Origin of the sequence: Variovorax sp. HW608 (assembly GCF_900090195.1) — a bacterium.
Lineage (GTDB): Bacteria > Pseudomonadota > Gammaproteobacteria > Burkholderiales > Burkholderiaceae_C > Variovorax.
This window is the reverse complement of the sequence record NZ_LT607803.1, coordinates 1-55,185: the sequence shown is the minus strand read 5'-3', so window position 1 is coordinate 55,185 and position 55,185 is coordinate 1. Positions and strand designations below refer to the sequence as shown.

The following is a 55,185-nucleotide window of genomic DNA, read 5'->3' as shown; positions in this document are numbered from 1 at the left end:
GTCACGCTGCCCTTCTCGGTGCACCACCGCGACGGCGGCACGATGATGATCCTGGCCGATTGGGCCCAGGGCATCGTCACCTTCCGCCCCAACGCGTCCGCGCTCGCGGTCGTGGATTGGCCCTTCAAGGCGCACATGGTGCTGGGCATGACGCTGTTCCTGCTGTTCCCGTTCACGCGCCTGGTGCATGTGTGGAGCGGGCTCGCATCGGTCGGCTACCTCTTCCGGCCCTACCAGGTGGTGCGCTCGCGGCGGCTGAACCTCGCGGCCGACCGCACAGAGCCGCGCCGTCCGGCCTGAGCGAAGGAGCAAAAAGCCATGACCACACTGACCGACCTGCCCTCGGTGAACGGCGTTGCGCTCGCGCGCGACGGCGAATCGCCGGGCCCCGAAGCACTGCGCCAGCGCGCCTGCACCGAACTGCTGCGGCAGGCCGCGATGCGCGCCGGCCTGCTCGATGCGGCCGACCCCGCGCCGGTCGAAGGCGCGACCAGCGATGCGGCGACCCGCGCCATCGAGGCGCTGCTCGAGCGCGAGATCGTCCGGCCCGAGCCCTCGGAAGAAGCCTGCCGCCGCCACCACGCCGCGCACCCGAAGCACTACGCCAGCGGCGAGCGCGTGCATGCGCGCCACGTGCTCTTCGCGGTCACGCCCGGCGTCGACATCGCGCTCGTGCGCATGCGCGCCGAAGCCTGCCTGCTCGACCTGCGCTGCCAGGATGCCGCGAGCGCGAGCGAGGCCTTCGCCGCCATGGCCGCCGAGTTCTCCAACTGCCCGAGCGGTGCGCACGGCGGCGAGCTCGGCTGGCTGACCACGAACGACTGCGCGCCCGAATTCGCACGCGCCTTGTTCGGCGGCCGGGAAATCGGCGTGCTGCCGCAACTGGTTCCGACCCGCTTCGGCCTGCACGTGGTGGAAGTGCTGGCGCGCGAAGGCGGCGCGGTGCCGGCCTTCGAGGCGGTCCGGTCGGCCGTCGCGCAGGCCCTGCGCCAGCAGAGCTACGTGACCGCCCTGCGCCAGTACCTGAGCCTCCTGGCCGGCGCGGCGCGCATCGAAGGCGTCGATCTGGACGCCGCCACGACACCTCTGGTTCAATGAGAAGGCGGCTGCGCTAAAGTACCCACCCCATGCGCAGATCCCCGTCCCTGGTGGCCAAGCTGGGCGCCATCGGCGGCGCCCTGCTGCTGGCCGCGATCGCCTCCATCGGGCTCACCTTGTGGATGACCTGGCAGCTCGAAGGCGGCGCGGCCGCCATCAACGAAGCGGGGCGGATGCGCATGCAGACATGGCGGCTCGCGCAGGCGCAGGCCTTCGCCGATCCGCGGAAGATCGCCGCGCTGTCCGAGGAGCTCGACCAGAGCATCCTGCTGCTGCGCCAGGGCGACCCCGGCCGACCGCTCTTCGTGCCGCGCGACAAGGATTCGCTCGCCGCCTTCGACCAGGTGCAAGCCGGTTGGAGCGCGCTGCGCCACGACTGGTCCGCTTCGCCCGCGCCCTCGGCCGAAGCCGCCGCCGAACGCGCCCGCACGCTGGTGGAGGAGATCGACCGCTTCGTCTCGCAGATCGAGGGCTACCTCTCGCGCCTCACCGCCATCCTCAATGCGGTCCAGCTGGCCATGGTCGCGCTGGTGCTCGCGAGCGCCGTCGCCATCCTCTACCTGTCGTACCTGCTGGTCTTCAACCCGCTGGCGCGGCTGCAGGCCGGGCTCACGCGCATCCGCGACGGCGACCTCTCGGCGCGCGTCGAGCATCCGTCGCAGGACGAATTCGGGGCGCTGGCCGATGGCTTCAACCGCATGGCCGAAACCCTGCAGGACCTCTACCACGGGCTCGAATCCAAGGTGCAGGAAAAGACCATGCGCCTGGAAGCCGAGCACGCCCGGCTCGCCGCGCTCTACAAGGCGGCCGACTTCGTGAACCGCGCCGGCACGCTGGACGAACTCGCGCAAGGCTTCGCGCAGCAGATCCGCGCCGTCGCCGAGGCCGATGCCTCGGCGATCCGCTGGTCCGACGAATCGAACCGCCGCTACATCATGCTGGCCTCCGACGGCCTGCCGCGCACCTTGGTCGAGGACGAGTACTGCCTGCCCACCGGCGACTGCTTCTGCGGCCAGGACGCGGCCCACGCCAGCACGCAGGTGATCCCGATCGTGGCGCAGAACCGGCCGGATTTCCTCGGCCACTGCACGCGTGCCGGCTACGGCGCGGTGGTGAGCGTGCCCGTGCGGCTGCAGGAGCGCCTGGTCGGCGAACTGAACCTCTTCTACCGCCAGCCCGTCGCGCTCGCCGACGACGACCGCGCGCTGCTCGAAACCCTGGCGAGCCACCTGGCCGGCGCCATCGAGGGCCTGCGCGGCGCGGCGCTGCAGCGCGAGGCCGCGATCGCCGAGGAACGCGGCCTGCTCGCGCGCGAGCTGCACGATTCCATCGCGCAGAGCCTCGCCTTCCTCAAGATCCAGATCGGCCTCTTGCGTGGCGCCCTCAAGCGCGGCGACAGCGCGCAGGCCGACCGCACCCTCGCCGAACTCGATGCGGGGGTCCACGGCAGCCTGTCCGACGTGCGCGAACTGCTGGTGCACTTCCGCACCCGCACCAACACCGAGGACATCATCCCGGCGATCCAGATCACCTTGCAGAAGTTCGAGCACCAGACCGGCCTTGCCACCCATCTCTCCGTCGAAGGCCAGGGCCTGCCGCTCGCTGCCGACGTGCAGGTGCAGGTGCTGCACGTGGTGCAGGAGGCGCTGTCCAACGTGCGCAAGCATTCGGGCGCCAGCGCCGTGTGGGTCGAGGTGCAGCAGTCGCCGCCATGGCGCGTCGAGGTGCGCGACGACGGCCGCGGCTTCGCCGAGCCCGAGCACGCACCCGACGGCATCCACGTCGGCCTGCGCATCATGCGCGAGCGCGCGCGCAGCATCGGCGCCGAGGTCGAGGTGCACTCCGTCATCGGCGCCGGCACCAGCATCGTGATGACCCTGCCCGTCGCCGAAGCGCTGGCGCCGGAAGCGACGACCCCCACGACATGACCCACGACGACACCACGACGCCGATCCGCCTCCTCGTGGTCGATGACCACACCCTGTTCCGTCGCGGCGTGATCGCGCTGCTCGAGGGCGACCCGCGCTTTCGCGTCGTCGCCGAAGCGGGCGACGCCGGCGAAGCCCAGCGCCGCGCCGCCGAGAGCCAGCCCGACATCATCCTGCTCGACAACCACCTGCCCGGCGTGAAGGGCGTGGACGCCCTCGCCGGCCTCAAGCAGGCCGCGCCCGGAGCGCGCATCCTGATGCTCACGGTGAGCGAGGACGAGAACGACCTCGCCGCCGCGCTGCGCGGCGGAGCGCAGGGCTACCTGCTGAAGACCGTGGACAGCGATGTGATGGCCAGCGCGATCGTGCGCGCGATGCAGGGCGAATCCACCATCAGCCCGGAGATGACGGGCAAGCTCGTCACCGCCTTCCGCGCCGTCCAGGGCCAGCCTGCGCAGCAGCCCCAGCCGAGCGAACCGGCGGACCCGATCGGAAGCCTCTCGCCGCGCGAGCAGGAGATCCTCGCCCACATCGCGCGCGGCGCCAGCAACAAGGACATCGCGCGCGCCCTCGGCATCGCGGAGACCACGGTCAAGATCCACGTGCAGCACATCCTGCGCAAGCTGAACCTCAGCTCGCGCGTGCAGGCGGCGGTGTACGCGGTGAGCCGCTCGGAATGAGCGCGGCGCCTCCCTCAGCGGCGCTGCGTCGGATCGCCCAGGCGCAATGACACGGGCGGCTGCAGCCCGCCGCGTCCCGTCAGCCGCGCCATGATCGCGGTCTTCAGGAACGGCAGGTTCTGCGCGCCGCGCAGGACCCACTGGCGCGCCAGCCGCTGCACCGCGCCCTGGCCCGCATAGAGCTTCGCGACCGCATTGGTGCCGTGGTACATCACCACCGCGTCGCGGCGATGCGCGCGCTCGTAGCCGGCCAGCACGGCGGCGTCGCCGATGTCCCGCCCCTGGTCGCGTGCCTCGCGCAGGATCCGGGTCAGCGCGGCGACGCCCTGCAGTCCCAGGTTGTAGCCGTGCGCCGTGACCGGGTGCATGCCCACCGCCGCATCGCCGATCAGCGCGCTTCGCATGGCCGTGAAGCGGCGCGACAGGACCGTGACGAGCGGATAGGCGAAGCGCTCGCCCACCAGATGCATCGGCCCGAGCCGGCCGCCGAACTGGGTCTCGACGAGCGCGGCGTACTCCGCCGCCGGCAGCGCCATGAGCCGCGTTGCCGAAGCGGTGTCGGTGGTCAGAACCGCCGAGCACATCTCGCCCGCCAGCGGCAGCACCGCGAGCGTGCGCTCGTAGCCGAAGCATTCATGGGCCACGTCGTGATGCGGCAGCGCATGGCGCATGCGGCAGACGATCATGGTGCGGCCGAACTCATGCATGTCGGCCGCGATGCCGATCTGCCGCCGCGCCCACGAGAAGCGGCTGTCGGCGGCCACGAAGAGCTGCGCGCGCAGCGCCTCGCGAGATCCGTCCGCCACGTGTTCGACGGCGAGGTCGACATGGCTCGGCGCGGTCGCGACCTGGACCAGGCGCACCGCGTCCTGCAGCCGCACGCCCGCGCGCTCGCAGGCGGCCTCGAAGCTCACGCGCCGCAGCGCGTGGTTGGGCACGATCCAGCCCAGCGCGCCCTGCGAGCGGAACTGCAACGCCGCGTCGTGGCGATCGCCGTCGATCACGCGGGCCTCCCGGATGCGGCCGATCTCGCCGGGCCGCAGGCGCGACCACAAGCCCAGCGTGCGCAGGGTCTCGACGCTCGAATGGGTCAGTGCGATCTCGCGGCCGTCCTCGGCCGGCGCCGCCAGCGCCGCGCGCGGCTGGAGGTCGATCACGGTGACGGAAAAGTGCGCATCGGCCAGCGCGATGGCCATGGCCAGCCCGGCGGGGCCGGCGCCGACGATGACCACTTCAGCGTCCAGCGGCATGGGTCGACTCCTTCAACAAGATGGGGATGAGCGAATCCTTCTCCGCCCATTGCAGCTCGATCCATTCGCGCAGGCGCCGGCGGTAGGCCTTGTCGGCGGCGAGCTCGGACCGCACCAGCGGGGCCGGGATCTCGCGCTGGCGCACGTCGACGGTCACCGACCGCGCGCGGCCGCACAGCAGGTCCCAGAAGCTGGGCGTGCCGTCGGGGTAGACGATGGTGACGTCGAGCATCGCGTCGAAGCGCGCGCCCAGGGTCTGCAGCGCCACGCCGACGCCGCCGACCTTGGGCTCCAGCAGATGCCGGTAGCGGCTGCGCTGGCCGGCATGCCGGTGGGCCGTGAAACGCGTGCCCTCGACGAAGTTGATGACGGCCGTGGGCATGCGCTTGAACTTCTCGCAGGCCTCGCGCGTGGCGGCGAGGTCCTCGCGCTGCGACCGCGCATCGCGGCCGCGCTTCAGGAAGGGAAAGTCGAGCGCCCACCAGGCGAGGCCGACGAAGGGCACCCAGATGAGCTGCTGCTTGAGAAAGAACTTGAGGAACGGGATGCGGCCGTGAAAGATCCGCTGCAGTACGAGGATGTCCACCCAGCTCTGGTGGTTGGCGCACACAAGATACCAGCCGTGCCGATTCAACCCGTCGAGGCCCCGGACCTTCCACGGCGACGGGCATGCGGCCGCGATCCAGGCGTTGTTGACGGCCACCCAGCGGGCCGCGATCGCATTGAGCAGCCGGTCGCAGGCGGTGCGCAGCCGCCCGGCCGGCAGCACCCGCTTGCACAGCGCCGGCACCACCATCATCGAGAAGCCGGCCAGCGTGTTGAGCCCGAGCAAGAGGCCGCTCGAGACGCCGCGCACCCACGCTGGCCGCTTCATCCGCAGCTCCCGACGTGGCCGCACTGGGTGCAGAAGTCGCAGCCGTCCTTGCGGATCATGGCGTGCGCGCCGCACTCGGGGCACTTCGCGCCGGCCATCGGCGCGGGTGCTTCGATCGATGAAGCGCCGTCCGGCGACGCGCCCTCCTCCAGGTTGCCGCGCCGCGCGATGAGGTTCTGGATCGCGAAGGCGATGGCCGCCACTTCGGAGTCGTGCCACTGCGGCACCAGCGTGCCGTCGGCCTTGCGGTAGTGGCCCAGGCGCACCGGGCCGCGGTCCCACGCCACCTTGCGCATGTCGGCCAGCGCGCGTTCGAGGAACCCGCCGCGCGCGGCCAGCGACAGCAGGCGCATGCTCGCCGTGACCCACTGCTGCGACTCGCCGTTCTGGCCCACCGGCATGAAGAACTCGACCGCGCGCTCGCGCCCGTCGGCGAGCGGCAGAAAGGACACCACGAGGTACAGCGTCTGGCGGCCCTGCGAGGTCCAGTACTCGATCTTGTCGGCGAGCGCGTTCAATGCGCCCTTCGGCCGGCTCTCGATCTGCGCGCGCATCGGATCGGCCGCCACAGCAGCCGCCTGCGCCTCCGGTTGCGCTTGCGCGGGCGCGGCGTCGAGCACCGAGCCGACGATCGTGTTGGGCCGGTAGGTCGCGAGCCCCTTGAGGCCCGCGTTCCATGCCTGCTGGTAGAGGCCCTTGAAGTCCGCGTAGGGAAACTCGGCCGGCACGTTCACAGTCTTCGAGATCGCGGTGTCGACGTAGGGCTGCACCGCTTCCATCATCGCGAGGTGCGCCGAGGCGGGCATCGAGAGCGCCGAGACGAAGTATGCGGGCAGCCGCTCGATGTCGCCGCCGAGGAAGCGGTAGAGCCGCCAGGCGTGGTCCTCGACCTGGTATTCGCTGACGCTGCCGTCGGCCTCCCGCTTCTTGCGCCGGTAGGTCCACGAGAAGGCCGGCTCGATGCCGTTCGATGCGTTGTCCGCGAAGGCGAGGCTCACGGTGCCGGTCGGCGCGATCGAGACCAGATGGCTGTTGCGCAGGCCGTGTTCGCGGATCTGCGCCTGCAGTGCGGGATCGAGCCGGCTCGCGAAGGTGCCGGGCGCGAGATGGCTTTGCGCATCGAAGGCCGGGAACGCGCCCTTCTCGCGCGCCAGCGCCACCGAGGCCGCATAGGCCGCATCGCGCAGCGTGCGTGCGATGCGTGCGGCCATCTCGCGGCCTTCGGCCTCGTCATAGCGCAGGCAGAGCATCGCGAGCGCGTCGCCCAGGCCGGTGAAGCCGACGCCGATGCGCCGCTTGGCCATCGCTTCCGCGCGCTGCTGCGGCAGCGGCCAGAAGCTCAGGTCGAGCACGTTGTCGAGCGCGCGCACCTGCACCGCGACGGCGGCGCCGAAGGCGTCGAAGTCGAAGCCGGCCTTGCCGCCGATCGAGAACGGATGGCGCACGAAGCGCGGCAGGATCACCGGGCCCAGGTCGCAGCAGCCGTAGGGCGGCAAGGGCTGCTCGCCGCAGGGATTGGTGGCGTCGATGCGCTCCAGCTCGCGCAGGTTGTTGTCCTTGTTGATGGTGTCGGTGAACAGGATGCCCGGCTCGGCGAAGTCGTAGGCCGAGCGCATCACCGTGTCCCACAGCGCGCGTGCGGGCAGGCGGCGGTAGACCCAGCGGTCGCCCTCTTTCACCGCGCCCTGCGCGATCAGCGCCCCACCCGGCTGTGCGCGATGCACCAGCGCCCAGTCCCCGTCGGCCTCGAGCGCCTGCATGAAGGCATCGCTGACCGCGACGGAGACGTTGAAGTTGCTCCAGCGCCCCGGCGTGCGCTTGGCGGTGATGAACTCCAGCACGTCGGGATGGTCGATGCGCAGCACGCCCATCTGCGCGCCACGCCGCGCGCCCGCGCTTTCCACCGTGGAACACGAGCGGTCGAAGACGTCGATGTAGCTGCACGGCCCCGAGGCGAGCGAGGCGGTGGCGCGCACCGCCGCGCCGCGCGGCCGGATGCGTGAGAAGTCGTAGCCCACGCCGCCGCCGCGCCGCATGGTCTCGGCGGCTTCGCGCAGGGCTTCGTAGATGCCGGGGTAGCCGTCCGCGTCCTGGCCCTGGATGCAGTCGCCGACGGGCTGCACGAAACAGTTGATGAGCGTGGCTTCGAGGCCAGTGCCGGCGGCGCTCATGATGCGGCCCGCGCCGATCGCGCCGGCCTGCAGGTTCGCGAGGAAGCGCTCGCGCCAGGTGTCGCGCAGTTCTTCCTTTTCCACCGAGGCCAGCGCGGCCGCGACCCGCTGGAACAGGTCGTCCGCGCCCTGCTCGCCGGGCTTGAGGTATTTCTGGACCAGCACGTCCTGGCTGATCGGCTGCACGGGCAGGCGGCCCGTGACTTCGTCGTCGCGCTTCATGGCTCTATGCCGCGCCCGTCAGCGGTGCGGGACGCAGCCCGCCGAGCAGCCACTGCAGCAGGTCCTGCACCGAGCGGATCTCGCTGCCGAAGGGCAGCTTGCCCGCGCCCCGGAAGAACAGGCCCTGCTCGGTCTGGCCCGAGAAGGCATGGCCGAGCATCTTGTCGATGCAGAACTTGCCCCAGCCCGGCGTGCCGTCGCGCAGGCCGCAGTGGGCCAGGCAGTCGAAGCGCATGGTGCATTCCGTCTCCTTGTGGACCTTGGCGTTCAGCCGGGGCTCCAGCCGGAGGTACTTCGCGAGCCACTTGGTGCGCACCGCACGCGCGGGCAGGCCCGCCACGCTGGTGAATTCGACCAGGTCCTCGGGCTTGGCATCGGCCAGCACCTGCTTGAACTTCGGGTCGGCGTCGCATTCGGTGGTGACCGCGAAGGCGGTGCCGAGCTGCACCGCGGTCGCGCCCAGCGACTGCAGGCGGCGGATGTCCTCCTGGGTGCCGATGCCGCCGGCGGCGATCAGCGGGATCTTCCCTTCGATGCCGGCCGACTTGAAGAACGCCTGCGTCTGCGGGAGCACGACCTCGAAGTCGAAGCGCGGATCGTTCAGGTCACCGACCTTCGCCGCGCCGAGGTGACCGCCCGCGAGGCGCGGATGCTCGATCACGATCGCATCGGGCAGGCGGCCCTTCTTTTCCCACTTGCGCACGATCAGCTGCACGCCGCGCGCGTCGGACAGGATCGGGATCAGCGCGACCTCCGGGTGGTCCTGCGCGAGGTCGGGCAGGTCGAGCGGCAGGCCGGCGCCCACCACCAGCGCATCGATGCCGCAGGCGAGCGCCTGCCGCACCTGCGCCGCGTAGGCGGAGAGCGCCTTCATCACGTTCACGGCCAGGAGCCCGCGCCCGCCCGACAGGCGGCGCGCCAGGCTGATCTCGCGGCCGAGCGCTTCCAGGTTGGCCGCATCGATGCGCGGTCCCGCGTCGGGCTCCGCGTCGAGATTCGCCGTCTTCGCCATCAGGTCCGGATGCAGCCGGCGCAGGTCGACCGACGACACCGTGCCGACGCCGCCGAGCCCCGCCACCGTGCCGGCCAGACCGCCGGCCGAGATGCCCACGCCCATGCCGCCTTGCACGACAGGCAGCAGTTCGCGGCCCGCGAGCTTCCAGCTGCTGAGGCCCGACTTCGCGGCGAGCGCCCTCAGCTTGTCGGCCACAGACGCCGCATCGCACGGCGCCACGTCGGATGTACGCGTCATGTGCGCCCCATCAGAAGCGATAGCCGACGCCCGCGCCGAACAGCCAGGGATCCACCTTGACCGTCGAGAGCTTCTGGCCGAATTGCGTCAAGTCGGTGCGGATCTGCACCTTCTTGACGTCGAAGTTGAGGAACCAGTTCTTCGTCAGCTCGATGTCCACGCCGCCGCCTGCTGCGAGGCCCCAGCTGTTGTGGTCGAGATCCAGGCGGCCCACGGTCGGCACGAAGAGGTTCACCGAGCTGATGCGCGTGTAGTTGAGGCCCACGCCCGCGTAGGGACGGATCTTGGCGTCGGGCATGAAGTGGTACTGCAGCATCAGCGTCGGCGGCAGATGCTTGAAGGTGCCGATGTCGACCGGCCCGCCCAGCGCGCTCTGCTGCACGGTGACGGTGTGCTTCTGCGGCACGGTCAGCACCAGCTCGGCCGCGATGTTGGGCGTGAAGAAATAGGTGATGTCGAGTTCGGGGATGGTCTTGTTGTTGACCGTGATCGCATCCGAGGGGATCGCGAGCGACGGGATCGGGTCGGACTTGTTGGCGGTGTCGAGGCGCACGGCGCGTGCGCGCAGCAGCCAGTTTCCCTGCGTGCCCTGCGCTTCCTGCGCCTGTGCGAACCCGGCGCCCAGTGCGCCGAGGATGGCAACGGCAATCCATGCGCGCGGAAGATTCTTGTTCATGTATCAGCAACTCCAGATTGGGCCGACGTCAGAGGGTGCGTCGGCAGCCGGAGGCAGTGTCGGTGCGCGTGGCAGGCGAAAACCTTGATCCATGGCAAGACAAGCGCCAAGGGGCGCCGCGATGGCGATGGACTTGATCCAGGTCAGCGGTTCGCTGCCAACGAATCGTGCGTCCAGGGCTTCCATCGAACCGCCCTGTGGGCGTATCGTGGCAACCCCAACATCAACTGGAGACATCGCACCATGGCAACAAGCAGAACGAGCACTACCGCCGCGAAAAAGGCGGGCTCCACACGCGGCAGCGCCGCCGACGACATCCAGGACGTCTTGGTCAAGCCGCTCAAGGGCATGGCCGAGCGGCTCCAGAACCTGCCCTTGGCCGGTGCCGCTGGCGCGATCGTGGAAAGCGGACGCAAGGACCTGCAGGCGCTCGTGCAGGCCAACGAGAAGTCCTACCAGGGCCTGCAGGCCGTGGTGCAGCGGCAGACCGAGATGCTCAAGACATCGATCCAGGACTGGCAGAACACCGTCAAGGGCATGTCGGCCGGCGAGCCGCGCGAGAACCTCGCCAAGCTCGATGCGATGGGCAAGGCCGCCTTCAAGCAGGCGCTGGACGACATCCGCGAGCTGTCCGAGATGGCCGCCAAGTCGCAGTCCGAGGCGTTCGAAGTGGTGCGCAAGCGCATCGGCGAGAACGTGGACGAGGTGAGCAAGCTGCTGCGCAGCCGCAAATAGCAGCATCGCCGTGCCCGCGGCTCGGGGTTTCTCCTTCGCGAAAACGAGAAATACGCCCGTGACACGTCACACAAGGCGCGTACATTGCTAGGGTTCTGTTCAAGCGATCCGACGATCAAGAATCAAACCATGGCATCGATTTCTCAGACTCGCGCATCCTCGAAGCCCGGCGGCGAAGCCGCCGAGCGTGAACGACTGCGGCAGGCCCTGCCCGCGACCGTGGGCCATCTGCGGCAGCACCAGGCCGGCCGGATCGACGACAACGACATCGAAGCCTACGTCAAGCTCAACTGGCTCGAATGGCACGGCGGCGGGTTGCGGCTCACGATCACGGGCCGCAACGTCTGCGCGCAGGTGGCGACCCCCGCTTCCTGAGCAGGCTCAGGGCGCGCTGCCCTGCGGGCCGACCGTCGGCGGCGCCGCATGGTTCGAGCCGTGCGGCAATTTGCGGCCCAGGCTTTCGCCCCAGCGCCGCACCGGCGCGCTGGCCCGCTCGGCGGTGTTGTTGACGCCCCTGCGTGTGGCGTCGGCGCCGCGCTCGATCCCGCGGCCCGTGGCATTCGCGCCGCGTTCGATGCCGCCCAGGACCTTGCTGTCGCTGGTGTTCGCGAAGGCGGCCGGGGCCTGGAGCAGGCCGGTGGCCGCGAGCGCAAGACATGCTGCGGCGCGTGCCAGGACGGGAACGCGGTTCTCGTTGCGTGAAGTCATGAATGGTCTTCCTTCGATTCGGATTCGGCGGCCGCGCGCGCCATGCGTTCGCTCTTCCAGTAGACATCGTCGCCGCCGTCGACACGGTTGAGCACACGGGCCAGCACGAAGAGCAGGTCGCTCAGGCGGTTGAGGTAGCGGCGCAAGGTGTCGTTGATCTCTTCCGCCCTGCCAAGCGCCACCACGGCGCGCTCGGCGCGGCGGGCGACCGTGCGGCACACGTGCGCGAGCGACGCCCCGCAGGTGCCGGCCGGCAGGATGAATTCCGCCAGGCGCGGCAGCGCCGCGTTGTGGTCGGCGAGCGCATTGTCGAGCTGCAGCAGCGCCTCGGGCTTGAGCAAGGTGTAGCCCGGCATCGACAGCTCGCCGCCGAGATTGAACAACTGGTGCTGCACGTCGACGAGCAGCTCGCGCACCGGCTCGGGCATGGGCTCGCACAGCAGCACGCCGATGTTCGAGTTGAGTTCGTCCACGTCGCCCATGGCCTGCACGCGCAGGTGGTCCTTGGGCACGCGGGTGTTGTCGCCGAGGCCGGTGGTGCCGTCGTCGCCGGTACGGGTCGCGATCTGGGTCAGGCGGTTGCCCATGGAATGTCCCTGTCTTCTTTCGAGAGTGCGGTTCGTAGAATGTTAGCCCCCTTCAGGAGTCTGCCGATGAACGCCCCCGCCGCACTGTCCCACCTGACGCCCGAGATCGCGCTGCGCGAGGTACCCGATGCGCTGATCGACGCCCTGAAGGCCCGCTTCGGCGATCAGTGCTCGACCGCGATGGCGGTGCGCACCCAGCACGGCCGTGACGAATCCTCCTTCGAAGCGCCGCCGCCCTCTGCCGTCGTGTTCGCCGAAAGCACGCAGGACGTGGCCGATGCAGTGAGGCTGGCGAGCGACTACAGCGTGCCGGTGATCCCCTTCGGCGTGGGCTCCTCGCTCGAAGGCCACCTGCTCGCGGTGCAGGGCGGCATCAGCATCGACGTCGGGCGCATGAACCGCGTGCTGTCGGTCAATGCCGACGACCTGACGGTGACGGTGCAGCCCGGCGTGACGCGCAAGCAGCTCAACGAGGAGATCAAGAGCACTGGCCTCTTCTTCCCGATCGATCCGGGCGCCGATGCCTCGATCGGCGGCATGTCCGCCACGCGCGCGAGCGGCACCAACGCCGTGCGCTACGGCACGATGCGCGAGAACGTCCTCTCGCTCGAGGTGGTGACCGCGAGCGGCGAGGTCATCCGCACCGGCACGCGCGCCAAGAAGTCTTCCGCCGGCTACGACCTCACGCGCCTGTTCGTCGGCAGCGAAGGCACGCTGGGCGTGATCACCGAGATCACGCTGCGGATCTATCCGCTGCCCGAGGCGGTTTCGGCGGCGATCTGCTCGTTCCCGAGCATCGAGGCGGCGGTGCGCACGGTCATCGAGACCATCCAGCTCGGCGTGCCGATCGCGCGCGTCGAACTGATCGACGTGAACACGGTGCGCATGGTCAATGCCTATGCCAAGCTCAGCCTGCGCGAAGAGCCGATGCTGCTGATGGAATTCCACGGCTCTCCCACCGGTGTCAAGGAGCAGGCCGAGACGGTGCAGGAGATCGCGAGCGGCCACGGCGGCAATGCCTTCGAATGGGCCAGCACGCCCGAGGAGCGCACCCGCCTCTGGACCGCGCGCCACAACAGCTATTTCGCCGCGGTGCAATCGCGCCCGGGCTGCCGCGTGATCTCGACCGATACCTGCGTGCCGATCTCCCGGCTGGCCGACTGCCTGCTCGAATCGGTCGCCGAAGCCGATGCGAGCGGCATCCCCTACTTCCTCGTCGGCCATGTCGGCGACGGCAATTTCCACTTCGGCTACCTCCTGGATCCCAACGATCCGAAGGAACGCGAAACGGCCGAGCAACTGAATCACTCGCTGGTCGCGCGCGCCCTGTCGCTCGAAGGCACCTGCACCGGCGAGCACGGCGTGGGGCTGCACAAGATGGGCTTCCTGGTCGATGAGGCCGGCGCCGGCGCGGTAGAGCTGATGCGGACGATCAAGCGTGCGCTCGATCCGAAGAACATCATGAACCCCGGAAAAATCTTCAGTCTGTAGCTGCCGTCTGGCGAATGCGGTCGATCAGGCCGTTGAGGGCGTCCAGCGATCCGAAGTGGATCGCCAGTTCGCCGCTCTCTTCCACGCGCCCGCCGCGCTTGCTGCGCTTCTTGATGCGCACCTCGACCTCGGCGGCGAGCAGGTCGGCAAGCTCTTCTTCCACGCGCAGCAGATCGCGCGATTTCTCGGGGGTGCCGCGGCGCGATGTCGGCGTCAGGCTGAACTCGGCGGCCAGCCGCTTCACCAGCGCCTCGGCTTCGCGCACCGACATCTTCCTGGCCGCGATCTGGTTCGCGGCCGTGATCTGGGTGCCCTTGTCAAGCGACAGCAGCGCGCGCGCGTGACCCATGTCGATGTCGCCGGCCATGAGCATCGCCTGCGCCGGCTCGGCCAGATTCAACAGGCGCAGCAGGTTGCTGGCGGCGCTCCGGGAGCGTCCCACGGCTTGCGCAGCCGATTCGTGAGTGAGTCCAAACTCAATGACCAGACGTTGCAAACCCTGGGCTTCTTCCAGCGGGTTGAGGTCTTCGCGCTGGATGTTCTCGATCAGCGACATGGCGGCGGCGGCCTCGTTGGGCACGTCGCGGACCAGCACGGGCACACTTTCGAGCCCGGCAAGGCGGGCGGCGCGGAAGCGGCGCTCGCCGGCGATGATCTCGAATTCGGCGTTCTTCATGCGCGCGGCGTCCCCATCGAGGCGGCGCACGAGGATCGGCTGCATGATCCCCTGCGCCTTGATGCTCTCGGCGAGTTCATAGAGCGCGCCCTCGTCCATTCGGGTCCGCGGCTGATAGACGCCCGGCACCATCTGGTCGAGGTTCAGCGACGTCGGGCTCGGCGGCGCCGAATCGTCCGGCAAGGCGGTGTCTGGCCCGTTGAAGGTGGGGCCCAGCAGGGCTTCGAGTCCGCGGCCGAGGCCCTTGGGTTTTTTGGTCGCCATGGAGATCAGTCTTCTTTCAGGAGATCGGTCAGGAGCTTGCGGCCCTCGGGCCAGTCGCCGAGGCCGGATTCGCTGTTGATGTGGCCGCGTGCGCCGGCGTCGATGTAGTTCGCGCCCCAATCGCGCGCCAACCCGCGCGAGCGCTCGGCGGCGCAGTAAGGGTCGTTGGGGGCCGCGACCATCAGCGACGGAAATGGCAGCGGCCGGCGCACGATCGGGGCCCAGCCCGGGATCATCTGCCGCAGATCTTCGCGCTCGACGTCGCCCGGCGCGACCAGCAGCGCAGCACGCACCTTGCCGGCATGGCGCGAATGCGCCGCCCAGGCCGCGACGAGGATGCAGCCGAGACTGTGCGCCACCAGGACCACCGGCCCCGGCGCAGCAATGACCTCCTCCTCCAGGCGCGCCGACCAGTCGCCGCGCAGGGGCCTCATCCAGTCATGCTGCTCGACGCGGCGGTCGCCATGGATCGCTTCCCAGCGGCTTTGCCAGTGGGCGGGGTCGCTGTTCTGCCAGCCGGGCAGCAACAGGATCTGGGAAGAAGTCATCGGTGAGGTAGGCGTGGAGTGGTGGGTGTGGTCAGGGGGATTCCGGTGTTTCCTCGGGTGCATGGACCGTCACCGGCGGCGGGTCCATCGGCGTTGGCACGGCGGGCGCCGAGGCATCGGAGCTCATGGCACTGGCCGGCGGCATCTTGCGCACCAGCTCTTCTGCGAAGGCGATGAAAGCCTGGCTGCCCTTGGCCGGCGGATCGAAGACCACGCCCGGAAGGCCGTAGCTCGGAGCTTCCGCGAGCCGCACGTTGCGCGGAATGACGGTGTCGAACACCTTCTCGCCGAAGTGCGCCTTGAGTTGCTCGCTGACCTGCTGCTGCAGCGTGATGCGCGGATCGAACATCACGCGCAGCAGGCCGATGATCTGCAGGTTCTTGTTGAGGTTGGCGTGGACCTGCTTGATGGTGTTGACGAGGTCCGTCAGCCCTTCGAGCGCAAAGTACTCGCACTGCATGGGCACGATGACGCCATGCGCCGCGCACAGGCCGTTGAGCGTCAGCAGGCTCAGGCTCGGGGGGCAATCGATGAGGATGAAGTCGTACTCGGCGCCGACGGCCGCGAGCGAAGTGCGCAGGCGTTTCTCGCGCCGGTCGAGCGCCACCATTTCGACTTCTGCCCCGGCCAGCTCGCGGTTTGCGCCCAGCACGTCGTAGCCGCATTTCTCGGCCCTCACCCGCGCTTCGGCGACCGAGGCCGATTCGAGCAGCACGTCGTACACCGTGGTCTCGAGCTGCCGCTTGTCGATGCCGGAGCCCATGGTCGCGTTGCCCTGGGGGTCGAGATCGATCATCAGGACCCGTTGTCCGACCTTCGCCAGGCCGGCAGCCAGATTCACCGTGGTCGTCGTCTTGCCGACGCCGCCCTTCTGGTTCGCAATGCAGAAGATCTTTGCCATGACGCGCGGCTTACCTCGAGATCGCGAGCCGGACGCCGAAACCGATCAGGAACACGCCGGCGATCTTGTTGAGCCAGACCGTCGCACGCGGGTTGGCGCGGACTCTTTCGGCCAGGAAGTGGGTCAGCAGCGTGGCGGTGAGGCCGTAGAGGAAGGTCAGGAAGGCGATGGTCATCGCCATGACCGCGAAGGTCGTGAGGCCCTGATGGCGTGCCGGATCGACGAAGAGCGGGAAAAATGCCATGTAGAAGACGATCGCCTTCGGATTCAACAGCGTGATCGTCACCGCCTGCTGGAAGTACTGGCGGGGACGGATATTGAGGATCGGCGCAGCGCCGGGCTTGGTACGCAGCATCTTGAAGCCGAGCCACGCAAGATAGACCGCGCCGAGCCACTGGACGAGGTGGAAGGCGGTCGGATAGGCAGCGAGCAAGGTCGCAACGCCCGCGACAGCGGCCCACATGAGCACCTGATCCCCTGAAATCAGGCCGAAAGTCGCCGCCATGCCGCCGCGGATGCCACCTTTGCTGGTCGAAGTGATCAGCGCCAGGTTGCCCGGTCCGGGAATCGCGAGAAAAAGGATGATGGCTGCGACGAACGCGCCGTAATCAGCGATGCCGAACATGCGAATGGCTCAAAAAGGGATGCGCCGAGTCTAAGCGAGGTCGGCGCGGAGCCGACCGCTCAACCGGCAGGTTTTCGCATCCAGACGATGCAGCGCTCGGCATCCAGCCCCGGAACGAGCAGTTGTTCCACGTGAAACACCTCGGCCTGGGGCGGAAGCTGGGCGATTTCGTCGTTCGGCACCTTGCCCTTCATCGCCATCCAGACGCCGTCCGGCGCCAGAAGATGAACGGATCCGAGCACGAAATCAGGCAAGGACGAAAAGGCGCGTGAGCTGATGACGTCGTAACTGCCGGTCAGCGCCTCGACCCGGGCATGCAGCCCGTGCAGGTTTCGCAACGCCAATTCCGACGCCACTTGCTGGACGAAGGCCGCCTTCTTCGCGACCGCGTCCACGCAGGTGACCTGGACGTCGCCCCGAAGAATCGCGATCACGACGCCGGGCAATCCGGCGCCCGCGCCCACGTCAAGCAGCTTGGCCGCCCCACCCCGCTGGCGCTGGAGAGGACCGACGGCGGCCAGACTGTCGAGCAAATGATGGGTCAGGACGGCCGCTGGATCCCGGAGCGCGGTCAGGTTGTAGACCTTGTTCCATTTAAGGATGAGGTCTCCGTACGCCAGGAGCCGTTCCGCCTGTTCGCCGCCGAGCGCGATGCCGAGTGCCTCGGCGCCCCGGCGCAGCTGTTCCTTCTGGCTCATTCGTCGGACTGCGCTTCGGCTGCTGCTTCGCGCAGGAGTGCCCGGTGTCCACCCTTGCGAAGATGGATCATCAGCAGCGAGATCGCCGCCGGCGTCACGCCGGAGATGCGCGATGCCATGCCCAAGGTCTCGGGGCGGTGCTTCGCCAGCTTTTGCCGGACTTCGATGCTCAGCGCCTTGACCTGGCTGTAATCCAGATCGTCCGGCAGCTTGAGGCTCTCGAAGTGTGCGGCGCGCTCCACTTCGTCGTGCTGGCGGTCGATGTAGCCGGAATACTTGGCGGCGATTTCGATCTGCTCGATTTCCGTCTCGCCGAGCGTTTCGTCCGAGCGGTACTTGCCGCCGTCCAGCGACATGAGCGATTCGTAGCTCACATTGGGGCGCCGCAGCAGATCGCCGAGGTTGTATTCGTGATCGATCGCCTTACCCAGCACCCGTTCGGATTCGGCGGCCGCCAGATTGCGCGGATTCACCCAGATCGAACGCAGCCGCTCTGTTTCACGTGAAACAAGGTCGCGTTTGCGCGAGAAAGCGTCCCAGCGGGCATCGTCCACCAGCCCGAGCTTGCGGCCGACCTCGGTCAGCCGCATGTCGGCGTTGTCTTCGCGAAGCTGGAGCCGGAATTCGGCCCGGCTCGTGAACATCCGGTACGGCTCGGTCACGCCCTTGGTGATCAAGTCGTCGACCAGCACGCCCAGGTAGGCCTCGTCACGCCGGGGCAGCCAAGGCGCCTCTCCCCTGCACTGGAGCGCCGCGTTGATGCCGGCGAACAGCCCCTGAGCCGCGGCCTCTTCGTAGCCGGTCGTGCCGTTGATCTGCCCGGCGAAGAACAAACCCCGGATGGCGCGCGTCTCGAAGTTGCTCTTGAGCTCGCGGGGGTCGAAATAGTCGTACTCGATCGCGTAGCCTGGACGCAGGATGTGGGCGTTCTCCAACCCGGCCATCGAACGCACCAGCTTGAACTGGATGTCGAACGGCAGGCTGGTCGAGATCCCGTTCGGGTAGTACTCGTTGGTGGTCAGCCCCTCGGGCTCGAGGAAGATCTGGTGGCTTTCCTTGTCCGCGAAGCGATTGATCTTGTCTTCCACGCTCGGGCAGTAGCGCGGACCGACACCGTCGATCTTGCCGGTGAACATCGGGCTGCGATCGAAGCCGGAGCGGATGATCTCGTGCGTGCGTGCATTGGTGTTCGTGATCCAGCACGGCATCTGCTGCGGATGCATGTCCGCGCGACCCATGAAGCTGAAGACCGGCATCGGCCCTGCCCCACCCGGCATGCCGTCGCCCGGCTGCTCGGTGCACTTCGAGAAATCGATGGTGCGGCCATCGAGACGCGGCGGCGTGCCGGTCTTGAGCCGCCCTTGCGGCAGCTTGAGTTCCTTGAGACGTGCCGACAGGCTCACCGCGGGCGGATCGCCCGCCCGGCCGGCCTGGTAGTTGTCCAGCCCCACATGGATGCGGCCGTCGAGGAAGGTCCCCGCGGTCAGCACGACGGTGCGGGCGCGGAAAGCGATCCCAACCTGCGTCACGGCGCCGATGACGCGATCGCCCTCGATCATGAGGTCGTCCACGGCCTGCTGGAAAAGCGAGAGATTCGGCTGGTTCTCCAGCCGGCGCCGGATCGCGGCCTTGTAGAGTACGCGGTCGGCTTGCGCGCGCGTCGCACGCACCGCCGGACCTTTGCTCGAATTCAGCACCCGGAACTGGATCCCGGCCTCGTCCGTCGCGATCGCCATCGCGCCACCCAGCGCATCGACTTCCTTGACCAGATGGCCCTTGCCGATGCCGCCGATCGACGGATTGCAGCTCATCTGCCCCAGCGTCTCGATGTTGTGGGTCAAAAGGAGCGTGCGGGCGCCCATCCGGGCGGATGCGAGCGCCGCTTCGGTGCCGGCATGGCCTCCGCCGACAACGATCACATCGAATTCTTCGGGATACAGCATGAGAGTGGGCGCACTGCCGCGTGCGCTGCGCAAAGGGGGCCATGATTTTAATCGCCGGCAGCGTCACTCGCCGCTTTGGGGACAAAGCCAGTGCTTGAACTGTTGCTATCTATTTGATAGCAATCGTTTAGTTAGTGGATGCTCACGCCATGCTGCCATCGCCGCCTCGCGAGGCCCCCTCAGGACAAAAAACGCGGTCCGCCCGAACCCGCTAGCATCGTCCTCCCCTTCCGAAAAACACCTATCGATATTCCCTTGGAGGTTTTTGCATGAAGTTGTATTACTCGCCGGGCGCCTGCTCGCTGTCCCCCCACATCGCGCTGCGCGAAGCCGGGCTCGCCTTCGAACCGGTACTCGCCAGCACCAAGAGCCACAAGCTCCAGGACGGCACCGACTACTACGGCATCAACCCGCTTGGCTACGTGCCGATGCTCGAGCTCGACGACGGCACGCGCCTTCGCGAAGGCCCGGCGATCGTGCAGTACATCGCCGACCTCGCGCCCAACAAGAATCTCGCGCCCGCCAACGGCACCCTGCCGCGCTACCGCCTGCAGGAGTGGCTGACCTTCATCGGCACCGAGATCCACAAGACCTTCTCGCCGCTTTTCAACCCCAGCATGCCGGAAGAGGCCAAGGCGGTCTTCAAGGCCAAGCTCCAGTCGCGCTACGAATGGCTCAATGGCCAGTTCGAGGGCAAGGCCTTCCTGATGGGCGACCACTTCACGGTTGCCGACGGCTACCTGTTCACCGTCACCAACTGGGCCAAGCCGATGGGCATCGAGCTTTCCGGCTTCCCGAACGTCGCCGCGTGGCACGCCCGCATCGCTGCGCGTCCCGCCGTACAGGAAGCGATGAAGCTGGAAGGCCTCGTCAAGTAAGCGCCGGGGCGGGCGTTCCATCGCTGCGTGGCCTCGGCCGCGAGCCGGCAGCGGGCCCGCCTACCAGCAAACGGACAACCCCGTGACAGCGGGGGATGCGCTTCGGGTTTACCCTTGCCTCGTTCTCAACAACAAGCAACGTGAACATGTCCTCCCTCTTCGATCCCATCCAGGTCGGCGACCTGCATCTGCGCAACCGCGTCGTCATGGCGCCGCTCACGCGCAACCGCTCGCCCAACGCCATTCCGCAGGCCATCACCGCGACCTACTACGCGCAGCGCGCGAGCGCGGGCCTGCTGATCACCGAAGCCACCGCGATCAGCCACCAGGGCCAGGGCTACGCGGACGTTCCGGGCCTCTATGGCACCGAACAGCTCGACGCATGGAAGCGCGTGACCCACGCGGTGCACGCCAAGGGCGGCAAGATCGTGGTGCAGCTCTGGCACGTCGGCCGCGTCTCGCACACCGAGCTCCAGCCCGAGGGCGGCAAGCCGGTCGCGCCTTCGGCGATCGCGGCGAAGACCAAGACCGTGCTGATCAAGAACGGCGTCCCGACCTTCACCGAAACCTCCGAGCCGCGCGCGCTCGAAGCCGCCGAACTACCCGGCATCGTGCACGGCTACGCGGTCGCCGCGCGCAACGCGGTCGAGACCGCCGGTTTCGACGGCGTCGAGATCCACGGCGCGAACGGCTATCTGCTCGACCAGTTCCTCAAGAACGGCAGCAACAAGCGCACCGACGACTACGGCGGCAGCATCGAGAACCGCGCACGCCTTCTGCTCGAAGTGACGCGCGCCGTGGTCGATGCGGTGGGCGGCGGCAAGGTCGGCATCCGCCTGTCGCCCGTCACGCCCGCCAACGACGTCTACGACGACAACCCGCAACCGCTCTTCGACTACCTGATCCGCCAGCTCGCGACGCTGAACCTCGCCTACATCCACGTCATCGAGGGCGCGACCGGCGGCCCGCGCGAAATCGCCGACCGGCCTTTCGACTACGAAGCGCTGAAGGCCGCCTACGCCCAAGCCGGAGGCAAGGGCGCATGGATGGTGAACAACGGCTACGACAAGCCGCTCGCCGAAGAGGCACTGAAGGAAGGCGACGACCTCGTCGCCTTCGGCAAGCCCTTCATCTCGAACCCCGACCTCGTGCGCCGCCTGCGCGAGAACGCGCCACTCAATGCGTGGGACAACAAGACCTTCTACGGCGGCGGCGAAGCGGGCTATATCGACTATCCGGCGCTGGCCTGACAGGCCGCACCCAGGGGCGCAGGCGCATCGCGTCAGTCCGGCCCGAAAGCCAGGCTGACGCGCAGCCCGCCTTCCTCCGAAGCCTTCGCGAAGCTGAGCTCCGCATCGAGCAGCTTCGCGTAGCGCGCCACGATCGCCAGGCCGAGCCCGGCGCCTTCGCCGAGCTTCTGGCCCTCGGGCCCCTGCGTCCACCGCTGCATCAGGTCGCGCTGGGCCGCATCGGGGATGCCGGGGCCATCGTCGATCACGCTCATGGTCCTGCCATCGAGTTCGATGGTGATCGTGTGTCCGCCGTAACGCAGCGCGTTGTCGATCAGGTTGTCGAGCGTGCCCTCGACCAGCGCCATGCTTGCCTGCACCGTGACCGGTTCGTCGATGCCCTTCGCGCCCAGATCCACGCCCTTGGCGTCGGCGCGGGCCAGATGGCGCAGCACCGCCTGCCGGATCAGCTCGTCCAGACGCACCGCCTGCTGCTGCAAACCCGTGCGCCTCTCGTTGGCCAGCGCCAGCGCCAGCAGCTGGTCCACCAGATGGCTGGCACGCGCCTGGCTGGTCGCGATCTGCTCCAGCTGCTCGCGCCACACGGCCGGTTTTTGCTGCGCGAGGCCATAGTCCGCGAGCGCACGGATGCCGGCGAGCGGCGTGCGCAGTTCATGCGCCACGTTGCCGGCGAACTCGCGCTGCGCCGACGCACTCTGCGCCAGCCTTTCGAGCAGGGCATTGAGCGTGTCGCCCAACTGCTCCAGCTCGCGCGAGCTTCTTGCGACCGGCACCGGCTTCAGGTCGCTCGCATTGCGCTTCTCCAGCGTCTGGCGCAATTCACCGAGCGGACGAAGCTCGCGCCGGATGTGGCGCAGCAGCCAGGTCGCAAGCAATCCCAGCAACACGATCTGCGGCGCGATCGAATAGATCAGCAGCCTTTCGATCAGCACGCTGCGCGCTGAGGTCGTTTGCGCCACCACCACGCTGTAGGCATCGGGCTCGTCATGATTCATCACCACCGCCCGCAACGGCCGGCCGTCGTAGATCACTTCCGAGAAACGATGCCGCGCGCCTTCGTCCGGCAGCGGCGCCAGCAATCCCGGATTGCCGGCCAGCAGCGATCCATCGGGCCGCAGCACCGCGAAGTACACCTGCTCGTCCTGGTCGAAGAGCATGTTCGTGACTTCGCGCGGCGACAGCTGCAACTCGATGCCGTGCTGCCCTGTTCGCACATTGGCCGATATCGCATAGGCATCGTCGAGCAACGCGCGGTCGAAAGCCTGGCGCGTGAAATAGCTCGCGAGATACAGCGCCACCGCCGTGCCGAGAAACCAGGTCAGCGCCAGCGGCAGCAGCACGCCGCGCAGCACGCGCGTGGTCAGCGACGGCGCGCCCGACCTGCGCGGCGGCGTCACGCTCACACTTCGGCTTCCAGCAGATAGCCGATGCCGCGCAAGGTCCGGATCGCCGCGCCGCTACCGACCAGCTTCTTGCGCAGGCGCGAGATGAAGGCTTCGAGCGCGTTGTCGCCCAGGGAGTCGTCGAAGCTCGAGAGCTTGTCCGACAGCTCGCGCTTGCTGATGGTGCGGCCCGGCGGGCTCATCAGCTCCCACAGCACCTCGAACTCGCGCGCCGGCAGATCGAGCGGCACATTGCCGATGCCGAAGCGCCGCGCGCGACGGTCGAGCCGCAGGCGTCCGAGGGTGGAGATGTCCTCCGTGCCCTGGGCGCGACGCACCAGCGCGCGAAGACGCGCCTCCACCTCCGCGAGATCGAAAGGCTTGCCGAGGTAGTCGTCGGCGCCCGCATCCAGGCCGGCGATGCGCTCCTCGGTGCGGTCCCGGGCGGTCAGTATCAGGACCGGCGTGCGATCGCCGCGCTGGCGCGCATGCCGCAATGCCGTCAAGCCGCTGGCCAGGCCGCTGGTCGGGCTCGGCGTGGCCGGCAGATTCAGATCGAGCAGCACGGCGTCGAAGGTCTGCACCCGCCAGAGGTGCTCCGCTTCTTCCACGCTCGCCGCTACATCGACGCGGTGCCCCGCATCACCCAGGCTGCGCAGCATCACGGTGCGCAACACGGCGTCGTCTTCAACCAGGAGGATTCGCATAGCTCGGACATGGAGAGAAAAGTAAGGGTTTGTGTTTGTACAGCATGCACGGGGCGCGCCGCGACCGATTTCGCACCCTCTACACGGAATCCCTCGGGTCTGTCAAAGCACAACCCTGGGGACAGTTGCGGCACAAGCGATGGGTTATCCACAGGCCGATCGCCCTTTCCGGAGTTGTTCGAGTTCGGCGAACGCCGCGAAAGCGCGGCTGCACACAGTGAACGGGAAACTGCAAGTCCCTGTCGCGCAACAGAAAAATCGATATGTCCACAGTCGCGCGCGACCCTTATCTACTACTACTAATCAGAATAAGAGAAATAGAAGAAGAGTAGGAACAGCCGCTTTTTTCCGCACGCCGCGCCCCCGCGCTGGACATTGCCATGGCGAGAAGGTTCAAACTCGGGGCTTGTCGTCATCCAGTCGGAAAAGGAGCCACTCCAATGAGCCAGAAATTCCAGGTCACCGGCATGAGCTGCGGGCATTGCGCCAATCTGGTGCAGAACGCGGTACAGACCATCGATCCCAAGGCACAGGTCACGGTCGACCTGGAAACGGGTCATGTCGACGTCGTCAGCGAACACCCGCGCGCGGACATCATCGTGGCCATCGAAAACGCCGGCTATAAAGCGCAATAACAACAGCATTTCCGTTTCTGGAGGGCCCGGAAGCATCGGAAGGCCTCGTAGCAGTTGAATACTTTATGTTTCAACGTGCAAAATGTGTCGTCTCTGCTGACATCAACGAGGTGCCATGCTTTCCAGCCTCCTGCCTTCCTCGGTTCGCGAATCCGGCTACCGCCGCAAATTCCTCGAGAACCGGGACGAGAACCTGTTCATGGGTTCTTTCGAGAGCTTCGCGGATGCCGAGGCCCATGCGCCGGCCGGCAAGGCGGTGGGCTACGACACGCCTGAAGCCGCGAACCTCTACAGCCACCAGATCGCCTTCTACGACTACCCGGCTCTCTTCTGGCTCGGTCGCTCGCTGGACAGCGGTTTGCGCACCGTGTTCGACCTGGGCGGCCACATCGGCATCAAGTACTACGCGTTCCGGCGCGTGCTCAACTACCCGCCGGACCTGCACTGGACGGTTTGCGACGTGCCCGGCGTGATCAAGGCCGGCGCCGAGGTCGCGGCGCAGCGCCAAGTCGCCGGCCAGCTAGCCTTCACCACCGATTTCCACGACGCGAGCGGCTGCGACATCCTCTATGCCTCCGGCTGCCTGCAATACCTGCCGCAGCACCTCTCCGAGCTGCTGGCCGAGCTGCCGGTGAAGCCGAAGCGCATCATCATCAACACGGCTGCGGTGCATCCCGAGAAGACCATGTACACGCTCAACAGCATCGGCGTGGCGGTGTGCCCCTACCGCATCGAGCACCACGACCGGATCTTCGCCGATCTCACCGCGGCGGGCTACGTGCGCCGCGACGCCTGGCGCAACGAGGGCAAGCCGATCGAGGTGCCCTTCGTCGAAGGCGGCGACAAGCCCTACTACGCCGGCTGCTGCTTCGACAGACACTGAGCCCGCACGACAGCGGGCTACCATCCGGGCCATGCTGTTCAACCCCCGGATCCTGATCGCCGAAGACGAATCCGGCATCGCCGACACCCTGCAGTACGTGCTGCGCACCGATGGCTTCGTGCCGGTGTGGTGCCCGACCGCGCAGGAGGCGATCACGCAGTTCGCCGCCGAGCCGCCGGCGCTCGCGATTCTCGACATCGGCTTGCCGGACATGAACGGCTTCGAGCTCTTCAAGCGGCTGCAGGCGCTGCCCGGCGGCGCGCAGGTCCCGATGCTCTTTCTCACGGCGCGCAGCGACGAGATCGACCGCGTGGTGGGCCTGGAGCTCGGCGCGGACGACTACGTGGCCAAGCCTTTTTCTCCCCGCGAGCTGGTGGCGCGCGTGCGGACCATCCTGCGGCGCAGCGGTCGCAATGGCCAAAGTGGGCAGGGTGGGCAGAGCGCGCCGGCGGCGCCGACAGCCGCGCCTGCACCGGCGCCCTCGCCCGCCGTCCCCTTCGCGGTCGACACCGAGCGCATGCAGATCCGCTATTACGGCCGCCTGCTCGAACTCTCGCGCTACGAATACGGGCTGTTGCGGCTCCTGGTACAGCGCCCCGGCCGCGTCTTCACGCGCGACGAGCTGCTGCGCCTCGTGTGGGACGAATCGAGCGAGAGCTTCGACCGCACCGTGGACGCACACATCAAGACCCTGCGCGCCAAGCTCAAGGCGATCGCGCCCAACGTCGAGCCGATCCGCACCCTGCGCGGCACCGGCTATGCGCTGAACGAAGAGCTGCCATCCGGCGCGTGACAGGGTGACGCGCAGAACCCGGATCTTCATCGGCATCCTGCTGATCTACACGGTCGGCATCGCCTTCCTGCTCTACCGCGTGGTGGCGGACATCGATCCGCGCTACCGCGAGTCGGCGGAGGAATCGCTGGTCGAGACCTCGCAGCTGATGGCGAGCCTCATCGAGCAGGACGTGATCGCGGGCGCGATCAACGTATCGCGCCTCGACCCGCTGTTCCGCTCGGTCTATGCGCGGCAGTTCTCGGCGCAGATCTACAACCTGCACAAGAACCGCGTCGAACTGCGCATGTACGTCACCGACCGCACGGGTCGCGTGCTTTTCGATTCGCTGGGCCGCAACGCCGGCGCCGACTTCTCGCAACGCACCGACGTGAGCCGGTCACTGGCCGGCGTCTACGGCGCGCGCACCTCGCGCGACATCGCGGGCGATCCGCTGACCTCGGTGATGTATGTCGGGGCGCCGATCCGCTGGGGCAACGAGATCGTAGGCGTCGTCACCGTCGGCAAGCCGGTGCGCAGCTTCGGGCAGTTCGTCGAGGACGCGCGCGCACGCACGTTGTGGGTCGGTGTCGGCTCGGCCTTGGCGCTGCTGGTGCTCGCGATCATCGTGTCGATCTGGCTGGTGCGGCCCTTCGGGCTCATCTCGGACTACCTCGGCTGGCTGCGCAGCCAGCGCAGCCTGAGCCTGTCGCGCATGGTGCGGCGCGCGGCGGACACGCTGCGCGGCGGCCTGCGCGAGATGCGCGATGCGCTGACCGGCCGGAACTACGTGGCCGACTACGTGCAGACCTTCACGCACGAGGTGAAGAGCCCGCTTTCCGCGATCCGTGGCGCCGCCGAGCTGATCCAGGAACCCTCGATGCCGCAGGCCGAGCGCGAACGCTTCCTCGCCAACATCGCGCGCGAGACGCAGCGCATCCAGGAGATCGTCGATCGCATGATGGAGCTCACCGCGCTGGAGACGCGGCGTGCGCTGGAACGCAGCGAGCCGGTGGCGCTGGGGCCGCTCTTGCGCGACATCGGCGCGGGCGCGCAGGCCGCGGCGTCGAAGCGCGATGTCCGCATCAACGTCGCGATCCACAATGAAGCGCGCGTGGAAGGCGATCCCTTCCTGCTGCGCCGTGCGGTCAGCAACCTGCTCGACAACGCGATCGACTTCTCACCGGACGGTGCCGAAGTGCTGCTGGCGCTCGAGGCCGAAGGACGCCGGGCGCGGATCACGGTGCGCGATCGCGGCAAGGGCATCCCCGAGTTCGCGAAGGACAAGGTGTTCGAGAAGTTCTATTCGCTGGCCCGTCCGCACAGCCAGAAGAAGAGCACCGGGCTCGGGCTGGCCTTCGTGAAGGAGATCGCCACGCTGCACCAGGGCCGCGTCGAACTCGTCAACGCGCCGCGCGGCGGCGCGCAGGCCACGCTCACGCTGCCGCTGCTCGCGCATCACTGACGGGTCAGTTCGAGGTAGGCGCTGCGCGTTGCGGGGCTGACCGCATCGATGAGCTGCTGGTAGGCGGTCTTGTGCCGGGCGAGCATGCGCGCCGAAGCCACCGCCTTCGACTTGCAGAACCAGTGGCAGGTGTGCTGCATCAGGAAGAGCTCGGCGGACATCATGTAGGCCTTGGCCTTGTGCGTGCGGTGGGCCTCGTTCTGCATCACCTCCGCGATGCCGCGCGCGTGGATCGCGAAGGCGCGGCGCAAATCGAAGGTCGCGGCCGGCAGCAACTGGCCCGCAAAAGGAATGGCGATCGGCAGGGTGCTGACGCGCGCTTCCCTTTCGTCCACGCGCGAGAACTCGGCGGCGAAGTTGCTGAACTGCGTCGCGAGCTTGCGCTCGGTGTCGTCGAGCAAGGCCCAGATCTGCGAGCGGCGCTCGGGATCGTCTTCGCCCAGGCAGCGCAGGTAGCCCTCGGTGAGGTTCTCCATCAGCCTCTCGATCTGGTAGTTGCCGAGGTAGCTGCCGAGCAGTGCGATGCGGCGGCGCTGGTCCGTCGACTTGAGGATGGAGGCGCCGACGAGGACGAGCGTCGCCAGGATCAGGAATTCCATGGCCGGATGTGAGAAAGGGGATGTGGAGTGTAGATAGCTCCGCATCCCCTTTCGTGCATTTCGCGCCTCGGCTATCCCGCCGCCGGCGCGGCGGCCTATCGGAAGAAGTCGAGGATGCGACTGCGCTCCTCGGCGGGCGGCGGCGCGCCGACCGGGGCCCCTGCGAGCGCTTCGGCCGAGGTCGGGGCCTGCGTATCGACACCGAGGCTGGCGACGCCGTGGCCCGGCCCGAACTCGTCGAAGTACCACTCGCCGTCTAGGTTGATGAGTCCGTCCGGCGCGCGCGGCTCGGTCACCGGCACGCCCTTCAGGGCCGTCTGCATGAAGCCGATCCAGATCGGCAGGCTCAGGCTGCCGCCGGTCTCGCCGCGCACGCCGAGCTGGCGCGGCGTGTCGTAGCCGATCCATGCGATCCCGACCATCGAAGGCTGGAAGCCCGCGAACCAGGTGTCGAACGAATCGTTGGTGGTGCCGGTCTTGCCGAAGAGGTCGCTGCGGCGCAGCGCCTGGCCGGCCTTGGCGGCCGTGCCGCCCTTCACCACGCTCTGCAGCAGCGAGCCCATGACGAAAGCATTGCGCTCGGGGATCGTGCGCCGGCTTTCGTCGAGGACCGGCGCTTCGGTTTCGAGCAGGACCTTGTCCTTCATGTCGGTGACGCGCGTGACGAGGTACGGATTCACGCGATAGCCGCCGTTGGCGAACACCGAGTACGCAGCCGCCATCTGCATCGGCGTGACCGAGCCCGCGCCGAGCGCCATCGGCAGGTTGGCCGGCTGCTTGTCGCGGTCGAAGCCGAAGCGGGTGACCCAGTCCTGCGCGTAATCGACGCCGATGGACTGGAGCACGCGGATCGTGACCATGTTCTTCGACTGCTGCAGCGCGCGCCGCAGCGTGATCGGGCCGTCATAGGTGCCGTCGTAGTTCTTCGGCTCCCAGGCCTGCCCGCCGGGGCCGGCCTCGAAGGACAGCGGCGCATCGTTGACGATGGTGCTCGGCGCGAAGCCCTTCTCGAGCGCGGCCGAGTAGATGAACGGCTTGAAGCTCGATCCGGGCTGGCGCCACGCCTGCGTGACATGGTTGAACTTGCTGCGCCCGAAGTCGAAGCCGCCCACCAGCGCCTTGACCGCGCCGCTCTTCGGGTCCATCGCGACGAACGCGCCTTCGACCTCCGGCACCTGCGTGATCTCCCAGCCGCCCTTGGCCATCCTGGCGACGCGGATCACCGCGCCGCGGCGGATCTGGATCGCGGCCGGCGCCTTCGCGGCCAGGCCCGATTGCGCGGGACGCAGGCCTTCGCCGCTTATCTGCAGCGTTTCGCCGTTGGCGCGCACCGCGGTGACTTCCTTGGGGCCGGCTGCGAGCACGACGGCGGCGACGAGGTCGCCGTTGTCGGGGTGATCGGCGAGCGCGTCGTCCACCGCATCGTCCTGCTGCTTCGGATCGTCAGGCAGATCGGCGAAGGCTTCGGGGCCGCGATAGGGCTGGCGGCGTTCGTAGTCCAGGATGCCGCGACGCAGCGATCGATAGGCCGCCGCCTGGTCGGCCGAATCGAGCGAGGTATAGACCTTGAGCCCGCTGGTGTAGATGCTGTCGCCGTACTGCGCATGCATCATCTGCCGCACCGTCTCTGCCACGTACTCGGCGTGCAGGCGATTGGGGTCGGCGGCATCGCGCAGGTGAAGTTCCTCCTTCTTGGCCGCATCCGCCTGTTCGGCGCTGATGAAGCCGGTCTCCTGCATGCGGTCGATCACGTAGAGCTGCCGTGCGCGCGCGCGGCGCGGGTTGGCCACCGGGTTGTTGGTGCCCGGCGCCTTCGGCAGGCCCGCGAGCATCGCGGCCTCGGCGATCGTCACCTTCTGCAGCGGCTTGCCGAAGTAGGTCTCGGCAGCGGCCGCGAAACCGTAGGCGCGATTGCCGAGGTAGATCTGGTTCAGGTAGATCTCCAGGATCTGGTCCTTGGTGAGCTGGCGTTCGAGCTGCATCGACAGCAGGATTTCATAGGCCTTGCGGCTCAAGGTGCGTTCAGAGCTCAGGTAGACGTTGCGCGCCACCTGCATCGTGATGGTGGAGGCGCCCTGCTGCCGGCCGCCGTGCAGGCTCGAGAAGGCCGCGCGAACGAAGCCCTTGTAGTCGACGCCGCCGTGGTCGTAGAAGCGCGCGTCCTCGACCGCGAGCACCGCGTCCTTCATGACCTTCGGGATGTCCGCGAAGGGCGTGAGATTGCGGCGCTCCTCGCCGAATTCGCCGATCAGGCTGCCGTCGGCGGCGAACACGCGCAGGGGCAGCTTGGGGCGATAGTCCGCGAGGTCGGAGATGCTCGGGAGCTTCGGATAGATCACGGCAACCGCGGTCGCCGCGCCGATCATCACGACGAGGGCACCGGCCGCAATCGCGGCGCCGCCCCAGATGGCCATGCGGCGCAACCGGCTCGGGGGAGCCGAGCGCGCGGGCTCGCTGGAAGGAGATGGTTTCGACATGTAGATGAGGGCCGACGCGGGGGATGCTCGGAATACTCTTTTACAGAGTCATACATTTGCTATCAGTCGGATAGCGACGGATAGCGACGTCGGCCGGAATAGGAGCAACCCCGCATTTTCCAGTTCCCGGCCCGGATCTCAAAAGGGATGGCGCCCTAATGCTGATGCATGCCGCCGAAGCCCGTGTGAAGCCCTGACTTCACACGGACTTCACACAACGCAGGCGGCTTCAAACTGGCTTCCAACACGCTTCCAACAGGCTTCGCGGTCTCCTTCGACATTGGGGACGTGCACCGTTGCACGACATCGAGGGACAAGGACCCAACGTCATGGAAGCTTCCATACCCCGCCCCGGCCGCTGGCTCTGGCTCGGCACGCTCGGCCTCGCCACCACCTGCTTCGCCCTGCTGCTCGCCCGGCCCGTGCATGCGCAGGAAGAGGCGCCCGGCCCGCGCCTGAAGACCGAGAGCCCGTACTTCTTCGTGAAGAGCGACGACCCCGAAGTCGATCGCCTGCCGCTCAAGGGCACCGAGGTCGACGTGAAGATCTCCGGCGTGATCGCGGACGTGACCGTTACGCAGACTTATCGCAATGAAGGAAAGCGCCCGATCGAGGCGCGCTACGTCTTCCCCGGCTCCACGAAGGCGGCGGTGAGCGGCCTCAACGTGCGCCTGGCCGATCGCCTCGTCACCGCGCAGATCCGCGAGAAGGAGCAGGCGCGCATCGAGTACGACAGCGCGAAGAAGGAAGGCAAGACCGCCGCGCTGCTCGAGCAGCACCTGCCCAACGTGTTCCAGATGAACGTCGCGAACATCCTGCCGGGCGACGACGTCAAGGTCGAGCTGCGCTACACCGAGCTGCTCGTGCCGCAGGGCGGCAACTACCAGTTCGTCTTTCCGACGGTGGTGGGGCCGCGCTACAACAGCCCGCAGTCGGAGAATGCCCAGGCGCGATGGGTCGCGCAGCCTGTCCTGCGCGCGGGCATCGAGCCGAACACCCGCTTCCAGCTCAAGGTTGCGCTCGACACACCGATGGGCATCAAGGAAGTGCGCTCGCTCACGCACGAGATCGACGTGCAGCGCCGCGACGGCGACGAGCATGCCGACATCACGCTCGCGCGCGGCAGCGGCCCGGCCGACAACCGCGACTTCGTGCTCGACTACCGGCTCGCCGGCGAGCGCATCGAATCGGGCCTGATGCTCTATGAAGGCCACGGCAGTCAAGGAGAAAGCGCCGAGAACTTCTTCCTCGCGATGGTCGAGCCGCCGAAGTCGGTGCCCGCGAATGTCATCTCGCCGCGCGACTACATCTTCGTGGTCGACATCTCGGGCTCGATGCACGGCTTTCCGCTGGACACCGCGAAGGCCACCCTGGAGCGGCTCATCGGCGGACTGCGGCCGAGCGACAGCTTCAACCTGCTGCTGTTCTCGGGCAGCAACCGCATGCTGTCGCCGCACTCGGTGCCCGCCACGCGCGCCAACATCGAGCAGGCGCTCGCCACCCTGCGCAACTACGGCGGCAGCGGCAGCACGGAGCTCATCCCGGCCTTGAAGCGCGCCTATGCCGAACCGAAGGCCGATGACGTGTCGCGCACCATCGTGGTCGTGACCGACGGCTACGTCACCGTCGAGCGCGAAGCCTTCGAGCTGGTGCGCAAGAACCTCTCCAAGGCCAATCTCTTCGCCTTCGGCATCGGTTCGTCGGTCAACCGGCATCTGATGGAAGGCCTCGCGCGTGCCGGCATGGGCGAGCCTTTCATCGTCACCGATCCGGTGCAGGCGCCCGAACAGGCGGCGCGCTTCCGCCGCATGATCGAATCGCCGGTGCTCACCAGCGTGAAGGCGCGCTTCGAAGGGCTGGATGTCTACGACGTCGAACCCATGGCCTTGCCCGACGTGCTCGGCGAGCGCCCGGTGATCGTGTTCGGCAAATGGCGCGGCGAGCCCCAGGGCCGCGTGATCATCGAAGGCCGCAGCGCCAACGGCCCGTATCGGCAGGAACTGAAGGTCGATCCGGACGCGCGCAGGGACGCCGCCGCGCTGCGCAGCCTCTGGGCGCGCCACCGCATCGCGAGCCTCGGCGACCAGGAAGCGCTGGAGGGCGGCGACGACTATCGCAAGCGCATCACCGAGCTCGGCCTGCGCTACAGCCTGCTGACGCAGTACACGAGCTTCATCGCGGTGGACAAGGTCGTGCGCAATGTCGCGCCGCAGAACGGCGTCGGCGTCGACCAGCCGCTGCCGCTGCCCAAGGGCGTGAGCGAACTCGCGCTCGGCCAGAGCCTCGGCGCCGAGGTGCCGAGCACGCCCGAACCCGAAACGCTCGGTGCGATCGCGGTCGTCGTCTCGATGCTCGCGATGCTGCGCCGCCGTGCGCGGCGTCACGACGCACGCCGGTTCACTGCCTGAGGGGTGCACATGTCTCTTGCCGTACTCGCACAAACCCACCCGCGTGTCATCGATTGGGGCATCCGCCTCGATCGTGCGCCCGCTGCCGCCTGGCTCGCGCTGCAGGCCGCTGCGCTCGCGCCGCACTGGATCTGGATGGCGCGCCGCATGCACGACGGTTCGGACGATCCGCTGGGGCTTCTCGCACTCGTCGCGCTGGCGCTGATGGTGTGGCGTCTTCGCGGCGAACTGCGACCCGCGCCGCGTCTCGGCTGGCTCGCGGTCGCGACCTCGGGCACCCTGGGCGCCGCCCTGCTTCGCACCGGCATCGGCCCCTTGCCGTCGCTGCCACCGCTGGCTGCCGCGTTGCTTGCCGTGCTGGCCATGGCCTGCGGCCTGCTGGCCTTCCTGCCCCGGCGCATCGCCGGCTTGCCGGTGGTGCTGCTTGCCCTGCTGGCCCTGCCGCTCTTGTCGTCCGTGCAGTTCTACGCGGGCTATCCGCTGCGCGTGGTCACCGCCGAGGCGAGCCGCTGGCTGCTGATGACGGGCTTCAGCGTGGCGCGCGAGGGCAGCAGCCTCCTCGTCGACGGGCAACGCGTGATCGTCGACGCGCCCTGCTCCGGCGTGCAGATGGCGTGGTTCGGCTACTTCACTGCCTGCGTGGTCGCGCTGTGGGCGGGCCGCGATGGCCGCAGTTTTCTCACGCGGCTGCCGGCGGTCGGGCTGATGGTGCTCGGCGGGAACATCGTGCGCAACAGCGTGCTCGTGGCGCTCGAAGCCGCGGGGCATGCACCGCCGGCCTGGCTGCACGACGCCTTCGGACTCGCGGTGCTCGCGCTGGTGTGCGGCGGCATCGCAGGGGTGATGGTCGCTTGCGGAGGAGGTCGCCGTGTCGATACCGCTCTTTGAACGCTGGTTTGCCAACCGCTTCGTCAACCGCATCGCGCACAAGGCGGTCTTCGCGTCGGCCATGCTCGCGTGCATGCTCTGGTCGACCGTCTCGGCACTCCAGGGCGATGCACCATCGCCCGCAGCGGCAACTTTCCAGGAATGGCCCAGCGAATGGGAAGGCGCACCGCTGCGCCCGCTGGCGCTCAGCGAGGTGGAGCACCGCTTCGCCGAGCGCTTCCCCGGCTCGATCGCGCGCATGACCGATGGCCGCCAGATGCTCGTCATGCGCCGCGTCGACACGCCCACCCGCATGCTGCATCCGGCCGCCGACTGCTATCGCGCGCTCGGCTGGGGCATCGCCCAGGCCCGCCTGGAGCAGGACGTCCACGCCCGACTGTGGCGTTGTTTCGTCGCCGAGCGCCAGGGCAGGCAGAAAATGCGCGTCTGCGAGCGCATCGTCGATGCCGAGGGCGCCGCTTTCACCGACACTTCAGCCTGGTACTGGGCAGCAGCCACCGGCCGGTCGAACGGCCCCTGGCAGGCTGTCACCCTGGCGAGACCGATCGAGTGAGAGAAATTTGCTGAAGAAGGCACTGCTTTACCTGCTTTTCACGACCCTGGCGCTGGTGCTGACGGCGGGCATCGCCGCCTACCTGATCGTGCGGCTCGCCCTCGCGCCCGGCCCCGACGAATGGCCCGCGCGGGTCAAGGCCGGCCCTTTCTCCATCGATGTCGGCGTGCCCACGGCGATCCGGCTCGCCACCTCGTCGTGGTTCGCGCCGTGGATCGCGGGCCGCACCATCGAGACCGGCTTCGGCCCGCTGGCGTTCGGCTGGAACGAACCGACCGGCACGCTCGAACTGCAATGCGCGCCGTGCAGCGCCACGCTGCATTCGCTGGGCAAGGCGCCGATCCGCGTCGATCGCCTCAAGGCCACGGTGCGGCGCGATGCCGGCACGCTCGGCGGCCTGCTGGAAGCCTCGGCGCCCGGCGCGGTGACGGCCGAGGGCAGCGGCGACGTCGTGCTGCGCGGGCGTTGGGACGGCCGGCTCACGCAGAAGAGCCTGCTGCTCGACATCCGCGCCGACAGCGCGCCGATCGCCCAGTGGTACGCGGTGCTCGCGCCCGACCTGCCGGAGCTCAAGCGCGCACGCATCGGCGGCACGATGGGCCTGCGCGCGCAGGTGGCGCTGCCGGCCGGCACGTATTCGCTGACGCCGCAGATCGAGGGCTTCACGGTCGATGGCCTGGGCACCGAGGCGATCGCCAACGCGCGTTCGACCTGCGGCCCGGCCAGCCGCCTCGGCAGCGAGAGCTGGCTGGCGCGCGCCGTCATCTCGGCCGAGGACCAGCGCTTCTTCAACCACCCCGGCTACGACCTGACCGAACTCGCGGCCTCGCTCGAAGCCAACCAGAAGTCTTCGCGCACCGAGCGCGGCGGCAGCACCATCACCCAGCAGCTGGCCAAGATCCTCGTCACCGGCGGCGAGCAGAACGCCGACCGCAAGCTGCGCGAGCTGCTCTACGCGGTCGAGATGGAGCAGACGCTGGGCAAGGCGCGCATCCTGCAGCTCTACCTCGACAACGCGCCCTGGGGTGCACGCATCTGCGGCGCCGAGGCGGCGGCGCGCACCTACTTCAAGCGCCCGGCCCGCAACCTGGAACCGGCGCAGGCGGTCTGGCTCGCGTCGATGCTCACGAATCCGGCACTGGCGGTGCGCAAGTGGCAGCAGGACGGCAACATCAACCTCGAGCGCGCGAACAAGGTGGCCGACGGCGTCAGGGGCATCACCAAGGCGCAGCGGGAGGCCTTGCTGAAGAGCGTTGCCGCGGCCAAGTTCGCCGCGCCATAGGGTCCGCGCACCAGGACGGCGCATGACGGCGCCGGTTGGCTGGCATATGTCTTGCGATGCCAGCATCGATGGATGCCGTCACCGCCCCACCGCCCGCCGCCGTTGAAATCGTCGCGCTGACCAAGCGCTACGCCGCGGGTACGCCGCCCGCGGTCGACCAGATCGATCTGCGGATCGCCAGCGGCAGCTACTGCTGCCTGCTCGGCCCCTCGGGCTGCGGCAAGAGCACCACGCTGCGCATGGTCGCCGGGCATGAATCGGTTTCTTCGGGCGACATCCTGCTGGACAACCGCAACATCACCAACCTGCCGGCGGCGGCGCGCGGCACCGCGATGATGTTCCAGAGCTTCGCGCTCTTTCCCCATCTCTCGGCGCTCGACAACGTCGCCTTCAGCCTGAAGATGAAGGGCGTCGCGAAGGCCGAGCGCCATCGCCGGGCGAGGAATCTGCTGGAGCGCGTCGCGATGGGGCACCTGGCCGAACGCAAGCCGGCCGAGCTCTCCGGCGGCCAGCAGCAGCGCGTGGCGCTGGCGCGAGCGCTGATCACCGAACCGCGCGTGCTGCTGCTCGACGAGCCGCTGTCCGCGCTCGACCCGTTCCTGCGCATCCAGATGCGCGCCGAGCTGCGGCGCTGGCAGAAGGAACTGGGCCTCACCTTCATCCACGTCACGCACTCGCAGGAAGAGGCGATGGCGCTGGCCGACACCATGGTGGTGATGAACCACGGGCTGATCGAGCAGGTGGGCTCGCCGCACCAGGTCTACAACCACCCGGCCAGCGAGTTCGTCGCGCGCTTCATGGGCGGCCACAACGTTTTCGCACTGAACGACGGCCTCGTCGCCGTGCGCAACGACCACATGCGCATCACGCCGGCCACCGGCGCGGCCGGGGAGACGGGCATGCCGGCGCACGTCACCGACATCGAATACCAGGGCACCTATGTGCTGCTCGGCCTGCACATCACCGGTGTGCGGCCCGAGCGCAGCAGCGTCTCGGTGCTGCTGTCCGAGAAGGCTTTCGCCCAGCACCCCTACGAGGTGGGCGCCGGCGTGCACCTCTCCTGGTCCGAAGCCGACGCGCGTTTGCTCGGGCCCGGCGCCACCCGTCCGGACGACCCCGGCAACGGCTGGCCCGTGTCCCGACCCGCGCCGATGGCGGCGCTCGCGGCGATGGCAGCGTGAGCCGTCCCGTGCGTCGCAGCGCGGCGGCCGCCCTTCCCTTTTTCTTCTTCACCACCACCACTGCCTCTTCGGAGACCCACCATGTCCAAAAAAACTGAAACCTCTTTGACCGATGTGCAGCGCCGCACGCTGCTGAAGGGCACCGCGGGCATCCTTGCGGCGGGCGTGTTCCCCGCGATTCATGCAGAGGAAAAGATCGTCCTTCGCTACCTCGGCACCGCGGTCAACCAGGACAAGGCGATCGCCGAGAAGTTCAAGGCCGACACCGGCATCGAGATCCAGTACGTCGCCGTGACCACCGACGACGTCACCAAGCGCGCGGTCACCGCGCCGAACAGCTTCGACCTGATCGACACCGAGTACTTCTCGCTCAAGAAGATCGTGCCCACCGGCAACCTGAAGGGCATCGACACCAAGCGCGTGAAGAACGCGGACAAGATCACCACGCTCTTCACCAAGGGCGAAGTCGCGGGCAAGAAGGTCGGCAACCAGGGCACTGCGCCGATCAAGGTGATCTACCTCGAAGGCGAGAAGAGCAAGGCCTTCGCGAAGTCGCCCACGCAGTTCATGTCGCTGATCCCGACCACCTACAACGCCGACACGCTGGGCATCCGGCCCGACCTCATCAAGCGGCCGATCGGCTCGTGGGCCGAACTGCTCAACCCCGAGTTCAAGGGCAAGGCGGCGATCCTCAACATCCCGTCGATCGGCATCATGGATGCGGCTATGGTGGTCGAGTCCAAGGGCCTGCACAAGTACGCCGACAAGGGCAACATGACCAAGGCCGAGATCGACCTCACGATCAAGACGCTGATCGAGGCCAAGAAGGCGGGCCAGTTCCGCGCGCTGTGGAAGGACTTCAACGAGTCGGTCAACCTCATGGCCTCGGGCGAGGTGGTGATCCAGTCGATGTGGTCGCCCGCCGTCACGGCGGTGCGCAGCAAGGGCATCGACTGCGTCTTCCAGCCGCTCAAGGAAGGCTATCGCGCCTGGGCCTCGGGTTTCGGGCTGCCGGCGACGCTGTCGGGCCGCAAGCTCGACGGCGCCTACGAATTCATCAACTGGTTCCTCGACGGCTGGGCCGGCGCGTACCTCAATCGCCAGGGCTACTACAGCGCGGTGCTCGACACCGCCAAGGCCAAGATGGAACCCTACGAGTGGGCCTACTGGATGGAAGGCAAGCCCGCCGAGAAGGACATCAAGAGCCCGCAGGGCGACGTGATCGCCAAGGCCGGCGCGGTGCGCGACGGCGGCAGCTACGAGCAGCGCATGGGCGGCATCGCGTGCTGGAACGCCGTCATGGACGAAAACGAGTACATGGTGAGGAAATGGAACGAGTTCGTCGCCGCTTGAAGTCCCTGACCCCATGAGCGCCATCGCGACAACGGCTCCGGCCCATGCCGCCGCGCCTGTGCGGACCCTCCGCGCATGGTGGCAGGCGGCGCCGTTCGCGCTGGTGTTCCTGCTGTTCTTCATCGTTCCGCTGGTGCTGATCGCGATGGTCAGCCTGTGGAACTTCAACGAGTACGAACTCATCCCCGCGCTCTCGCTGCGCAACTACCTGAGCATCTTCGAAGGCTGTTCGCATCTCACGGACAACGGCGATCTCTGCGTCACGCTGTCCACCTATCTCAGCACGCTCAAGTTCTGCGTCATCGTCTGGGCGATCACGCTGCTCGTGGGGTTCGCGGTGGCGTACTTCCTCGCGTTCCACGTGCGCTCGTCCGCGATGCAGACACTGCTCTTCGTGCTGTGCACCGTGCCCTTCTGGACCTCGAACGTGATCCGCATGATCTCGTGGGTGCCGCTCCTGGGCCGCAACGGACTGGTCAACCAGGGGCTGGTGTGGCTCGGCGTGGTCGACTCGCCGATCGAGTGGCTGCTGTTCTCGGACTTCTCGGTGGTGCTGGCCTTCGTGCACCTCTACACGATGTTCATGATCGTGCCGATCTTCAATTCGATGATGCGCATCGACCGCTCGCTGCTCGAAGCGGCGAGCGACGCCGGCGCCACGGGCTGGCAGACGCTGTGGAACGTGATCGTGCCGCTCTCGCGCACCGGCATCCTCATCGGCTCGATCTTCGTCATCACGATCGTGATGGGCGACTTCGTCACCATCGGCGTGATGGGCGGCCAGCAGATCGCCTCGGTCGGCAAGATCATCCAGGTGCAGACCTCGTACCTGCAGTTCCCGCTTGCCGCAGCCAACGCGATGATCCTGCTCGCGGTGGTGCTGATGATCATCTGGTCGCTCACGCGGCTCGTCGACATACGCAAGGAGCTTTGAGGTGAGTCATCGCATCGGTGAGCAGCGCAGCCGCGGATTCTGGCCACTGGCAGTGGTCTTCGTGCTCTTCGTGCTGTTCCTCTACGGCCCGATGATCACGATCTTCGTGCTGAGCTTCCAGGGGCCCGAAGGAGGTCTCACCTTCCCGTTGCGCGGCGTCTCGCTGCACTGGTTCCACAAGCTCGCCGAAGGGCTCGGCACGGTGGACATCGGCGCGGCGTTCCGGCGCTCGATGCTGCTCGGCGCGGTGGTGATGCTGTTGACCGTGGTGCTCTCGGTGCTTGCCGGCCTGGCCTTCCGCAAGAAACTCAAGGGCGGCAATGCGCTCTTCTTCATCACCATCGCGAGCCTGATCATGCCGTCGATCATCGTGTCGCTCGGCATCGGCCTGCAGTTCCGCCTGCTCGACAGCGGCATCAAGAGCGCGCTCACCGCGCTCGACGCCACCAGCACGCTCGAGAACTACGGCACCGCGCTAGGCCTGCTCACTTCGGCGCTCGGCGCGCACCTCACCTGGACGCTGCCATTCGGCCTCTTGATCATGTTCGCGGTGTTCAACCGCTTCAATCCGGCCTACGAGGAAGCGGCGCGCGATCTCGGCGCGACGCCCTGGCAGAGCTTCCTGCACGTGGTGCTGCCGCTGATCGGGCCGTCGGTGGTGGGTATCGGCATGTTCGGCTTCACGCTGAGCTGGGACGAGATCGCGCGCACCTCGCAGGCCATCGGCGACGTCAACACGCTGCCGCTCGAACTCCAGGGCCTGACCTCGACGGTGACCACTCCGGCCATCTATGCGCTCGGCACGGTCACCACGGTGGTCTCCTTCGCGGTGATGGGCATGGCGCTCGGCGCGGCGGCGTTGCTGCGCAGGCGTTCCGCGCGGCGGCGCTGATGCGGCGGCGGCAGGCATGGCGCGGCTGCTCGTCATCAATCCGAACACTTCCGCATCGGTCAGCGATCTGCTGCAACGCCGCGTGAGCGCCGCGGCCGGCGCGGCGCACTACGTGCGCACCTTCACCGCGCGCTTCGGCGCGCCCTACATCGCGAGCGAGGCGAGCTATGCGGTCGCGCAGCACGCCACGCTCGATGCCTGGGCGGCCGCGCATGCCAACGGCGAGCGGCCGGATGCGGTGCTGATCGGCTGCTTCGGCGACCCGGGCCTCTTCGCCCTGCGCGAAGGCGCGGGCGTGGCGGTCGGCGGGCTGGCGGAAGCGTCCTTTCTCGCCGCCTCGCGCCGGGGCCGATTCGCGGTGGTCACCGGTGGCGAGGCCTGGCGCCCGATGCTCGAACGGCTCGCCTGGTCGCTCGGGTTCTCGGCTTCGCTCGCGGGCATCCACACCGTGGCGCCGACGGGCGCGCAGCTCGCCGCCGATCCGGACGGTGCGCGGTCGTTGCTGGCGCAGGCCTGCCGCGACGCCGCCCAGCGCTTCGGCGTGCAGGCGGTGATCCTCGGCGGCGCCGGGCTCGCCGGCATCGCCGCCGAGATCGCCGGCGCGGTGCCGGTAGCGCTGGTCGACAGCGTGGACGCCGGCGCGCAATGGGCCGTGGATGCGGTCCGTTCGCCCGCTTCGCGCACCCGGGCGGCGGGCTTCGGCGTCGCCTGGCAAAGCGTGTCGTGGGAGCTCGAGTCCTTCGGCTGACCCCTCGCCGCCCCCACCGCCAGCGCGGTCGTCCGGACCGTGCCACCATGCCCCGATGACCACCTCGCACCGCCCCCACAACGTCCATGCCGCTGCGCCGGCTTCGCTCATCCGCCCGCGGCCGGTCGAGCAGATCGTCGCGGGTGTCTCGACCAGCGACGGCGACGGCGTCAAGCTCACGCGGGTGCTCCAGCACACGCTGCAGGAGCGGCTCGATCCCTACCTGATGCTCGACGCCTTCGGCAGCGACAACCCGGGCGACTACATCGGCGGCTTCCCGAGCCATCCGCACCGCGGCTTCGAGACCGTGACCTACATGATCTCGGGCCGCATGCGCCACCGCGACAGCCATGGCCACGAGGGGCTGCTGTCGAACGGCGGCGTGCAGTGGATGACGGCCGGCCGCGGCCTAGTGCACAGCGAGCTGCCGGAGCAGGAAGAAGGGCTGATGGAAGGCTTCCAGCTCTGGCTCAACCTGCCGGCCAGGGACAAGATGCGCGAGCCCTGGTATCGCGACATCCAGAGCGAGGAGATTCCTGAACTCGCCACGCCGGCCGGCGTGCACGTCCGCGTGATCGCCGGGGAGAGCCACGGCATCGCCGGCGCGATGAAGCGCGAGCACACCGAGCCGCTGTATCTCGACATCACCCTGCCGCCGGGCGCCGAATTCGCGCAGCCGTTGCCCGACGATCGCAACGCGCTGGTCTACGTGTTCCGCGAATCGGTCTTCATCGGCAACAGCGAGATCCCGACCAAGCGCATGGCGATCATGGCCAACGAGCCGGGCAGCGACGGCGTCTTGCTGCATGCGCCGGGCACCAACCACAGCCCGGCCCGCGCGCTGCTGATCGCCGGCAAGCCGCTGCGCGAGCCGATCGCGCAGTACGGCCCCTTCGTCATGAACACCCGCGAGCAGCTGATGCAGGCGGTGCAGGACTTCCAGCGCGGCAAGTTCGGCTGATCGGGCCGCTGCGCGCCTTCATCTATCTTTACGCGCGCTAACCCCGCCCTCATTTGCCGGACACATGCGGCGGCCACACTTTGCTTCACCTGCTGCCCATCGGCGGCAGGCTTCTTCGAAAGGAAGCACTCTCATGATCACGTCTCGCAAATACCTTCTCTGTGCCGGATTGCTGGCTGCCACTGTGGCCTCGGGCGCCTTCGCGCAGGCACCGGCGGCCTCGCCGGCCGCGCCGGCCGCCCAGGACCAGTCCGCCGCGCAAGCTCCGGCCAAGGGTCCGCGCGGGCGGGAAGACCGCGCCCAGCGCTTCGAGCAGATGAAGCAGCGCCATGCGCAGCATCTCGCGGCGCTGAAGGAAAAGCTCAAGCTCAGCCCGGCGCAGGAAGGCGCCTGGAACGCCTTCGCCGAAGCGCAGCAGATGCCGCCCGCGCCGCCGGAAGGTGCACGCATGAACCGCGACGAGTTCGCCAAGCTGACGACGCCGCAGCGCCTCGACCTGATGCAAAAGCGCCAGGCCGAACGCAGCGCGATGTTCACCAAGCGCGCCGATGCGACCCGCAGCTTCTACGCCGGTCTGACGCCTGAACAGCAGAAGACCTTCGATGCCGAGTCGATGCGCCGCTTCGGCCCAGGCGATCACGAAGGCCACCACCATCCGCACCATGCGGCTGCGCCTGCCAAGAGCTGAACCTCTCACCGGCCCACACGAAGAAGCCCGCGACGCGCAAGCGCCGCGGGCTTTCTTCCTACAGCCTGCCTGAGCGGCCCGTCTTACAACTGATTCCGTGAAGCTCTCGTCTCCCACGGAAGCCGTGACGGCCAAGCCGACTTCGTTGAAGGTGATGACCGTGAACACCCACAAGGGCTTCACGGCGCTGAACCGCAGGTTCATCCTGCCCGAGCTCCGGGAAGCGGTGCGCACCGTAGGCGCCGATGTGGTCTTTTTGCAGGAAGTGCTCGGCACGCACTCGCGGCATTCGCGCAAGATCGACAACTGGCCCGAGGCGCCGCACTACGAATTCCTCGCCGACACGATGTGGCCGCAGTTCGCCTACGGCCGCAACGCGGTGTATCCGAAGGGCCACCATGGCAATGCGGTGCTGTCGAAGTTTCCGATCATCCGCTACCGCAACCACGACGTCTCCGTTCTCGGGCCCGAGAAGCGCGGCCTGCTGCATTGCGTGCTGCGGCTGCCGGCGCGGCCGGTGGACGTGCACGTGATCTGCACGCATCTCGGGCTGGCCGAATTCCACCGCCAGCAGCAGTTGGACCTGCTTTGCCACATCGTGCGCGACGAGGTGCCCGCGGATGCGCCGCTGATCGTCGCGGGTGATTTCAACGACTGGCGCGGCAAGGCGCACGCGGTCCTGGAAGAGGGTGCGTCGCTGCACGAGGTCTTCGTGCAGGCGCACGGCAGCGCGGCCAGGACCTTCCCGGCGCGCTTTCCGTTGCTGCCGCTGGATCGCATCTACGTGCGCAACGCGACGGGGCATGCGCCGGTGGTGCTGCCGCGCAGGCCGTGGGCGCATCTGTCGGACCACGCGCCGCTGGTGGCGGAGATCGAGCTGTGAGCGCATCGAAGGGCCAGCGCTGGGTCGGCGGCAACCGGGTCGAACTGCTCGAGAACGGCGAGCAGTACTACCCGCGCGTGTTCGACGCCATCCGCGGCGCCCGGCGCGAGGTCATCATCGAGACCTTCATCCTGTTCGAGGACAAGGTCGGTCTGGCGCTGCATGCCGTGCTGCGCGAGGCGGCGCTCAGGGGCGTGAAGGTCGACCTGATGATCGACGGCTTCGGCTCGCCGGAGCTCTCGGCCGAGTTCATCGAAGGCCTCGGCTCGGCGGGCGTCCGGGTGCGGGTGTTCGATCCGGGCAGGCAGATCTTCGGGCAGCGCCTCAACTACTTCCGCCGCATGCACCGGAAGATCGTGGTGGTCGACGGCCTGATCGCGTTCGTCGGCGGCATGAATTTCTCGGCCGATCAGCTGCGGGGCTTCGGGCCGATGGCGAAGCAGGACTACGCGGTGGAACTGAGGGGCCCGATCGCCCGCGAGATCCACCATTTCGTGCTGCGCGCGATCGCGCTCGGCGGCAAGGGCGCGAGCTGGTTCCGGCGGCGTCTCAGGGCCGCGGGCCAGGGCGCGACCGCGCCCGAAGGCACGGCCGAGCCCGAGGGCACGGCCGAGGTGCTCTTCGTGACCCGCGACAACCGGCAGCACACCACCGACATCGAGCGGCACTACCGCGCCGCGATCCGCAGCGCCCGCGAGCGCATCGTGATCGCCAACGCCTATTTCTTTCCGGGCTACCGGCTGATCAAGGAAATGCGCCGCGCGGCGCAGCGAGGCGTCGCGGTGCACCTGGTCCTGCAGGGCGTGCCCGACATGCCTTTCGTCAAGGTGGCGGCCAGCATGCTCTACCACCACCTGCTCCATGCGGGCGTCTCAATCCACGAATACACCGACAGGCCGCTGCACGGCAAGGTGGCGCTGGTGGACCACCAATGGAGTACCGTGGGCTCGAGCAACCTCGACCCGCTGAGCCTGTCGCTGAACCTCGAGGCCAACGTGGTGGTGCGCAGCGAGGCGTTCAACCGGGCGCTCTGGGATAAGCTCCACCACCTGATGCAAAACAGTTGCAAGCAGGTGCAGGCGTCGGACCTCACCGAATGGAGCGCCTGGCGCCTGGTGCGCAGCTTCTGCGTCTTCCACCTGCTGCGCTGGTATCCGGCGTGGGCCGGATGGCTGCCGCGCCACGTGCCGCGCCTGAAAGCGCTAGGAAAGCAGGGCCCGCGCGGCGGTTCCACGCGGACGGACGTGGCGTGATGGCCAGCCCGCCGGCAGCCGGCGCGGCGGCGCCTGCGGAATCCACCGGGTCGAGCACCTGGGAGCACACCAAGCGCATCGCCGCGTGGGTCTTCTTCGCGGGGGTGCTGGCGCTGATCTGGCGCCAGGCCCGCAACGTCGACTGGTGGAACGTGCTCGCATCGGTGCGCGCGATTCCCCTGCCGATGGTGCTGGCCGCGGGCGTGCTGGCCTTCTGCAGCCACCTGCTCTACAGCACCTACGACCTGCTCGGCCGGCGCATGACCCATCACACCCTCGCCACGCTGCCGGTGATGGGCGTCACCTTCATCAGCTATGCGTTCAACCTGAACTTCGGTTCGCTGATCGGCGGGGTGGCCTTCCGGTACCGTCTGTACTCGCGGCTCGGGCTCGGCCCCAACACCATCACGCGGGTGCTCGGCTTCAGCATGCTCACCAACTGGTTCGGCTACTTCATGGTGGCCGGCGCGGCCTTCTGCTTCGCGCCGATGACGCTGCCGCCGAACTGGCGGATCGACAGCGGCGGGCTGCGCGTCCTCGGCGCGGGGCTGATGCTGGCCGGTTTCGCGTATCTGGTGCTGTGCGCCGTCGCGCGCGAGCACACCTGGAACATCCGCGGCCATGAGCTGGACACGCCGCCCCTGCCCATCGCGCTGCTCCAGCTCCTGATGTCGTGCGCCAACTGGTCGCTGATCGGTGGGATCCTCTGGTTCCTGCTGCAGCGGCAGGTCGAGTACCCCACCGTGCTCTCGGTGCTTCTCGTCGCCGCGGTGGCCGGCGTCATCACGCACGTGCCGGGCGGGCTCGGGGTCCTGGAGGCCGTGTTCCTCGCCTTGCTGTCGCACCGGCTGCCGGAGGCCCGGCTCCTCGGGGCGATCCTCGCGTACCGTGCGCTCTACTACCTGCTGCCGCTCGCGGTGGCGCTGGTGTTCTACGCGGTGGCGGAGATGCACGCGCGGCGCCTGCAAAAGATGCTGTCGGCGGCTTCGGGCTGAATTCCGCAGCGCAAAGCCAGCGCATGCTTCGGCCTTTTTCGCCTGAATGCCTACAGGGGCGTCGGCGGGTGCGACCTAAGTTGAGGGCATGGCGCTGCATTCCGTCACGCTTGCGAGTCAGACCGATCTGCCGGGATTCCGGCGCGAAGCCCGCGCCCTGCTCGCGGCGCTCGTACCGCCCGAGGAAGCGCACTGGGACGCGCGCGCAAGCCTCGAACTGCACAGCCAGCTCTGCGATGGCCAGGGCGGAGCCGACGAAAAACCGCCGGGCGGCGTCAATCCGGTGCTGCCGCGCTCGTTCCTGTCCCTGTGCAACCTGGTGATCCTGCACCACGACCCCGCGCGCTTCGAGTTGCTCTACCGACTGCTCTGGCGGCTCGTGCACGAACCCGGCCTCTATCGCGACCCGCACGACGAAGACCGGCTTCGCGCGCTGCACATGGCGCGCGCGGTGCGGCGCGACATGCAGAAGATGAAGTCCCAGGTGCGCTTCAGGACCCTGCGCCACACGGCGGACGGCGAGCCGCTGCAGATCGCCTGGTTCGCGCCCGAGCACTACATCGTCGAAGCGGTCGCGCCCTTCTTCATGCGCAGGATGGCGCAGGCGCAGTGGGCCGTGCTCACGCCGGAGTGCTGCGTCCGGGGGCGCGGCGAATCACTCGAATTCGGCGCGGGCCTGCGCTGCGAGCGCCGGTTGGATCGCGATGCGGCCGAGACCCTGTGGCTCGGCTGCTATCACCAGGTCTTCGACGCCGATTGCGCGCCGAGCCCACTCAGAAGCGATAGAGATAGCGAACCCGCACGAAGTTCTCGCCCGGATTCGGCTCCTTGATGTGGCCGTTGGAGAAGTGCTGCAGGCGCACCGAGACCTCGTGCTCGCGTTGCGCTCCGAAGCTCAGGCCGGCGCCGATCTGCTCGGTGAACTGGAAGGCCGTGCTGAACTCGCGGCCATTTTCGGTGCGGTAGAGGTGGTCCATCAACGTGCCGCCGATGCCGGCCTCGACGAACCAGGGCGACCGCCCTTCGCCGAAGCGGTAGCGCCAGTTGGCGATGGCGCCGATCTGGGCGTAGTTGTCCTTGCCGTTGCCGCTGGGCTTCGGTGCGCGCCAGCCGCTCAGGAAGAAGTCCCAGTAGAAGCCCACGTCGCCGCCCCAGATCAGGCGGTTGGTGCCCATCGGCAGGGTCAGGCCGGCCGTCAGCGAATTGGTCGAGCGGCCGCTCTGGGGCGTGTGCCCCGCTTCGACATAAATGCCCATCGCCTTGTTGTCGTCCGGCGCGGCGTGGGCCGCCACCGAAAGCAACGCGCCTCCCGCACACAGGATGGCTTTGGCGCAGGAGGTCATGTTTCTCATTCTTGGGGCCCTGCGTTGAGTTGAATGCGTTGGCAATCGTAAGGGTTTGTACGGCTGCGTGCGCAGACCGCGCCGATGGAACAGGTGGCACGAGAGCCTATTTCATGCTGCGCTGCAGCAAAAATGGCGCGGAAGGCCTATAGTTCGTCCTCGACCCCCCCGCGCCGCGTTTCGAGATCCCGCATGCTTTCCGTTCGCTTCTTCAATCCCCTGATGCTATGGGCCGATGTCGCGGCCACAGCCAACGAAATGTTCCTGTCGTCCGGTTCGGTGATCCGCATGAGGACCGAGCGAATCGCCCGGGCGGGCCTCGCGCCCAGCGATGCGGACCTCGCCGAATTCCAGCTCATGGGGCACGAGAAGCTCGCGGCCGCGAGCGAGGCCGGCGCAGCGATGGTGAACCAGCTGCACACCACCCAGTTCGCGCTTTTCAATCGTGCGGTCAGGCATTGGCTCAGCGGCGGGGTCGCGCTGTTTTCGCTCGCGACCAGCACGTCGCAGGCGCAAGCGGTGACGCATGCCGAAGCTCTCGGCACCTCGGCCGCGCGCACGGCGGCGGCGGTGAGCCAGCTCAGCAGCGCCGGCGCACGCATCGTGCAGCGCGGCCTGAGGCCGATCCATGCGAAGGCGACGGCCAATGAACGCCGCCTCGCGGCACCGGCTGAGCACTGAAGTCAGCTTTCCGGCACGAGGCGCAGCAAGGTGATTTCCGAAGGCGCGCCGATGCGCTTGGGCGGACCCCAGTAGCCGGTGCCGCGGCTCGTGTAGACCCACATCTGCCGCAGCTTGTGCAGGCCGGCGGTGAAGGGCTGCTGCAGCGGCACGAAGAGATTCCACGGAAAGAACTGTCCGCCGTGCGTGTGGCCGGAGATCTGCAGCTGGTAGCCGGCCTCGGCCGCGGCCGGCGCGCTGCGCGGCTGGTGCGCTAGCAGCACGCGCGTGTGCACCATCGGCGGCGCGCCGTCGAGCGCGAGCTGCGGATCGCTCGCGTGCGCGGCATCGAAATGCACCGCCGTGTAGTCGGTGACGCCGGCCACGACGAGCGCGCTTTCGAGCACCTCCTCGTCGGTCTGTGCGCCCTTCACGCTGCGCGTCTGCAGCACGACGTGTTCGTTGAGCAGCACGCGCAGGCCCAGGCGGCGCAGCTCGGCGATCCAGGCGTGCGCGCCGGCGTAGTACTCATGGTTTCCGGTCACCACGAAGGTGCCGTGCCTCGCGCGCAGGCCTTGCAGCGGTTCGACGTGATCGCGAAGCTCCGGCACGGTGCCGTCGACCAGATCCCCCGTGATGGCGACCATGTCGGCGCCCAGGCCATTGACCGCGTCGACGATGCGCTGGATGTAGCCGCGCCGGATCGTCGGCCCCACGTGGATGTCGCTGAGCTGCGCGATCGTGAATCCGTCCAGCGCGGCGGGCAGGCCCTGGATCGGCACGTCCACGCGCACCACATTGGCGGTGCGGCGCGCGTTGAGGAAGCCGATCGCGGTGATCGCCGTCGCGACGAGCGGCACCGCGCCGGCGCTTTTCGACAGCCAGCGCGGCCAGTCGATGCCCCAGCCCGAAAGCAGCGTCACCGCCCAGGTGACCAGCAGGCCCGCATCGCGCACGATCGTGAGCACGAACATGGACGAGAACCAGCCCATGCAGAAGAGCCCGATCCACTTCCATCCGTCGCCGATGCGACGGGCGCCCGGGCGCCTGCTGGCGAACGGCAGCGGCATGGTCGCGGCCGAAACGACCAGCGCCATCACCAGCAGCACCGACCCGCCGGCCAGCGCAGGCAGCAGCCGCAGGCCGATGTAGACATGCAGGAGCGTGGTGAGGAGGATGAGGGGGCGGAGCGGCATCGGGACTGGCAGGACGGAAAAATCCGGACACACCAAATGCGAGCCACAAGCTCCACATTCAAGGTGCGTGCCACCTTGTCCGACGCTATTTCAAGGCAGGTTCCTTGCGCGAACCTGATGATGGTTCTGGCGAGATCCTCGCGGGTTGGCCGGCGGTAGCTCCACCGGGTTTGTGCTCAATCGCCCGTGTTGACGGCAGCCTGGTGTTCGGGCCGCTGCGGAGCGCCCATCGCGGAGGCGAAATCCACGTTCGAGGGCCACATGAACACCGCCTTCGCGCCGACACCGTTGAAGACGACCAGCGGCTGCGTCAGCGTGACGCCGCCCATCGTCGCCTCGATTTCGTACGCACCGGGATCGAGTCGCGCGAGCATGTAGGGCGATCCGGTATCGGCCTGCATCAACTCGCGGCCGGTATAGCGCTCCCGCACCGTGACATGCACCTCGGACGGAAACCGGACGCTGCGGCCGGCACGGCTGATGCCGAACTCCAGCGTGGCCGCCCAGCGCGGCGAAACGGTCTGCATGAAGGCCGCTTCCTCGCCGGTCCTGCCGCCGCACATGTACTCGATGCCCTGCGCCATCCGGATCGGGGGATTGGTCAGTGCCTGCGCGGTGGTGAATGCGCCCAGCATCATCACCGCGGCCCACAGGGGCCGCCAAGACCGGTTGGGGTTCATTTGCTGTCCTCTTGCTCGAATGGCGTCAAATCCGCCGGAGATTTTGCTTAGCAAGAGTCGGGCTAGGAATAGCGTTTACGCGCAGTTCCCGCCCTGTGACAGCGGCGGGCGATCGATGATCGATCGCTTGCGTTCGATCAGACGTCGATGTTCGCTGCCCTGAGCGCGTTCTGCTCGATGAAGTCGCGCCGCGGCTCGACCTCGTCGCCCATCAGCATGGTGAACACGCGGTCGGCTTCGATCGCGTCGTCGATCTGGACGCGCAGCAGGCGCCGCACGTTCGGGTCCATGGTGGTTTCCCACAGCTGCTCGGGGTTCATCTCGCCCAGGCCCTTGTAGCGCTGGCGCGAGGTCGTGTTCTCGGCCTGGCCGATCAGCCAGCGCATGGCTTCGCGGAAGTCGCTGACCTTTTCTTCCTTCGCCTTCTCGCCTTCGCCGCGGCGCACGACGGCGCCCTCGCCCAGCAGGTCGCGGAAGGTCTTGGCCGCTTCGGCGAGCGCGGCGTAGTCGGCGCCGTGCACGAAGTCCTGCGTGAGCACGCTGCTCTTGATGTTGCCGTGATGGCGGCGGCTGATGCGCAAGAGCGGCTTGTCGGTGCGGGCATCGAACTCGCTCGACACATCGGCGGGCGCGCCGGTGGTGTTCAGCTCGCGCAGCTTGTTCTGCAGCGCGACGGCGGAGGCTTCGGCCGCGGGCGTGGTGTCGAGGTCGAGCGCCACGCCGTCGGCAATCGCGCGCAGCGCGGCCGTGTCGAGGAACACGCCGAGCCGCGCGATCACCGCCTCGGCAAGCTGGTGCTTGCGGGCCAGATCGGCCAGCGCATCGCCGGCGAGCGTCGTCGGGTTGCTGCCACCCGTCAGGACGCTCGCATCCTTGAGCGCGACCTTGAGGAGGAAGGTGTCGAGCGCCGGACCGTCCTTGAGGTATTGCTCTTCCTTGCCGACCTTCACCTTGTAGAGCGGCGGCTGGGCGATGTAGATGTGGCCGCGTTCGACCAGCTCCGGCATCTGCCGGTAGAAGAAGGTGAGCAGCAGCGTGCGGATGTGCGCGCCGTCCACGTCCGCGTCGGTCATGATGATGATGCGGTGGTAGCGCAGCTTGGCGACGTTGAAGTCGTCCGCGCCGCCGCCCGATGTCGTCGCGCCCGCGCGGCCGATGCCGGTACCCAGCGCGGTGATCATGGTCAGGATTTCGTTGCTGGTCAGCAGCTTCTCGTAGCGCGCCTTCTCGACGTTCAGGATCTTGCCGCGCAGCGGCAGGATGGCCTGGAACTTCCGGTCGCGGCCCTGCTTGGCCGAGCCGCCTGCGGAGTCGCCCTCCACCAGGTAGATCTCGCACAGCGCGGGGTCCTTTTCCTGGCAGTCGGCCAGCTTGCCGGGCAGGCCCATGCCGTCGAGCACGCCCTTGCGGCGCGTCATCTCACGCGCCTTGCGCGCAGCCTCGCGGGCGCGTGCCGCCTCGACGATCTTGCCGCAGATGATCTTCGCGTCGTTGGGACGCTCCTGCAGGTAGTCGGTGAGCAGGCGGCCGACGATGTCCTCGACCGGCGCGCGCACTTCGCTCGACACCAGCTTGTCCTTGGTCTGGCTCGAGAACTTGGGCTCGGGCACCTTGACGCTCAGCACGCAGCACAGGCCCTCGCGCATATCGTCGCCGGTGACTTCGACCTTGGCCTTCTTGGCCAGCTCGTTCTCTTCGATGTACTTGTTGATGACCCGCGTCATCGCCGCGCGCAGGCCGGTCAGGTGGGTGCCGCCATCACGCTGCGGGATGTTGTTGGTGAAGCAGAGAACCTGCTCGTTGTAGCCGCTGTTCCACTGCATCGCGACTTCGACGCCGATGTGCGTGCCCGGAATGCCGCCGTAGGTCTCGGCCGGCTTCTCGCCGGCGGCGTAGAACACGTTGGGGTGCAGGACCGTCTTGCCCTTGTTGATGAACTCGACGAAGCCGCGCACGCCGCCGGCGCCCGAGAAGTCGTCCTGCTTGCCGGTGCGCTCGTCGACCAGGCGGATGCGCACGCCGTTGTTCAGGAAGCTCAGCTCGCGCAGGCGCTTGCTCAGGATCTCGTAGTGGAAGTCCGAGTTCTCCTTGAAGATCTCGGTGTCCGGCAGGAAATGCACCTCGGTGCCGCGCTTCTCGGTTTCGCCGGTGATCTTCATCGGCGAGACCTCGACGCCGTTCACCGTCTCGACGATGCGGTTCTGCACGAAGCCCTTGCTGAATTCGAGCGTGTGGACCTTGCCCTCGCGGCGCACCGTGAGGCGCAGCATCTTGGACAGCGCATTCACGCAGCTCACGCCCACGCCGTGCAGGCCGCCGGAGACCTTGTAGCTGTTCTGGTTGAACTTGCCGCCGGCGTGCAGCTCGGTCAGCGCGATCTCGGACGCCGAGCGCTTCGGCTCGTGCTTGTCGTCCATCTTGATGCCGGTCGGGATGCCGCGGCCGTTGTCGGTCACCGAGACCGAGTTGTCGGTGTGGATCGTGACGACGATGTCGTCGCAATAGCCTGCGAGCGCCTCATCGATCGAGTTGTCGACCACCTCGAACACGAGGTGGTGCAGGCCGGTGCCGTCCGAGGTGTCGCCGATGTACATGCCCGGGCGCTTGCGCACCGCTTCGAGGCCTTCGAGGATCGTGATGGAGCCCTCACCGTAGGAGCTGTCGGGCGGCGTGACCTCGATCGGAATCGCGTTGTCGATCTCAGGCGTGTAGACCGGCTCCGTATGCGGCGCGTCCTGCTTGTTTTCTTCGCTCATCAGAATCTTTCTCTCTCGGCACCGGGCTGGGCGCCTTCTGTTCGGGAAACACCGCGGAACCGGCCAGGCCGGGCCGCAGGTGTTGCCCCCTGCAAGGGGGGAGGCGCGCGCGACACGAAGTGCGCGAAGCCTGGGGTGTGCTAGATCCTCATCGGCATCACGACGTACTTGAACGAAGCGTTCTCCGGAATCGTGATCAGCACCGAGCTGTTCGAATCCTGCAGGTCCAGCTTCACCATGTCCTGGCTCATGTTCGACAGCGCGTCGATGAGATAGGTGACGTTGAAGCCGATCTCGATCGTGTCGCCGCCGTAGTCGATGTCGAGCTCGTCCTGTGCCTCTTCCTGCTCGGCATTGTTCGAGGCGATCCGAAGGGTGCCCGGCTCGATGTTGAGCCGCACGCCCTTGAACTTCTCGCTCGTCAGGATCGCGGTGCGCTGCAGGCTGGCCAGGAGCGGCGCGCGGCCCAGCGTCACGCTGTTCTTGTGATTCTTTGGGATCACGCGGTTGTAGTCGGGGAACTTGCCCTCGACCAGCTTGGTGACGAACTCCATGCCGCCGAAGGCGAACTTGGCCTGGTTGTTCGCGAACTGCATCTCGATCGCGCCTTCGGCATCGGACAGCAGGCGCTGCATTTCGAGCACCGTCTTGCGCGGCAGGATCACTTCCTGGCGCGGCACCTCGACGTCGAGCGTGGCGGAAGCGAATGCGAGGCGGTGGCCGTCGGTCGCGACGAGGCTCAACTGCTTGCCCTCGGCAACGAACAGGATGCCGTTGAGGTAGTAGCGGATGTCATGCACCGCCATGGCGAACGACACCTGGCCCAGGAGATCCTTGAGGGTCTTCTGCGGCACGCTGAACACCGGACCGAAATTGGCGGATTCCTGCACCAGCGGGAAATCCTCCGCCGGCAGCGACTGCAGGGTGAAGCGGCTCTTGCCGCCCTTGAGCACGAGCTTGCTGGCGTTCGATTCGAGGCTCACCGTCTGGTCGGACGGCATGGTGCGCAGGATGTCGATCAACTTGCGTGCGCCCACGGTCGTCGTGAAGTTGCCATCGTCCCCGCCGAGCTCCGCCTGCGTGCGGATCTGGATTTCCAGATCGCTGGTCGTGAGCTGCAGCTGGCCGCCCGTCTTGCGGATCAGCACGTTGGCGAGGATCGGCAGCGTGTGGCGCCGCTCCACGATGCCGGACACCGATTGCAGCGCCGCCAGGACTTTGTCTTGAGTTGCCTTCAAAACGATCATGTCTTACCTCTTCCTTTATTTCTTTAATTCAGATTGGTAGTAGTAGATAAGGGACGCACCGCACTGTGGACAGTGCGATTTTCCGCTTCCGCGACAAGGACTTGGCGCCCCGCAACAGGTGTGCGCAGCCGCGCTTCGATGCTGTCTTCGCGAGGCGAACAACATTCGTTCGCGCGCCGGCTCTGTGGACAACCCGTCATTTGTGCCGAGACTTTCCCCAGAGTTGTGCTTTGACAGCGTGGATGGATTGTGCGCGGGCGTCCATCGATCATCCCTTGAGCGTCTGCTCGAGCACGTGCAGTTGCTGGTTCAGCTCCGTGAGCTGCTGGCGCTCGCCGGAAATCTTGCGCACCGCGTGCAGCACCGTGGTGTGATCGCGGCCGCCGAAGAGTTCGCCGATCTCCGGCAGGCTCTTCTGCGTCAGTTCCTTGGCGAGGTACATCGCGATCTGGCGCGGCCTCGCGATCGAGGCCGGCCGCTTCTTCGAATACATGTCGGCGACCTTGATCTTGTAGTAGTCGGCCACCGTCTTCTGGATGTTTTCCACCGAGATCTGGCGGTTCTGGATCGACAGCAGGTCGCGCAGCGCCTCGCGCGCGAGCGCGATCGAGATTTCCTTCTGGTTGAAGCGCGAGTACGCGAGGATCTTGCGCAGCGCGCCTTCGAGCTCGCGGACGTTCGAACGCACGTTCTTAGCGACGAAGAACGCCACCTCTTCCGGCATCTCGGCGCTTTCGGCGCGCGCCTTGTTGATCAGAATGGCCACGCGCATCTCGAGCTCTGGGGGCTCGATCGCCACCGTCAGGCCCGAATCGAAGCGCGACACGAGCCGCTCGTGGATGTCCGACAGGCCCTTCGGATAGGTGTCGCTCGTCATCACGATGTGCGACTTCTTCGCCAGCAAGGCCTCGAAGGCGTTGAAGAACTCTTCCTGCGTGCGGTCCTTGTTGGCGAAGAACTGCACGTCGTCGATCAGCAGCAGATCGAGCGAGTGGTAGCGCTCCTTGAACTCGTCGAAGGTCTTGCGCTGGTACGCTTTGACCACATCCGATACAAATTGCTCGGCGTGGATGTAGAGAACTTTGGCGTCCGGCCGATCCGCCAAGAGCCGGTTGCCCACAGCGTGCATCAAGTGCGTCTTGCCGAGACCGACGCCGCCATAGATGAACAGCGGGTTGTAGAGGTGGCCCGGCGTGCTCGCCACGTGCATGGCTGCGGCGCGCGCCATCCGGTTTGCGGTACCTTCGACGAGGTTCTCGAAAGTCAGCCCGGAGTTGAGGCGGTTCTTGAAAGCCGAATTCGCCGGATCCTCGCCGGGGCTCGGCAGGTCGCGCGGCACGTCGACGTCCGATACGACGGCCAAGGATGCAGGCCGGGCAACGATTTCCCGAGGAGCAAGCGCTAACTCGATGACGATGGGCTGGCCGTAGATCTTCTCGGCCATCGAAGCGATCTTGCCCGCGTACTGGGCCCGGATCCAGTCGAGCTTGAAGCGGTTCGCGACGAAAACGGTGACCCGCGAAAAATCGTCCGCGACCTTGGCCGTCAGCGGCTTGATCCAGGTGTTGAATTGCTGTTCGGACAGCTCCTGCGCGAGCTGGTCGACGCAGGCCTGCCAGAGGCTGTCACCGACGCCGTCACTCGACATGGGTGCTCTGAAAAGTGGTTTGTCCCTCAGCCATCTTTCGTGTTCGTGTTGTGGATAGTCGCACCCGCGATGCGCCTTCGATTCTAACTTGTCAAAAACTTATCCACATCGTTCCAGCGGGGATGGAAAGGCGAAGAAACGTCGATCGGGATTGTCGGCTACTCGAATGTTTGCGATAATCGCGGGTTTCCCTGAAATCCTCTTTGTGTGTTTCGGGGTATCTCGGGGGCCGAATCTTTCGGGAGCTTTCGGAAGCTTTCG

At 67.6% G+C, this 55,185-nt stretch carries 51 protein-coding genes and 1 pseudogene (1 of these 52 only partly in view); 29 read left to right on the top strand and 23 right to left on the bottom strand.

Translation table 11 applies throughout. The annotated features are described in order from the left end of the window. The 4 genes in view from narI to VAR608DRAFT_RS00245 are tightly spaced (at most 29 nt apart) and all read left to right on the top strand, a layout consistent with a single transcriptional unit that may run on beyond the window. Nucleotides 1–300, top strand: partial view of a respiratory nitrate reductase subunit gamma gene (gene narI / locus VAR608DRAFT_RS00260; protein WP_088952237.1) — the 3' end only. The gene continues 426 nt to the left of window position 1, outside the view; 300 of the gene's 726 nt are visible here — the last part of the coding sequence; its start codon lies beyond the left edge, outside the window; the stop codon is at nucleotides 298–300. A gap of 18 nt (nucleotides 301–318) precedes the next feature. Continuing rightward, complete coding sequence (locus tag VAR608DRAFT_RS00255) at nucleotides 319–1,098, top strand: peptidylprolyl isomerase (protein WP_088952236.1); 780 nt, start codon at nucleotides 319–321, stop codon at nucleotides 1,096–1,098. Between the two features lie 29 nt (nucleotides 1,099–1,127). Continuing rightward, nucleotides 1,128–3,026, top strand: a complete 1,899-nt coding sequence (locus VAR608DRAFT_RS00250) for a type IV pili methyl-accepting chemotaxis transducer N-terminal domain-containing protein (protein WP_088952235.1) — start codon at nucleotides 1,128–1,130, stop codon at nucleotides 3,024–3,026. Further along, on the top strand, nucleotides 3,023–3,706 hold the full coding sequence (locus VAR608DRAFT_RS00245; protein WP_088952234.1) for a response regulator: 684 nt from the start codon (nucleotides 3,023–3,025) through the stop codon (nucleotides 3,704–3,706). Before VAR608DRAFT_RS00250 ends, VAR608DRAFT_RS00245 begins: the two co-directional genes overlap by 4 nt. Nucleotides 3,707–3,720: 14 nt before the next feature. On the opposite strand, the gene ubiM is transcribed toward VAR608DRAFT_RS00245, so the two are convergent. The 5 genes from ubiM to VAR608DRAFT_RS00220 are packed head-to-tail and all read right to left on the bottom strand — an operon-like array spanning nucleotide 3,721 to nucleotide 10,151. Next, nucleotides 3,721–4,956: a 5-demethoxyubiquinol-8 5-hydroxylase UbiM gene (gene ubiM / locus VAR608DRAFT_RS00240; protein WP_088952233.1), complete on the bottom strand. Its 1,236-nt coding sequence runs from the start codon at nucleotides 4,954–4,956 to the stop codon at nucleotides 3,721–3,723. After that, nucleotides 4,940–5,830, bottom strand: a complete 891-nt coding sequence (locus VAR608DRAFT_RS00235) for an acyltransferase (protein ID WP_088952232.1) — start codon at nucleotides 5,828–5,830, stop codon at nucleotides 4,940–4,942. Before VAR608DRAFT_RS00235 ends, ubiM begins: the two co-directional genes overlap by 17 nt. After that, complete coding sequence (locus tag VAR608DRAFT_RS00230) at nucleotides 5,827–8,223, bottom strand: adenosylcobalamin-dependent ribonucleoside-diphosphate reductase (protein WP_088952231.1); 2,397 nt, start codon at nucleotides 8,221–8,223, stop codon at nucleotides 5,827–5,829. Before VAR608DRAFT_RS00230 ends, VAR608DRAFT_RS00235 begins: the two co-directional genes overlap by 4 nt. A 4-nt stretch (nucleotides 8,224–8,227) precedes the next feature. Beyond that, a complete protein-coding gene (locus tag VAR608DRAFT_RS00225; protein WP_088952230.1) occupies nucleotides 8,228–9,475 on the bottom strand; it encodes an NAD(P)H-dependent flavin oxidoreductase in 1,248 nt (415 codons plus the stop codon). A gap of 10 nt (nucleotides 9,476–9,485) precedes the next feature. After that, nucleotides 9,486–10,151: an OmpW/AlkL family protein gene (locus tag VAR608DRAFT_RS00220; RefSeq protein ID WP_088952229.1), complete on the bottom strand. Its 666-nt coding sequence runs from the start codon at nucleotides 10,149–10,151 to the stop codon at nucleotides 9,486–9,488. Between the two features lie 243 nt (nucleotides 10,152–10,394). Here VAR608DRAFT_RS00220 and phaP point away from each other — a divergent pair, with 243 nt between their 5' ends. Both phaP and VAR608DRAFT_RS00210 read left to right on the top strand, forming a co-directional pair. Next, a complete protein-coding gene (gene phaP, locus VAR608DRAFT_RS00215) occupies nucleotides 10,395–10,886 on the top strand; it encodes a TIGR01841 family phasin (protein ID WP_088958525.1) in 492 nt (163 codons plus the stop codon). A 129-nt stretch (nucleotides 10,887–11,015) separates the two neighbouring features. Beyond that, complete coding sequence (locus VAR608DRAFT_RS00210) at nucleotides 11,016–11,261, top strand: hypothetical protein (RefSeq protein ID WP_088952228.1); 246 nt, start codon at nucleotides 11,016–11,018, stop codon at nucleotides 11,259–11,261. A gap of 6 nt (nucleotides 11,262–11,267) precedes the next feature. On the opposite strand, the gene VAR608DRAFT_RS00205 is transcribed toward VAR608DRAFT_RS00210, so the two are convergent. Together VAR608DRAFT_RS00205 and VAR608DRAFT_RS00200 are read right to left on the bottom strand one after the other, a co-directional pair. After that, a complete protein-coding gene (locus VAR608DRAFT_RS00205) occupies nucleotides 11,268–11,594 on the bottom strand; it encodes a hypothetical protein (protein WP_088952227.1) in 327 nt (108 codons plus the stop codon). Then, nucleotides 11,591–12,181 carry a cob(I)yrinic acid a,c-diamide adenosyltransferase gene (locus VAR608DRAFT_RS00200; protein ID WP_088952226.1) on the bottom strand — a complete coding sequence of 197 codons (591 nt, stop codon included), beginning with the start codon at nucleotides 12,179–12,181 and terminating at the stop codon, nucleotides 11,591–11,593. Before VAR608DRAFT_RS00200 ends, VAR608DRAFT_RS00205 begins: the two co-directional genes overlap by 4 nt. Nucleotides 12,182–12,247: 66 nt before the next feature. Here VAR608DRAFT_RS00200 and VAR608DRAFT_RS00195 point away from each other — a divergent pair, with 66 nt between their 5' ends. Next, on the top strand, nucleotides 12,248–13,672 hold the full coding sequence (locus tag VAR608DRAFT_RS00195) for an FAD-binding oxidoreductase (protein WP_088952225.1): 1,425 nt from the start codon (nucleotides 12,248–12,250) through the stop codon (nucleotides 13,670–13,672). Here VAR608DRAFT_RS00195 and VAR608DRAFT_RS00190 read toward each other — a convergent pair. The 6 genes from VAR608DRAFT_RS00190 to mnmG are packed head-to-tail and all read right to left on the bottom strand — an operon-like array spanning nucleotide 13,662 to nucleotide 19,327. Beyond that, a complete protein-coding gene (locus tag VAR608DRAFT_RS00190; RefSeq protein WP_088952224.1) occupies nucleotides 13,662–14,612 on the bottom strand; it encodes a ParB/RepB/Spo0J family partition protein in 951 nt (316 codons plus the stop codon). The genes VAR608DRAFT_RS00195 and VAR608DRAFT_RS00190 overlap by 11 nt on opposite strands. 5 nt (nucleotides 14,613–14,617) lie before the next feature. Next, the gene (locus tag VAR608DRAFT_RS00185) at nucleotides 14,618–15,160 is read right to left on the bottom strand and encodes an RBBP9/YdeN family alpha/beta hydrolase (protein ID WP_088952223.1); all 543 of its coding nucleotides are present in this window, start codon (nucleotides 15,158–15,160) and stop codon (nucleotides 14,618–14,620) included. Between the two features lie 31 nt (nucleotides 15,161–15,191). Continuing rightward, nucleotides 15,192–16,061, bottom strand: coding sequence for a ParA family protein (locus VAR608DRAFT_RS00180; protein ID WP_088952222.1), 870 nt, complete (start codon nucleotides 16,059–16,061; stop codon nucleotides 15,192–15,194). Nucleotides 16,062–16,071: 10 nt separating this feature from the next. Continuing rightward, nucleotides 16,072–16,686 (bottom strand): LysE family transporter, encoded by a 615-nt coding sequence (locus VAR608DRAFT_RS00175; protein ID WP_088952221.1) that lies wholly within the window; start codon nucleotides 16,684–16,686, stop codon nucleotides 16,072–16,074. 59 nt (nucleotides 16,687–16,745) lie between these two features. Beyond that, nucleotides 16,746–17,384: a 16S rRNA (guanine(527)-N(7))-methyltransferase RsmG gene (gene rsmG / locus VAR608DRAFT_RS00170; protein ID WP_088952220.1), complete on the bottom strand. Its 639-nt coding sequence runs from the start codon at nucleotides 17,382–17,384 to the stop codon at nucleotides 16,746–16,748. Further along, the gene (gene mnmG / locus VAR608DRAFT_RS00165; protein ID WP_088952219.1) at nucleotides 17,381–19,327 is read right to left on the bottom strand and encodes a tRNA uridine-5-carboxymethylaminomethyl(34) synthesis enzyme MnmG; all 1,947 of its coding nucleotides are present in this window, start codon (nucleotides 19,325–19,327) and stop codon (nucleotides 17,381–17,383) included. Before mnmG ends, rsmG begins: the two co-directional genes overlap by 4 nt. A 269-nt stretch (nucleotides 19,328–19,596) precedes the next feature. Between mnmG and gstA the strand changes: the two genes are divergently transcribed. Beyond that, nucleotides 19,597–20,205: a glutathione transferase GstA gene (gene gstA, locus VAR608DRAFT_RS00160; protein ID WP_088952218.1), complete on the top strand. Its 609-nt coding sequence runs from the start codon at nucleotides 19,597–19,599 to the stop codon at nucleotides 20,203–20,205. Nucleotides 20,206–20,351: 146 nt separating this feature from the next. Then, on the top strand, nucleotides 20,352–21,455 hold the full coding sequence (locus VAR608DRAFT_RS00155) for an alkene reductase (RefSeq protein WP_088952217.1): 1,104 nt from the start codon (nucleotides 20,352–20,354) through the stop codon (nucleotides 21,453–21,455). 32 nt (nucleotides 21,456–21,487) lie between these two features. On the opposite strand, the gene VAR608DRAFT_RS00150 is transcribed toward VAR608DRAFT_RS00155, so the two are convergent. Then, nucleotides 21,488–22,852 carry a sensor histidine kinase gene (locus VAR608DRAFT_RS00150; protein ID WP_231973087.1) on the bottom strand — a complete coding sequence of 455 codons (1,365 nt, stop codon included), beginning with the start codon at nucleotides 22,850–22,852 and terminating at the stop codon, nucleotides 21,488–21,490. A gap of 2 nt (nucleotides 22,853–22,854) precedes the next feature. Next, nucleotides 22,855–23,544, bottom strand: coding sequence for a response regulator transcription factor (locus VAR608DRAFT_RS00145; protein ID WP_088952215.1), 690 nt, complete (start codon nucleotides 23,542–23,544; stop codon nucleotides 22,855–22,857). Nucleotides 23,545–23,984: 440 nt separating this feature from the next. Between VAR608DRAFT_RS00145 and VAR608DRAFT_RS00140 the strand changes: the two genes are divergently transcribed. The 4 genes from VAR608DRAFT_RS00140 (at nucleotide 23,985) to creC (ending at nucleotide 27,299) form a co-directional block, all read left to right on the top strand. Next, nucleotides 23,985–24,179: a heavy-metal-associated domain-containing protein gene (locus VAR608DRAFT_RS00140; protein ID WP_088952214.1), complete on the top strand. Its 195-nt coding sequence runs from the start codon at nucleotides 23,985–23,987 to the stop codon at nucleotides 24,177–24,179. Nucleotides 24,180–24,294: 115 nt separating this feature from the next. Beyond that, complete coding sequence (locus VAR608DRAFT_RS00135) at nucleotides 24,295–25,062, top strand: TIGR04325 family methyltransferase (protein WP_088952213.1); 768 nt, start codon at nucleotides 24,295–24,297, stop codon at nucleotides 25,060–25,062. Between the two features lie 31 nt (nucleotides 25,063–25,093). Then, nucleotides 25,094–25,855, top strand: a complete 762-nt coding sequence (gene creB, locus VAR608DRAFT_RS00130) for a two-component system response regulator CreB (RefSeq protein WP_088952212.1) — start codon at nucleotides 25,094–25,096, stop codon at nucleotides 25,853–25,855. 4 nt (nucleotides 25,856–25,859) lie between these two features. Further along, nucleotides 25,860–27,299 carry a two-component system sensor histidine kinase CreC gene (creC, locus tag VAR608DRAFT_RS00125; protein ID WP_088952211.1) on the top strand — a complete coding sequence of 480 codons (1,440 nt, stop codon included), beginning with the start codon at nucleotides 25,860–25,862 and terminating at the stop codon, nucleotides 27,297–27,299. On the opposite strand, the gene VAR608DRAFT_RS00120 is transcribed toward creC, so the two are convergent. After that, the gene (locus tag VAR608DRAFT_RS00120) at nucleotides 27,293–27,898 is read right to left on the bottom strand and encodes a hypothetical protein (RefSeq protein WP_088952210.1); all 606 of its coding nucleotides are present in this window, start codon (nucleotides 27,896–27,898) and stop codon (nucleotides 27,293–27,295) included. The genes creC and VAR608DRAFT_RS00120 overlap by 7 nt on opposite strands. Before the next feature lie 95 nt (nucleotides 27,899–27,993). After that, nucleotides 27,994–30,375, bottom strand: coding sequence for a penicillin-binding protein 1A (locus VAR608DRAFT_RS00115; protein ID WP_088952209.1), 2,382 nt, complete (start codon nucleotides 30,373–30,375; stop codon nucleotides 27,994–27,996). A gap of 329 nt (nucleotides 30,376–30,704) precedes the next feature. On the opposite strand from VAR608DRAFT_RS00115, the gene VAR608DRAFT_RS00110 reads away from it, so the two are divergent. From VAR608DRAFT_RS00110 to VAR608DRAFT_RS00040, 15 genes are all read left to right on the top strand, one after another. Then, nucleotides 30,705–32,783, top strand: a complete 2,079-nt coding sequence (locus tag VAR608DRAFT_RS00110) for a VIT and vWA domain-containing protein (RefSeq protein ID WP_088952208.1) — start codon at nucleotides 30,705–30,707, stop codon at nucleotides 32,781–32,783. Between the two features lie 9 nt (nucleotides 32,784–32,792). Next, a complete protein-coding gene (xrtQ, locus tag VAR608DRAFT_RS00105) occupies nucleotides 32,793–33,671 on the top strand; it encodes an exosortase Q (RefSeq protein ID WP_088952207.1) in 879 nt (292 codons plus the stop codon). Continuing rightward, entirely contained in the window at nucleotides 33,652–34,224 is a 573-nt protein-coding gene (locus VAR608DRAFT_RS00100; protein WP_088952206.1) for a hypothetical protein, read from the top strand. The genes xrtQ and VAR608DRAFT_RS00100 overlap by 20 nt, the downstream gene beginning before the upstream one ends. 7 nt (nucleotides 34,225–34,231) lie before the next feature. Next, nucleotides 34,232–35,506 carry a biosynthetic peptidoglycan transglycosylase gene (locus VAR608DRAFT_RS00095; protein WP_231973083.1) on the top strand — a complete coding sequence of 425 codons (1,275 nt, stop codon included), beginning with the start codon at nucleotides 34,232–34,234 and terminating at the stop codon, nucleotides 35,504–35,506. Between the two features lie 68 nt (nucleotides 35,507–35,574). Further along, nucleotides 35,575–36,687 carry an ABC transporter ATP-binding protein gene (locus VAR608DRAFT_RS00090; RefSeq protein WP_088952205.1) on the top strand — a complete coding sequence of 371 codons (1,113 nt, stop codon included), beginning with the start codon at nucleotides 35,575–35,577 and terminating at the stop codon, nucleotides 36,685–36,687. An 81-nt stretch (nucleotides 36,688–36,768) separates the two neighbouring features. Next, nucleotides 36,769–38,040, top strand: a complete 1,272-nt coding sequence (locus tag VAR608DRAFT_RS00085) for an ABC transporter substrate-binding protein (protein WP_088952204.1) — start codon at nucleotides 36,769–36,771, stop codon at nucleotides 38,038–38,040. A 13-nt stretch (nucleotides 38,041–38,053) separates the two neighbouring features. Next, nucleotides 38,054–38,974, top strand: coding sequence for an ABC transporter permease (locus VAR608DRAFT_RS00080; protein ID WP_088952203.1), 921 nt, complete (start codon nucleotides 38,054–38,056; stop codon nucleotides 38,972–38,974). A gap of 1 nt (nucleotide 38,975) precedes the next feature. Further along, on the top strand, nucleotides 38,976–39,866 hold the full coding sequence (locus VAR608DRAFT_RS00075; RefSeq protein ID WP_088952202.1) for an ABC transporter permease: 891 nt from the start codon (nucleotides 38,976–38,978) through the stop codon (nucleotides 39,864–39,866). Between the two features lie 16 nt (nucleotides 39,867–39,882). Next, entirely contained in the window at nucleotides 39,883–40,614 is a 732-nt protein-coding gene (locus VAR608DRAFT_RS00070; protein ID WP_088952201.1) for an aspartate/glutamate racemase family protein, read from the top strand. A 55-nt stretch (nucleotides 40,615–40,669) separates the two neighbouring features. After that, nucleotides 40,670–41,575, top strand: a complete 906-nt coding sequence (locus VAR608DRAFT_RS00065) for a pirin family protein (RefSeq protein WP_088952200.1) — start codon at nucleotides 40,670–40,672, stop codon at nucleotides 41,573–41,575. A 133-nt stretch (nucleotides 41,576–41,708) separates the two neighbouring features. Then, a complete protein-coding gene (locus VAR608DRAFT_RS00060; RefSeq protein ID WP_088952199.1) occupies nucleotides 41,709–42,263 on the top strand; it encodes a Spy/CpxP family protein refolding chaperone in 555 nt (184 codons plus the stop codon). A 154-nt stretch (nucleotides 42,264–42,417) separates the two neighbouring features. Continuing rightward, complete coding sequence (locus VAR608DRAFT_RS00055) at nucleotides 42,418–43,146, top strand: endonuclease/exonuclease/phosphatase family protein (RefSeq protein ID WP_088958523.1); 729 nt, start codon at nucleotides 42,418–42,420, stop codon at nucleotides 43,144–43,146. Beyond that, nucleotides 43,143–44,399: a cardiolipin synthase ClsB gene (gene clsB, locus VAR608DRAFT_RS00050; RefSeq protein ID WP_088952198.1), complete on the top strand. Its 1,257-nt coding sequence runs from the start codon at nucleotides 43,143–43,145 to the stop codon at nucleotides 44,397–44,399. Before VAR608DRAFT_RS00055 ends, clsB begins: the two co-directional genes overlap by 4 nt. Then, nucleotides 44,399–45,394 (top strand): lysylphosphatidylglycerol synthase domain-containing protein, encoded by a 996-nt coding sequence (locus VAR608DRAFT_RS00045; protein ID WP_088952197.1) that lies wholly within the window; start codon nucleotides 44,399–44,401, stop codon nucleotides 45,392–45,394. The genes clsB and VAR608DRAFT_RS00045 overlap by 1 nt, the downstream gene beginning before the upstream one ends. Nucleotides 45,395–45,482: 88 nt before the next feature. Then, complete coding sequence (locus tag VAR608DRAFT_RS00040; protein WP_088952196.1) at nucleotides 45,483–46,226, top strand: DUF4130 domain-containing protein; 744 nt, start codon at nucleotides 45,483–45,485, stop codon at nucleotides 46,224–46,226. Here VAR608DRAFT_RS00040 and VAR608DRAFT_RS00035 read toward each other — a convergent pair. Continuing rightward, nucleotides 46,168–46,737, bottom strand: coding sequence for an acyloxyacyl hydrolase (locus tag VAR608DRAFT_RS00035; RefSeq protein WP_088952195.1), 570 nt, complete (start codon nucleotides 46,735–46,737; stop codon nucleotides 46,168–46,170). The two genes, VAR608DRAFT_RS00040 and VAR608DRAFT_RS00035, sit on opposite strands and share 59 nt — an antisense overlap. A gap of 192 nt (nucleotides 46,738–46,929) precedes the next feature. On the opposite strand from VAR608DRAFT_RS00035, the gene VAR608DRAFT_RS00030 reads away from it, so the two are divergent. Continuing rightward, entirely contained in the window at nucleotides 46,930–47,418 is a 489-nt protein-coding gene (locus VAR608DRAFT_RS00030) for a polyhydroxyalkanoate granule-associated phasin (protein ID WP_088952194.1), read from the top strand. Between the two features lie 2 nt (nucleotides 47,419–47,420). Here the strand turns inward: VAR608DRAFT_RS00030 and VAR608DRAFT_RS00025 are convergent, their stop codons facing one another. The 5 genes and pseudogenes from VAR608DRAFT_RS00025 to dnaA form a co-directional block, all read right to left on the bottom strand. Continuing rightward, complete coding sequence (locus VAR608DRAFT_RS00025) at nucleotides 47,421–48,593, bottom strand: metallophosphoesterase (RefSeq protein ID WP_088952193.1); 1,173 nt, start codon at nucleotides 48,591–48,593, stop codon at nucleotides 47,421–47,423. A 176-nt stretch (nucleotides 48,594–48,769) separates the two neighbouring features. Beyond that, nucleotides 48,770–49,273, bottom strand: a complete 504-nt coding sequence (locus VAR608DRAFT_RS00020; RefSeq protein ID WP_088952192.1) for a hypothetical protein — start codon at nucleotides 49,271–49,273, stop codon at nucleotides 48,770–48,772. Nucleotides 49,274–49,410: 137 nt separating this feature from the next. Beyond that, nucleotides 49,411–51,927: pseudogene (gene gyrB, locus VAR608DRAFT_RS00015) on the bottom strand (DNA topoisomerase (ATP-hydrolyzing) subunit B); the annotation flags it as partial. 242 nt (nucleotides 51,928–52,169) lie between these two features. Beyond that, nucleotides 52,170–53,276 (bottom strand): DNA polymerase III subunit beta, encoded by a 1,107-nt coding sequence (dnaN, locus tag VAR608DRAFT_RS00010; protein WP_088952190.1) that lies wholly within the window; start codon nucleotides 53,274–53,276, stop codon nucleotides 52,170–52,172. A 268-nt stretch (nucleotides 53,277–53,544) separates the two neighbouring features. Then, the gene (dnaA, locus tag VAR608DRAFT_RS00005; protein ID WP_088952189.1) at nucleotides 53,545–54,924 is read right to left on the bottom strand and encodes a chromosomal replication initiator protein DnaA; all 1,380 of its coding nucleotides are present in this window, start codon (nucleotides 54,922–54,924) and stop codon (nucleotides 53,545–53,547) included. Nucleotides 54,925–55,185: the final 261 nt, after the last annotated feature.

Bases quoted from the DNA above. Each gene is read 5' to 3' on its own strand.
- VAR608DRAFT_RS00185 (WP_088952223.1), bottom strand. From the start codon at position 15,160: ATGACTTCTTCCCAGATCCTGTTGCTGCCCGGCTGGCAGAACAGCGAC.
- VAR608DRAFT_RS00200 (WP_088952226.1), bottom strand. From the start codon at position 12,181: ATGGGCAACCGCCTGACCCAGATCGCGACCCGTACCGGCGACGACGGC.
- VAR608DRAFT_RS00070 (WP_088952201.1), top strand. From the start codon at position 39,883: ATGGCGCGGCTGCTCGTCATCAATCCGAACACTTCCGCATCGGTCAGC.
- phaP (WP_088958525.1), top strand. From the start codon at position 10,395: ATGGCAACAAGCAGAACGAGCACTACCGCCGCGAAAAAGGCGGGCTCC.
- VAR608DRAFT_RS00230 (WP_088952231.1), bottom strand. From the start codon at position 8,223: ATGAAGCGCGACGACGAAGTCACGGGCCGCCTGCCCGTGCAGCCGATC.
- VAR608DRAFT_RS00175 (WP_088952221.1), bottom strand. From the start codon at position 16,686: ATGTTCGGCATCGCTGATTACGGCGCGTTCGTCGCAGCCATCATCCTT.
- VAR608DRAFT_RS00120 (WP_088952210.1), bottom strand. From the start codon at position 27,898: ATGGAATTCCTGATCCTGGCGACGCTCGTCCTCGTCGGCGCCTCCATC.
- VAR608DRAFT_RS00225 (WP_088952230.1), bottom strand. From the start codon at position 9,475: ATGACGCGTACATCCGACGTGGCGCCGTGCGATGCGGCGTCTGTGGCC.
- VAR608DRAFT_RS00045 (WP_088952197.1), top strand. From the start codon at position 44,399: ATGGCCAGCCCGCCGGCAGCCGGCGCGGCGGCGCCTGCGGAATCCACC.
- mnmG (WP_088952219.1), bottom strand. From the start codon at position 19,327: ATGCTGTATCCCGAAGAATTCGATGTGATCGTTGTCGGCGGAGGCCAT.
- VAR608DRAFT_RS00210 (WP_088952228.1), top strand. From the start codon at position 11,016: ATGGCATCGATTTCTCAGACTCGCGCATCCTCGAAGCCCGGCGGCGAA.
- VAR608DRAFT_RS00255 (WP_088952236.1), top strand. From the start codon at position 319: ATGACCACACTGACCGACCTGCCCTCGGTGAACGGCGTTGCGCTCGCG.
- VAR608DRAFT_RS00245 (WP_088952234.1), top strand. From the start codon at position 3,023: ATGACCCACGACGACACCACGACGCCGATCCGCCTCCTCGTGGTCGAT.
- VAR608DRAFT_RS00235 (WP_088952232.1), bottom strand. From the start codon at position 5,830: ATGAAGCGGCCAGCGTGGGTGCGCGGCGTCTCGAGCGGCCTCTTGCTC.
- VAR608DRAFT_RS00085 (WP_088952204.1), top strand. From the start codon at position 36,769: ATGTCCAAAAAAACTGAAACCTCTTTGACCGATGTGCAGCGCCGCACG.
- VAR608DRAFT_RS00110 (WP_088952208.1), top strand. From the start codon at position 30,705: ATGGAAGCTTCCATACCCCGCCCCGGCCGCTGGCTCTGGCTCGGCACG.
- VAR608DRAFT_RS00035 (WP_088952195.1), bottom strand. From the start codon at position 46,737: ATGACCTCCTGCGCCAAAGCCATCCTGTGTGCGGGAGGCGCGTTGCTT.
- VAR608DRAFT_RS00145 (WP_088952215.1), bottom strand. From the start codon at position 23,544: ATGCGAATCCTCCTGGTTGAAGACGACGCCGTGTTGCGCACCGTGATG.
- creB (WP_088952212.1), top strand. From the start codon at position 25,094: ATGCTGTTCAACCCCCGGATCCTGATCGCCGAAGACGAATCCGGCATC.
- VAR608DRAFT_RS00250 (WP_088952235.1), top strand. From the start codon at position 1,128: ATGCGCAGATCCCCGTCCCTGGTGGCCAAGCTGGGCGCCATCGGCGGC.
- VAR608DRAFT_RS00025 (WP_088952193.1), bottom strand. From the start codon at position 48,593: ATGCCGCTCCGCCCCCTCATCCTCCTCACCACGCTCCTGCATGTCTAC.
- VAR608DRAFT_RS00190 (WP_088952224.1), bottom strand. From the start codon at position 14,612: ATGGCGACCAAAAAACCCAAGGGCCTCGGCCGCGGACTCGAAGCCCTG.
- VAR608DRAFT_RS00040 (WP_088952196.1), top strand. From the start codon at position 45,483: ATGGCGCTGCATTCCGTCACGCTTGCGAGTCAGACCGATCTGCCGGGA.
- ubiM (WP_088952233.1), bottom strand. From the start codon at position 4,956: ATGCCGCTGGACGCTGAAGTGGTCATCGTCGGCGCCGGCCCCGCCGGG.
- dnaN (WP_088952190.1), bottom strand. From the start codon at position 53,276: ATGATCGTTTTGAAGGCAACTCAAGACAAAGTCCTGGCGGCGCTGCAA.
- VAR608DRAFT_RS00195 (WP_088952225.1), top strand. From the start codon at position 12,248: ATGAACGCCCCCGCCGCACTGTCCCACCTGACGCCCGAGATCGCGCTG.
- VAR608DRAFT_RS00090 (WP_088952205.1), top strand. From the start codon at position 35,575: ATGGATGCCGTCACCGCCCCACCGCCCGCCGCCGTTGAAATCGTCGCG.
- VAR608DRAFT_RS00060 (WP_088952199.1), top strand. From the start codon at position 41,709: ATGATCACGTCTCGCAAATACCTTCTCTGTGCCGGATTGCTGGCTGCC.
- VAR608DRAFT_RS00030 (WP_088952194.1), top strand. From the start codon at position 46,930: ATGCTTTCCGTTCGCTTCTTCAATCCCCTGATGCTATGGGCCGATGTC.
- VAR608DRAFT_RS00180 (WP_088952222.1), bottom strand. From the start codon at position 16,061: ATGGCAAAGATCTTCTGCATTGCGAACCAGAAGGGCGGCGTCGGCAAG.
- VAR608DRAFT_RS00065 (WP_088952200.1), top strand. From the start codon at position 40,670: ATGACCACCTCGCACCGCCCCCACAACGTCCATGCCGCTGCGCCGGCT.
- VAR608DRAFT_RS00205 (WP_088952227.1), bottom strand. From the start codon at position 11,594: ATGACTTCACGCAACGAGAACCGCGTTCCCGTCCTGGCACGCGCCGCA.
- dnaA (WP_088952189.1), bottom strand. From the start codon at position 54,924: ATGTCGAGTGACGGCGTCGGTGACAGCCTCTGGCAGGCCTGCGTCGAC.
- rsmG (WP_088952220.1), bottom strand. From the start codon at position 17,384: ATGAGCCAGAAGGAACAGCTGCGCCGGGGCGCCGAGGCACTCGGCATC.
- VAR608DRAFT_RS00220 (WP_088952229.1), bottom strand. From the start codon at position 10,151: ATGAACAAGAATCTTCCGCGCGCATGGATTGCCGTTGCCATCCTCGGC.
- VAR608DRAFT_RS00020 (WP_088952192.1), bottom strand. From the start codon at position 49,273: ATGAACCCCAACCGGTCTTGGCGGCCCCTGTGGGCCGCGGTGATGATG.
- VAR608DRAFT_RS00140 (WP_088952214.1), top strand. From the start codon at position 23,985: ATGAGCCAGAAATTCCAGGTCACCGGCATGAGCTGCGGGCATTGCGCC.
- VAR608DRAFT_RS00115 (WP_088952209.1), bottom strand. From the start codon at position 30,375: ATGTCGAAACCATCTCCTTCCAGCGAGCCCGCGCGCTCGGCTCCCCCG.
- VAR608DRAFT_RS00135 (WP_088952213.1), top strand. From the start codon at position 24,295: ATGCTTTCCAGCCTCCTGCCTTCCTCGGTTCGCGAATCCGGCTACCGC.
- VAR608DRAFT_RS00155 (WP_088952217.1), top strand. From the start codon at position 20,352: ATGTCCTCCCTCTTCGATCCCATCCAGGTCGGCGACCTGCATCTGCGC.
- VAR608DRAFT_RS00080 (WP_088952203.1), top strand. From the start codon at position 38,054: ATGAGCGCCATCGCGACAACGGCTCCGGCCCATGCCGCCGCGCCTGTG.
- gstA (WP_088952218.1), top strand. From the start codon at position 19,597: ATGAAGTTGTATTACTCGCCGGGCGCCTGCTCGCTGTCCCCCCACATC.
- VAR608DRAFT_RS00055 (WP_088958523.1), top strand. From the start codon at position 42,418: ATGACCGTGAACACCCACAAGGGCTTCACGGCGCTGAACCGCAGGTTC.
- xrtQ (WP_088952207.1), top strand. From the start codon at position 32,793: ATGTCTCTTGCCGTACTCGCACAAACCCACCCGCGTGTCATCGATTGG.